43 protein-coding genes (1 of these 43 running past the window's edge) are annotated in these 57,671 nt (G+C 37.5%); 7 read left to right on the top strand and 36 right to left on the bottom strand.

Features of this window, described 5'->3' with window-relative positions; translation table 11 throughout:
- On the bottom strand, positions 1-2,757 hold a 2,757-nt coding region (locus tag ICG50_RS00005), incomplete at its 3' end, for a choice-of-anchor L domain-containing protein (protein WP_187658867.1).
- 131 nt (positions 2,758-2,888) lie between these two features.
- Here ICG50_RS00005 and ICG50_RS00010 point away from each other — a divergent pair.
- The 4 genes from ICG50_RS00010 (at position 2,889) to ICG50_RS00025 (ending at position 7,287) form a co-directional block, all read left to right on the top strand.
- A complete protein-coding gene (locus ICG50_RS00010) occupies positions 2,889-3,785 on the top strand; it encodes a NifU family protein (protein WP_187658868.1) in 897 nt (298 codons plus the stop codon).
- A 174-nt stretch (positions 3,786-3,959) separates the two neighbouring features.
- Positions 3,960-5,984, top strand: coding sequence for a thioredoxin domain-containing protein (locus ICG50_RS00015; RefSeq protein ID WP_187658869.1), 2,025 nt, complete (start codon positions 3,960-3,962; stop codon positions 5,982-5,984).
- Positions 5,985-6,029: 45 nt separating this feature from the next.
- Positions 6,030-6,389 carry a hypothetical protein gene (locus tag ICG50_RS00020; protein ID WP_187658870.1) on the top strand — a complete coding sequence of 120 codons (360 nt, stop codon included), beginning with the start codon at positions 6,030-6,032 and terminating at the stop codon, positions 6,387-6,389.
- A 70-nt stretch (positions 6,390-6,459) separates the two neighbouring features.
- The gene (locus tag ICG50_RS00025) at positions 6,460-7,287 is read left to right on the top strand and encodes a mechanosensitive ion channel family protein (RefSeq protein WP_187658871.1); all 828 of its coding nucleotides are present in this window, start codon (positions 6,460-6,462) and stop codon (positions 7,285-7,287) included.
- A 3-nt stretch (positions 7,288-7,290) separates the two neighbouring features.
- Here ICG50_RS00025 and tsaB read toward each other — a convergent pair whose 3' ends face one another.
- The 3 genes from tsaB to ICG50_RS00040 are packed head-to-tail and all read right to left on the bottom strand — an operon-like array spanning position 7,291 to position 10,623.
- The gene (gene tsaB, locus ICG50_RS00030) at positions 7,291-7,953 is read right to left on the bottom strand and encodes a tRNA (adenosine(37)-N6)-threonylcarbamoyltransferase complex dimerization subunit type 1 TsaB (RefSeq protein WP_187658872.1); all 663 of its coding nucleotides are present in this window, start codon (positions 7,951-7,953) and stop codon (positions 7,291-7,293) included.
- A gap of 12 nt (positions 7,954-7,965) precedes the next feature.
- The gene (locus ICG50_RS00035) at positions 7,966-9,294 is read right to left on the bottom strand and encodes an efflux RND transporter periplasmic adaptor subunit (protein ID WP_187658873.1); all 1,329 of its coding nucleotides are present in this window, start codon (positions 9,292-9,294) and stop codon (positions 7,966-7,968) included.
- Between the two features lie 3 nt (positions 9,295-9,297).
- Positions 9,298-10,623, bottom strand: a complete 1,326-nt coding sequence (locus ICG50_RS00040; RefSeq protein ID WP_187658874.1) for a TolC family protein — start codon at positions 10,621-10,623, stop codon at positions 9,298-9,300.
- Between the two features lie 157 nt (positions 10,624-10,780).
- Between ICG50_RS00040 and ICG50_RS00045 the strand changes: the two genes are divergently transcribed.
- Positions 10,781-12,172, top strand: coding sequence for a DUF4403 family protein (locus ICG50_RS00045; protein WP_187658875.1), 1,392 nt, complete (start codon positions 10,781-10,783; stop codon positions 12,170-12,172).
- Positions 12,173-12,231: 59 nt separating this feature from the next.
- Here the strand turns inward: ICG50_RS00045 and ICG50_RS00050 are convergent, their stop codons facing one another.
- The 21 genes from ICG50_RS00050 to ICG50_RS00150 form a co-directional block, all read right to left on the bottom strand.
- Positions 12,232-12,486: a hypothetical protein gene (locus ICG50_RS00050; protein ID WP_187658876.1), complete on the bottom strand. Its 255-nt coding sequence runs from the start codon at positions 12,484-12,486 to the stop codon at positions 12,232-12,234.
- Complete coding sequence (locus tag ICG50_RS00055; RefSeq protein WP_187658877.1) at positions 12,476-13,069, bottom strand: DUF420 domain-containing protein; 594 nt, start codon at positions 13,067-13,069, stop codon at positions 12,476-12,478. The genes ICG50_RS00050 and ICG50_RS00055 overlap by 11 nt, the downstream gene beginning before the upstream one ends.
- Positions 13,062-13,745, bottom strand: coding sequence for an SCO family protein (locus ICG50_RS00060; RefSeq protein ID WP_187658878.1), 684 nt, complete (start codon positions 13,743-13,745; stop codon positions 13,062-13,064). Before ICG50_RS00060 ends, ICG50_RS00055 begins: the two co-directional genes overlap by 8 nt.
- Before the next feature lie 11 nt (positions 13,746-13,756).
- Positions 13,757-14,413: a hypothetical protein gene (locus ICG50_RS00065; protein WP_187658879.1), complete on the bottom strand. Its 657-nt coding sequence runs from the start codon at positions 14,411-14,413 to the stop codon at positions 13,757-13,759.
- Positions 14,414-14,490: 77 nt separating this feature from the next.
- A complete protein-coding gene (locus tag ICG50_RS00070; RefSeq protein WP_187658880.1) occupies positions 14,491-14,841 on the bottom strand; it encodes a cytochrome C oxidase subunit IV family protein in 351 nt (116 codons plus the stop codon).
- 21 nt (positions 14,842-14,862) lie between these two features.
- Positions 14,863-15,891: a cytochrome c oxidase subunit 3 gene (locus ICG50_RS00075; RefSeq protein ID WP_187658881.1), complete on the bottom strand. Its 1,029-nt coding sequence runs from the start codon at positions 15,889-15,891 to the stop codon at positions 14,863-14,865.
- A gap of 44 nt (positions 15,892-15,935) precedes the next feature.
- Entirely contained in the window at positions 15,936-16,526 is a 591-nt protein-coding gene (locus tag ICG50_RS00080) for a cytochrome c oxidase subunit 3 (RefSeq protein ID WP_187658882.1), read from the bottom strand.
- Between the two features lie 2 nt (positions 16,527-16,528).
- Positions 16,529-17,431 (bottom strand): heme o synthase, encoded by a 903-nt coding sequence (gene cyoE, locus ICG50_RS00085; RefSeq protein ID WP_187658883.1) that lies wholly within the window; start codon positions 17,429-17,431, stop codon positions 16,529-16,531.
- Positions 17,432-17,683: 252 nt separating this feature from the next.
- On the bottom strand, positions 17,684-18,301 hold the full coding sequence (locus tag ICG50_RS00090) for a fasciclin domain-containing protein (RefSeq protein ID WP_187658884.1): 618 nt from the start codon (positions 18,299-18,301) through the stop codon (positions 17,684-17,686).
- Between the two features lie 298 nt (positions 18,302-18,599).
- The gene (locus ICG50_RS00095; protein WP_187658885.1) at positions 18,600-20,714 is read right to left on the bottom strand and encodes a capsule assembly Wzi family protein; all 2,115 of its coding nucleotides are present in this window, start codon (positions 20,712-20,714) and stop codon (positions 18,600-18,602) included.
- A 17-nt stretch (positions 20,715-20,731) separates the two neighbouring features.
- Entirely contained in the window at positions 20,732-21,475 is a 744-nt protein-coding gene (gene deoC / locus ICG50_RS00100) for a deoxyribose-phosphate aldolase (RefSeq protein ID WP_187658886.1), read from the bottom strand.
- A gap of 69 nt (positions 21,476-21,544) precedes the next feature.
- Entirely contained in the window at positions 21,545-21,916 is a 372-nt protein-coding gene (locus ICG50_RS00105) for a VanZ family protein (protein ID WP_187658887.1), read from the bottom strand.
- A complete protein-coding gene (gene gcvH / locus ICG50_RS00110; protein WP_187658888.1) occupies positions 21,909-22,289 on the bottom strand; it encodes a glycine cleavage system protein GcvH in 381 nt (126 codons plus the stop codon). Before gcvH ends, ICG50_RS00105 begins: the two co-directional genes overlap by 8 nt.
- A 128-nt stretch (positions 22,290-22,417) precedes the next feature.
- A complete protein-coding gene (sov, locus tag ICG50_RS00115; RefSeq protein WP_187658889.1) occupies positions 22,418-29,692 on the bottom strand; it encodes a T9SS outer membrane translocon Sov/SprA in 7,275 nt (2,424 codons plus the stop codon).
- Positions 29,693-29,731: 39 nt separating this feature from the next.
- Positions 29,732-30,313 carry a Holliday junction branch migration protein RuvA gene (gene ruvA / locus ICG50_RS00120; RefSeq protein WP_187658890.1) on the bottom strand — a complete coding sequence of 194 codons (582 nt, stop codon included), beginning with the start codon at positions 30,311-30,313 and terminating at the stop codon, positions 29,732-29,734.
- An 81-nt stretch (positions 30,314-30,394) separates the two neighbouring features.
- Positions 30,395-32,686: an NADP-dependent malic enzyme gene (locus ICG50_RS00125; RefSeq protein WP_187658891.1), complete on the bottom strand. Its 2,292-nt coding sequence runs from the start codon at positions 32,684-32,686 to the stop codon at positions 30,395-30,397.
- A gap of 152 nt (positions 32,687-32,838) precedes the next feature.
- On the bottom strand, positions 32,839-33,768 hold the full coding sequence (locus ICG50_RS00130) for a carbohydrate kinase family protein (protein WP_187658892.1): 930 nt from the start codon (positions 33,766-33,768) through the stop codon (positions 32,839-32,841).
- A gap of 1 nt (position 33,769) precedes the next feature.
- A complete protein-coding gene (locus ICG50_RS00135) occupies positions 33,770-34,945 on the bottom strand; it encodes a glucosidase family protein (RefSeq protein WP_187658893.1) in 1,176 nt (391 codons plus the stop codon).
- Positions 34,938-36,320: an MFS transporter gene (locus ICG50_RS00140; protein ID WP_187658894.1), complete on the bottom strand. Its 1,383-nt coding sequence runs from the start codon at positions 36,318-36,320 to the stop codon at positions 34,938-34,940. The genes ICG50_RS00135 and ICG50_RS00140 overlap by 8 nt, the downstream gene beginning before the upstream one ends.
- 3 nt (positions 36,321-36,323) lie before the next feature.
- A complete protein-coding gene (locus tag ICG50_RS00145; RefSeq protein ID WP_187658895.1) occupies positions 36,324-36,677 on the bottom strand; it encodes a glutaredoxin family protein in 354 nt (117 codons plus the stop codon).
- Positions 36,678-36,790: 113 nt separating this feature from the next.
- The gene (locus tag ICG50_RS00150; protein WP_246448704.1) at positions 36,791-39,421 is read right to left on the bottom strand and encodes a TonB-dependent receptor domain-containing protein; all 2,631 of its coding nucleotides are present in this window, start codon (positions 39,419-39,421) and stop codon (positions 36,791-36,793) included.
- Between the two features lie 154 nt (positions 39,422-39,575).
- Here ICG50_RS00150 and ICG50_RS00155 point away from each other — a divergent pair, with 154 nt between their 5' ends.
- On the top strand, positions 39,576-40,601 hold the full coding sequence (locus tag ICG50_RS00155; protein WP_187658896.1) for a LacI family DNA-binding transcriptional regulator: 1,026 nt from the start codon (positions 39,576-39,578) through the stop codon (positions 40,599-40,601).
- Here ICG50_RS00155 and queG read toward each other — a convergent pair.
- From queG to ICG50_RS00205, 10 genes are all read right to left on the bottom strand, one after another.
- Positions 40,585-41,508, bottom strand: coding sequence for a tRNA epoxyqueuosine(34) reductase QueG (queG, locus tag ICG50_RS00160; RefSeq protein WP_187658897.1), 924 nt, complete (start codon positions 41,506-41,508; stop codon positions 40,585-40,587). The two genes, ICG50_RS00155 and queG, sit on opposite strands and share 17 nt — an antisense overlap.
- A gap of 89 nt (positions 41,509-41,597) precedes the next feature.
- Positions 41,598-42,620: a Holliday junction branch migration DNA helicase RuvB gene (gene ruvB, locus ICG50_RS00165; RefSeq protein WP_187658898.1), complete on the bottom strand. Its 1,023-nt coding sequence runs from the start codon at positions 42,618-42,620 to the stop codon at positions 41,598-41,600.
- An 82-nt stretch (positions 42,621-42,702) separates the two neighbouring features.
- Positions 42,703-44,502 (bottom strand): cytochrome c oxidase subunit I, encoded by a 1,800-nt coding sequence (locus tag ICG50_RS00170; protein WP_187658899.1) that lies wholly within the window; start codon positions 44,500-44,502, stop codon positions 42,703-42,705.
- A gap of 28 nt (positions 44,503-44,530) precedes the next feature.
- Positions 44,531-45,712 carry a cytochrome c oxidase subunit II gene (locus ICG50_RS00175; protein WP_187658900.1) on the bottom strand — a complete coding sequence of 394 codons (1,182 nt, stop codon included), beginning with the start codon at positions 45,710-45,712 and terminating at the stop codon, positions 44,531-44,533.
- 19 nt (positions 45,713-45,731) lie between these two features.
- On the bottom strand, positions 45,732-47,225 hold the full coding sequence (locus tag ICG50_RS00180; RefSeq protein WP_187658901.1) for a quinol:cytochrome C oxidoreductase: 1,494 nt from the start codon (positions 47,223-47,225) through the stop codon (positions 45,732-45,734).
- 27 nt (positions 47,226-47,252) lie between these two features.
- The gene (locus ICG50_RS00185; protein WP_187658902.1) at positions 47,253-47,816 is read right to left on the bottom strand and encodes a c-type cytochrome; all 564 of its coding nucleotides are present in this window, start codon (positions 47,814-47,816) and stop codon (positions 47,253-47,255) included.
- A gap of 8 nt (positions 47,817-47,824) precedes the next feature.
- Positions 47,825-48,352, bottom strand: a complete 528-nt coding sequence (locus ICG50_RS00190) for a DUF3341 domain-containing protein (RefSeq protein ID WP_187658903.1) — start codon at positions 48,350-48,352, stop codon at positions 47,825-47,827.
- Positions 48,353-48,360: 8 nt separating this feature from the next.
- Positions 48,361-49,770 (bottom strand): NrfD/PsrC family molybdoenzyme membrane anchor subunit, encoded by a 1,410-nt coding sequence (gene nrfD / locus ICG50_RS00195; RefSeq protein WP_187658904.1) that lies wholly within the window; start codon positions 49,768-49,770, stop codon positions 48,361-48,363.
- A 39-nt stretch (positions 49,771-49,809) separates the two neighbouring features.
- Positions 49,810-52,872 (bottom strand): TAT-variant-translocated molybdopterin oxidoreductase, encoded by a 3,063-nt coding sequence (locus tag ICG50_RS00200; protein ID WP_187658905.1) that lies wholly within the window; start codon positions 52,870-52,872, stop codon positions 49,810-49,812.
- 32 nt (positions 52,873-52,904) lie between these two features.
- Positions 52,905-54,239, bottom strand: a complete 1,335-nt coding sequence (locus ICG50_RS00205) for a c-type cytochrome (RefSeq protein WP_187658906.1) — start codon at positions 54,237-54,239, stop codon at positions 52,905-52,907.
- Positions 54,240-54,458: 219 nt separating this feature from the next.
- On the opposite strand from ICG50_RS00205, the gene ICG50_RS00210 reads away from it, so the two are divergent.
- Positions 54,459-54,848, top strand: a complete 390-nt coding sequence (locus tag ICG50_RS00210) for an SPOR domain-containing protein (protein ID WP_187658907.1) — start codon at positions 54,459-54,461, stop codon at positions 54,846-54,848.
- Positions 54,849-54,885: 37 nt separating this feature from the next.
- Here ICG50_RS00210 and infB read toward each other — a convergent pair whose 3' ends face one another.
- A protein-coding gene (gene infB, locus ICG50_RS00215; RefSeq protein WP_187658908.1) for a translation initiation factor IF-2 crosses the window boundary here: on the bottom strand, positions 54,886-57,671 show its 3' portion. It continues 1 nt past the right edge of the window; the window shows 2,786 of its 2,787 coding nt (coding positions 2-2,787); the start codon is cut by the window's right edge — 2 of its three bases fall inside, at positions 57,670-57,671; its stop codon occupies positions 54,886-54,888.

Raw genomic sequence — 57,671 nt, forward strand, 5'->3', positions numbered from 1 at the left:
TTCGTAAGCTGCAATTATAGGATTAGGAACCGGTAATGGGTTGACGATTAAATCAAAAGTAGTAGTTGAGAAACAATCCGGAGAACCTATGAAATAAGCCCTTACATATATGGTTTGAGTTCCTTGAGCAATATTGCAGTAATTTACATTTAAAGGAATCGGTGAACCACTAGTATCAGTTTCATAAAATTCAACAACAATATTTGAATTACCTCCGTTGACTTCAATAATTTTCGTTCCTAAATCAAACAAACAGGATATACCATCATTATTGTCATCACATACGAGATAGTTTGTAGGCTGACCAATAACCGGAGCGGTGTTAACTGTTATTACTGCAGAACCTGTTTGAGTTTGAGAACATGTAGTAATTGCATTTTCTACACTAACCAAATTGTAAATAGTTGATGCGGTCAAAGGTCCCGTCACAACCGTTGCGCTACCTAATGCACTTAAAACAATGGTTTGGTTTGGATTAGAATCTATGTTATAAGTAACCTCAGCATTTGGAGTACCATTAAACGTAATCGTCGCTGTATCACCAAAACATATTGACGTTGTTCCTGAAATTGAGGCAGTTGGCAATGGATTAACCGTTATAATAGCTGAACCCGATTGAAATTGAGAACAATTGGTCGTAGGATTTTCTACACTGATTAAATTATAAGTAGAAGAAGCCGTTAATACCGGAGTAGATACAGACGCATTACCCGCAGCATTTAGAGCAATAGTTTGACTTGGATTACTACCTACATTGTAGGTTACAATAGCATTTGGCGTTCCATTAAAAGAAATTACTGCTGTGTTTCCTGAACAAATTGAGGTGGTTCCTGAAATACTAGCCGTTGGCAATGGATTAACAGTCACTGAAGCAGAACCCGTTAGCAATTGTGAACAAGTAGTAGTTGGATTCACAATACTCACCAAATTGTATGTCGATGACGCTGTTAATGACGTTAAAGTTGTAGTGGCAATACCACTAGCATTCAAAGCAATTGTTTGGTTTGGATTCCCGTCAACATTGTAGGTCACAATGGCATTAGGCGTTCCGTTAAAAGTTACTGTAGCACTATCATTCACACAAACAACTGTAGGAGTGATAGAAACAGTTGCCGTAGGTATTGGATTAATTAATAACTGAAATGTTGTCACACCAAAATGAGTAGTGTCTAAATTCTCCTCTAACCTGACATAAATGATTTGTCCATTAGTTCCATTAATATTAGTTGGTCCTATGGCTCCAGTATCATTATCGGCATCATTTTGTGTTAAATGGTATGTAACTGTATAGTCTGCTGCCGGATATGTCCCCAAAACAATTGGAGTTTGCGGTGAGAAATTAAAAGTAGCTGTGCCACTGCCGAAACTACTTTCGCATAATGTTAAATTGGGCGGTTGAGTCGGATTCGGATTGGTTGTACACACTATAACATCAAGTAAAAACTGAGTTGATGTTAAACAACCCGTTGTATTGTCTTCAACGGCAACATATATTATTTGCCCATCAAAACCTGTGTAATTTGTCGGATTTTGTATAGGATTTGACAACTGCTGTGCATTAGCAAGTGTACCGTAATATGTCACCGAAACATCTAGACCATTAGCAATAACAGGAGTGTTCTGTGTCAAATTAAAAACAACATCGCATTCCGTTAAATTACTAGGATTGCCAATCAATATTTCATCTTGAAACTCAACAATTAAACAATCAGTAACCGGACAAGCCGGACCAAAAGGAAATGCAGTTGCACAATATTCTCCGGGTTCTGTGACGGTTAAACATGGACCGGTTTCTCCGGGTATCACACCGCCATCAAGTGTCCAAATGTGGGGAATAGTATTGGACAAACCAGTACAAATCTCAGCAGAAGTGCCGAAACAAGGGGCAAAACCATTAGAAACCAAATAATCATTAGGAAAATCTATAGGCGCAGAAGTAAAACTATTCGCTTTTAAAAAAACCGCGGAATCCAAAGAGTTATCCCCAACATTCGCAATAGCTAATTTAATATGATACGTTTGTCCACACTGAACCGAAGCGGTAGCGGGAATAACCACAGTAAAACCATCATATTGTATAGTGCTATTGACTGCGGGAGTATTTCCTGTTCCGTTATTAACATAAAACGAACAGTATTCACAAGGTCCGTTATTTGTTGTTCCGTTATTTAAATTGTTAATAGTTATTGGAATAATGGTCGAGGGAATCAAAGCAATATTGATTGCCCCATTGGAATAAGGTCCGGCAATACCGGGACCGCTCAAGAAAAATCCGAAAACATCGTTAAAATTCGAATTGGCCCATTCCGGATATTCTTCAGAAGCAAAGACAAAATCAAAACTCAAGGTTTGTCCATTAGGCACAAAATCAAACTCAAGAATTGCTCTGTTTCTGACGGTATTTGTGGTTAACTGATCTAAATCTGCATCGCCTTCACTAGGATTATCTGTTGCGTTAGTTGTTCCCCCGGTATTGTTGGGTCCAATGGCAACAACTCCTTTCCCTGTTGACAAAATAATCCCTTGATCAAGACCAATATTGGTTGTTGAACCATTTAAAAAATGCCCTACTTGATCTCTAATTAATGTGGCATTAGCCGCAGATCCATTAAAAGTAATGTTAGTAGCCGCAACACCTTGTCCCAAAAGTACATTCTGAACTAACTGTGCAGGCGACTGAGTGTTATTGACTATTAATTGGGAATAGGACGAAAAACCAATCACCAAAAAGACAATAAAAAGTATTTTTTTTTGCATCAAATAAGAAATGTTTTAGCAGTTCAATCGCTTTTAAACTACTTGATTGTGTTAATTATTGATTAATTCTCCAAATATAAGTATTCACAGAAAATATCTTTGTTAAATTTGCAGAAAAATATACTATTCCAATGAAAATCGCCATAAAAGAAACACAAAACCCAACAATAATAAAATTTGAGTTCCCCGATTTCATCACGCAAAATGAAAACTTCGAATTTAAAAACATCGATGAAGCCAAAAATTCGCCTTTGGCACAACAACTTTTTTACTTGCCTTTTGTAAAAACTGTTTACATTTCCGGAAACTTTATCGCTATCGAACGATTCAGTATAGTGGATTGGTCAGATGTGCAAGATGCTGTGGCTGAACAAATTGAAAATTTCGTCAACAACGGTGGTGTAATCGTTTTACCGAGCGAAAATAAAACCAAAAAACAAGCCATTACGGTTTACGGCGAAACCACACCCAATCCGGCTTCTCTGAAATTTGTTGTCAATAAAGGCTTGACAAAAACAGCTGCCGAATTCAAAAATATCGACGAAGCCAAAGCATCCCCATTAGCACAAGAATTATTCAAATTCCACTTTGTAAAAGAGATTTTTATAGCCGAAAATTATATCTCCGTAACCAAATACGAAAGTACTTCATGGGACGAAATCACCCTAGAGTTGCGAACGTTTATCAAACAATTTATCGAAAATGGCGGAACGGTTTTAGACGAAACCTTAATTGAAAAAGACGAAAAGCAAGAAAAACAACAAATCAAAAATTTTGACCACCTTGATACTACTTCGCAACAAATCATCAATATTTTAGAAGAATACGTGAAACCTGCAGTCGCTGCCGATGGCGGAAACATTCTTTTTGATTCCTATGATGAAACCGAAAAACGAGTAAAAGTTGTCCTTCAAGGGGCTTGTAACGGCTGTCCTTCATCGACTTTTACATTAAAAAGCGGCATCGAAAACATGCTGAAAGACATGCTTAACGACAAAGATATCGTGGTGGAAGCATTGAACGGATAAGCATTTATTCGAAATAAAAAACTAACTTTAAGCGTCCAAATCGGGCGCTTTTTTTATCTAATTTTTAGGAGCTGTTTCCCGCTTTCCGCAGTATCTTTTTTATCACTTCGAGCTTATTCGAAAACGTTCAATTAAAAAAAGGATACTTGCTGCAATCGGGGCTAATTTATCGCTATGAACGAACTACATCTGGAAACCAGTCCATATCTTTTACAACACGCCAACAATCCTGTGCATTGGAAAGCCTGGAACGAAAAATCTTTAGCAGAAGCCAAAGCAACCAACAAACTCATCATCATCAGCATAGGCTATTCCGCCTGCCATTGGTGCCACGTGATGGAACACGAAAGTTTTGAAAACGAAGAAGTCGCTGCCGTGATGAATGCCCATTTTGTCAATATCAAAATCGACCGCGAGGAACGTCCCGATATCGATGCCGTCTATATGAAAGCCGTACAAGTCATGACCGGACAAGGCGGTTGGCCTATGAATGTAGTAACATTACCCGATGGTAGACCCATTTGGGGTGGAACGTATTTCCGAAAAAACGATTGGATCAATTCGTTAGAGAAACTTCAGGAAATTTACACCCAAAACCCACAAACTATTTTCGAGTATGCCCAACAATTACACGAAGGTTTACAATCTTTAAGTGTAATTCCAAAAATCGATTCACCTATTGACCTCAATTCAGACCGCTTAGAAAAACTGGTCGAAAAATGGCAAAAAAGCTTCGATTGGGATTTTGGCGGTATGGCGCGCGCACCCAAATTCATGATGCCAACCAACTACGAATTCCTATTGCGCTACGGTTACCAAACCCAAAACCAAAGCTTGTTAGATTTCACGAACTTGACGTTAACCAAAATGGCTTACGGCGGTTTATTCGATACGCTTGATGGCGGATTTTCGCGTTATTCTGTAGATATGAAATGGCATGTGCCACATTTTGAAAAAATGTTATACGACAATGGACAATTGGTTTCCCTTTATGCCAATGCCCACAAATTAACCCAAAATCAATTGTACAAAGAAGTCATCGAAAAGACGTTGACTTTCGTCGAAAAAGAATGGCTGGCTTCAGAAGGAAGTTTCTATTCTGCACTCGATGCCGACAGTTTAAATGCCAAAAATCATTTGGAAGAAGGCGCGTTTTATGTTTGGAACAAAGAAGAATTACAAGAATTACTTGGAGAAGATTTCAACTTGTTTTCGAAAGTTTTCAATATCAATGAATTCGGGCATTGGGAACACGGCAATTATGTTTTGATTCAGAACCAATCTTTAGAACAAATAGCTGAAAAGCAAAACATTGCCATAGAAACATTGGCACAAAAGAAAAAAACGTGGGAACAAAAACTGTATTCCGAAAGAGAAAAGCGCAGCAAACCAAGATTAGACGACAAGTGTTTAACTTCTTGGAACGCCATTATGGGCAAAGGTTTTGTCGAGGCATACAAAGCTTTAGGAAATCCGAAATATTTAGACATTGCTTTGCAAAATGCTGATTTCATTATTAAAAATCTCTGGAGTGCAGAAGGTCATTTATTCCGAACCTATAAAAACGGAAAAGCTACTATCAATGCTTACTTAGAAGATTATGCCCACGTGATTCAAGGATTTATTGGTTTATACGAAGCGACTTTAGACGAACATTGGTTGCAAAATGCCAAACAGTTGACGGATTATAGCTTTGATCATTTCTATGATGAAAAAGCGGCATTCTTTTCGTTTACCTCCAAAACAGACGAAGCCTTAATCACCGTGCATTTTGAAGTGGAAGACAATGTGATTCCAGCAGCGAACTCAGTCATGGCAAGCAATTTATTCCGTTTAGGCATTTATTTCAACCATAGTTATTACGAAAATATCGCTGAGCAAATGGTGCAAAATATCATCCCGACGATTGATTATCCATCGGCGTTTTCCAATTGGCTAAATGTGATGTTGAATTATTCGGAACAAAATAAAGAATTGGCGATTTGTGGTGAAAAAGCGTTTGATTATTTGGCCCAAATTAACCAACAATATTTACCGAATATCATTATCGCCGGAACAAATATTGATTCCAAACTTCCTTTCCTGGAAAATCGATTTGTGGAAAAACAAACTTTATTTTATTTATGCCAAAACAAAACTTGCGATATTTCAACCACTGATTTCCAACAAATTATCAATAAAATAACATTAAATTCTTAGAAAAAATCGTAATATTGTTATTATTAACCAATAAAAACAACCGATATGGGATTAGGAGATTTTTTTAAAAATTTGTTTGGCGGTGCCAAAGGAAAAGCCGGAGAACAAGCACAAAATTTTGCCGATGACGCTATTGAAAAAGTAAAAGAAATGGCTGAACCGATGATTGATAAAGTTGAGGAAATGGCTGAAGCTGCCAAAGATAAAATAAGCGAATATGTTCCGCAAGCGACTGAAACTATTGAAAATGTAGTGGAAAGTGCTAAGGAAAAAATAAGCGAGTTTACCGAAAACGCAACTGATTCTGTAAAAGAAAAAATAAGTTCTTTTACAGGTGATGCCTCTTCAGAAGCGGAGGATACCGTTAAAGAAACGGTAAATCGTGTCGAAGAAGACGCCGATTAATTTTAAAAATTATTATTTTTGCACCCTATAATTATCCCGATTCTTTCGGGATTTTTTTTACACCTTGACTATGAACAACTCGCTTTCGATTCATTCCTTTGCCGAATACGCAGAAAAATTTACAACCCTATTAATTGATTATTCTCCGAAGTTGATTTCGGCGTTAATCATTCTATTCGTTGGTTTGTATGCCATTCGAATTACCAATCGTTTGGTTAGAAAAATCATGGTGAAAAGGGAATTTGACCCCACATTATCCAAATTCTTAGCCGATAGTTTGCTTTGGGCGTTGCGCGTTTTGTTGTTTGTGAGTTTTATTTCCAAATTGGGTATTGAAACTTCATCATTCGTAGCTATTCTTGGTGCGGCAGGTTTGGCTATCGGTTTGTCTTTACAAGGTTCGCTTTCCAATTTTGCAGGAGGAATGTTGATTATTTTATTCAAGCCTTTTCGGGTGGGCGATACCATTGAAGCGCAAGGTGCGATTGGAACTGTGCTTGAAATTCAGATTTTTGTAACCAAGCTAATTAACGGCAACAACCAAACAATTTTTGTGCCCAACGGAATCTTATCGAATGGCGTAATCATCAATTACTCGATGCAAGGCAATCGCAGAGCGGATTTGGTTTTCTCACTTTCCTATGACACCAATATCAAAACCGCAAAAGACATCGTTATTAAAGTAATGCAAGAGCACCCAAAAGTTTTGAAAAATCCGGCACCAACCGTTAGTGTGAAAAGCCTAACCGATTCGGCCATCATTTTAGCCATAAATCCTTGGGCTAAGAATACCGATTTTGGCGGTATGACTTCGGATATTTTGGAGAATTGTAAAGAAGCGTTTGACGCTGCGGGCATAGTGACGCAACCTTATGTGAGAGAATCTTCGAAAGAGTAGTTATTATTTTTTGGTCAACATAAAATCCTTTAAATAAAACGGCTCAAAGTAAGCCACATCTTCAAAGTCATTTTTGGTGAATTTTTCAAAGCTGATTGGACTCATTTCGTTGGCGGAAGGAAATATAATCTCGGGGAGAAACACAAAGTTGTCTTTGGTCAAAACTGACTGGCATTTTTCCTGACAATCACCCACAAAATAAACGGTTTCCGTAATGTCGGCGTAACTGTTTTCGGTTAAAACTTCGGCTTGAACTTCCATTATTTTTTGGTGATTTGCATCGAAAACGGCACTGTAAACTTCCATTCTTCGGGCATCAATCATCGGGATGATCAAACCGTCGTTTCGGGTAACTTTTTGGGCCAAAACTTGTAAAGTGTCGACAGAAATTAGTGGAATTTGCAACGCATAACACAAACCTTTAGCGGCAGAAACACCAATGCGCAAACCGGTATAAGAACCCGGACCTTTGCTTATGGCAATCGCTTTCAAATCGCGAACACTTTTTCCGGCTTCCTTTAAAATATCTTCAATAAAAACATGCAGTTTTTCCGCATGCGAATAACCTTGTTCAGCAATTTCTTTACAAAAAACGGTTTGTCCGTCTTTGGCTAAAGAAATTGAACAATTCTTGGTTGCGGTTTCTATGTTTAAAATATAATTCAACTTGAAATTAGGCTAGTTTGCAGAGACAGTTATAGACGATTCTTTTTTATTCTTGCCTTCGGCTGAGTCTTTTTTCAACTTCACTTTATCGCCTGAATTTAAGTCTTTGGTAACGGTTGTATAAGGTCCGATAATCACCACATCACCTTTTTTCAAACCCGAAACCACTTCAATATTAGTATCGTCTTGAATCCCGGTTTTGATGACTCTGATTTTGGCTTTGCCATCCACTTTTACAAAAACACACTCAAATTTTTTATCGCTTTTGGCGGTTACTTTTTTCTCTTCCGGTGCTTCTTTAACCATGTATGATTTCGTTGCCGTAGTATCCGATTTTACCAAAACCGAACTGATGGGTACGCCGATTACTTTTTCTTTTCTGGTGGTAATAATATCAACGGTTGCCGTCATTCCCGGTCTGAACGGAGAAAAACTAGCCGGTTTTCCTTCTAATAAATCTTGGTAAGACTCTTTTAGGATTCTAACTTTTACTTTAAAATTAGTCACTTGGTCAGCCGTAGTTGCCGTGCTGGCAGAGTTTGAAATACTCGTAACGATGCCTTTAAACTCTTTCTTCAAATAAGCATCAACGCTGATATTGGTACTGTCGCCAATGCTGATTTTCACGATATCATTTTCGTTTACATCGACTTCTACTTCCATGTTATCCAAATTGGCTACACGAAGAATTTCTGTTCCGGTCATTTGTTGCGTTCCTAAAACTCTTTCGCCTAATTCAACCCCAAGCGAAGAAATTGTTCCGTCAGCAGGCGAATAAATGGTAGTTCTTCCCAAGTTGTCTTTGGCTTCTTTCACCGTAGCGTTCGCACTTTGTACGTTATAATAAGCTGATTCTTTGCTGGCTTTAGCACTTTCAAAAGCAGCGATGGCTTTGTCCCATTCCGATCTGGAAATAATGCCTTTGTCAAAAAGGGTTTTACTTCGGTCGTAACTGGCTTTGGCTTCTTTAAACGCCGCGTCGGCCTGACTCAAACCGGCTTTGGTGCCCGACAAATTGGAAATCGTTCTATTGTATCCTGAAGTGTATAAATCGGGATTAATTTTTACCAAAAGCTGTCCTTTTTTTACGATTTGTCCTTCTTTGATAGGCAGATCGATAATTTCTCCCGACACTTCAGAAGATATTTTTACTTCAATTTCCGGTTGGATTTTACCCGTAGCCGAAACCGTTTCGATAATGGTGATTTCATCGGCTTTGGCAGTTTCGACTTCAATGATACCATCATCTGCGCCGATTACGCCTTTTTTCTTTAAAACTACTAATAGGACTAACAACAATATGATTATTCCAACTAACCAATATATTTTCTTTTTTGACATGATTTATTGTTTTTGAATGATTGGGATTCCGAAATAAAACTCTAACAATTTTATTCTAAAAATATAATCGTATTTGGTTCTGATTACTTCTGATTGAGCGTTTTCGTAGGTTAATAAGGCTTGACTGTAATCAAAAGAATTTAAAAGTCCGACATCAAAACGTTCTTTAGAAAAATTTTGCGCCAACTTTCTGGCTTCGGCTGTTTTTACTGCTGCTTCATAACTTTTTTGCGCATTCAACACATCGTTGTAGGCTTGAAAAACGGTTCGTTCTAAATCCAATTCTGCTTGGTCTAATACTAATTTAGAGCGTTCTGCACTGATTTTTGTCCGTTGTACATTCCCGCGAGTGGCAAATCCATTCAAAATTGGGACACTAAGTTGAACTCCAACATTGGTACCGTCAAAAAGCGATAACTGATCTACAAAACCAATGGGAATACTTTGAGACCAGCGCGTATTATAACCTACAAAACCTGATAATCTTGGCAGATAATCCGATTTTACGAGCGATACACTTTTTTGGGCTTCTTCATAATTGGTAGCGGCAATTTTGATGTCTTTTACAACATCTCTTGCTTTTAAAGCGATGGCTTCAGGGGTTTGGAATAAAATCTGTGTTGCCGGAACATCCATTGCTTCAACGGCTATATCAAAATTGGCGTAATCTTTTAACAAAAGTGTTTGGGCCAATCCTAATTTTGAAATAAAAAGCGTGTTTTGGGCATTTACAATTTGCTGTTCTTGCGAAGCGTCAGTAGCTTGTAATTCATAAATATCACCGGCCGGAACTGTTCCGGCGTCAATTAACTCTTTGGTTCTTTTGATATTTTCTTTGGTGATTTTATTTTGATTGACCAGTACTTTCACTTGTTCTTTATTGAATAGAATCTGTAGGTACGCATTAGCTACGCTTAAGGCAATGTCGTCTTTCATTTTATCCAACTTGTAGGTGTTGGCCAACTTATTAATTTTAGCTCTTTGAAGATTTTTCCAGTTGGCTAATCCGTTAAAAAGAAGAATTCCGGTATTAATATTAGCCGATGCTGAACGGAAAGATTGATTTTCAAACTGATTGGTTGCCGGGTTAATATTGGCTCCGGTATTAATTCCGTAATTGGCGGTACCGGAAATATCAGGCAGAAATCTCCCTAAGGCTTCCATTTTTAAAACATCCGATACTTTTAAATCCAATTCTGATTGTTGGATGGAAATATTATTTTCCAGGGCATAAGCAACACACTCTTCTAATGTCCATTTTTTTGTTTGAGCTTGTACTGAAATACTACCAAACAGTAAGAAGAGGCAAATGATTTTGATGATTTTCATAATTAACGGTAAATACCACTATTATTTGGCAAACAAAGATAAAACTTTTGAATTACTTCCAATAGTAATGACTTAATCCTTTAGACTTTAGTTTTTTTAATTTGTTACACATTATTTCCATTTTACCGCTATTTTTGACAAAAAAATATTTTCGTTTATGTCTGCCATAAAATCGATTCTTATACTGCTTTTAGTTTCATCACTATTGAATAGCTGTGCTACTACCCAAAAAATTGAAGCGTTAAAACCACTTCCTTCAAATGATGCGCCAATGGTTTACAAAACAAAAACTTCATTCATCAATATGCCTTTGGCCATTTCTTTGAAGGAAATAGAAAATCAATTGAACAAAACATTGAACGGACAGATTTATGATGATTCAAATTTGGCGGATGATAAAACCGAAATGAAAATCTGGAAAACGGCTCCAATCAAATTAGTCGAGAAAAACGGGAAAATTCAAACTATAATGCCATTGAAAATTTGGACCAAATTCAAATACGGTACTGATTTCATGGGATTAAATGACACACGCGAAATCAATTTAAACGGAACGATTACAATGGTGAGCGATGTAAAACTGTCCAATTGGAAATTATCCACCACTTCTATAATAGAAGATTTCGAATGGTCTGAGAGTCCAACAATTTTAGTAGCCGGAAAATATGTGCCGATTACTTACATCATCAATCCGACACTTTCTATTTTTAAATCTAAAGTAGCCAAAAAAATAGACGAAGCTATTGAAGGTTCTTGTGATTTTAAGCCATATGTTTTGGATGTTTTACAAAATATGAGCACCCCATTTATGACCAGTGAGCAATACCAAACTTGGTTCAAATTAATTCCGATTGAGGTTTATGTAACCGATGCTGTATTAGGAAAAAACGACATCAAAATGGATTTAGGATTAAAGTGCAACATGCAAACTATGGTGGGTTTGAAACCCAAAAACACTTTTGAAAGAGATGCTATTCAATTCAAAGCCGTAACTAAAATACCAACGACTGTGTCGGCTAATGTAGCTGCAATTTCAACTTATGACAGTGCTTCAAAAATAATAACGACCAACTTCAAAGGGAAAGAATTTGCTTCCGGCAGTCGAAAAATAATTGTTGAAAATGTTGCCTTATGGCAAAAAGACGGGAAAATCATTATTGCTTTAACCATGTCGGGAAGCATCAACGGTTCCATTTATTTATCGGGAATTCCGAATTACAATTCGGTTACCAAAGAAATTTATTTTGACCAAATGGATTATGTTTTGAACTCTAAAGGCATTTTAACCCGAACAGCCAACTGGTTATTACAGGGCGTAATTTTGAAAAAAATTCAGGAGAATTGTCGTTACTCTATCAAAGATAATTTGGATGAAGGTAAAAAAAGCCTGTTGCCTTATTTGAACAATTATTCTCCAATGAAAGGCGTTTTCGTAAACGGCACGATGAATGATTTTGAATTTGAAAAAGTAGAAGTGACCGACAAAGCGATTATTGCATTTATTACGACTACCGGAAAAATGAGTGTAAAAATTGACGGTATGGAGTAGATTTAGTGTTCAGTGTTCGGTTGGCAGTGTTCAGTTACCAATCGAGACTAAATGACAATCTACTTCTTTTTGTAATACATTTTATAGACCACAAAACCGATTCCGGCCACTATAATATAAGGAATGGCCATTAGGAAAACAATCCCATCGTTTACCGCTTCGACTTTGCTGTTGTCTCCGGTGCTTTCCAAAGCGGCTCTGCACATGGCGCATTGCGAAAAAGAGGCAATAGGCATAAGGCATAAGGCAAAAGTTAGCAACACTAATTTTTGACTTATCTCTTTTCTCTTATCCCTTTTAACTTTAGTTTGCATAGTAAGGCGAAATCATCAAATAAACCACTACACCTGTAACAGCCACATACAACCAAAGCGGAAAAGTGATTTTGGCCAATTTTTTATGTTTGTCAAATCGCTCAGCTAAAGCTCTTACATAAGTAAACAACACCATTGGAATAATGGCAACGGATAAAATAATGTGTGAGATTAAGATAAAAAAGTAAACCATACGCATTGAACCTGCATTGGCCAATTCGGTTTCGTCTAAAATCCCGTCTGCATTGATATCGCCGTATTTGGTTGAATCAGCCGACATGTGATAAGCAACATACATTACCAAAAAAACTACAGAACAAGCTATGGCTAAGGTCATGATTCTTTCGTGCACCTTTCTGTTTCCGTTTTTAATAGCCAACACACCCATAATTAATAGCAAGGCTGTTGCCGCATTGATTGAAGCATAAATAGGTGGCAAAAAGGTTAAGGGTTCAATATTGATTCCGAAATCTTTTAATTTTACCGAAAACAAGACCGCTACCGCAATTGGAATAATAATAGAAACCGCAATAATAGATCCTTTGAATTTCTTTTCTAAAGTTTGATCGTTTTGACTATTCATTTAATAATTTTTTAATGTCTTCAATTATCGCTTTTACTCCTTTTTTCTCCAATCCGTCATAATAAAGTATAGGATTGCCGAATTTATCTTTCCTGCATCTGATATTGCCTTCTTTGTCAATCAACGCAAAAAGCCCTGAATGTTCGAAACCTCCGGCAGCTTTTTTATCTTCACCGGCATAGATGTTAAATCCTTTATTCGATATGCCATAAATATATTCTTTATCACCGGTTAAGAAATGCCAATTAGAGGACTTTACTCCTATCAAATCTGCATGCTCTTTTAAAACTGCAGCGGTATCATATTCAGGATTAATGGTAATTGATGCTATACCGAAATTAGGGTTGCCAAAAAATTTATTTTGAATATCCACCATATTTTTATTCATGATGGGACAGATTGAAGGACAAGTCGAAAAGAAAAACTCCAACACATATACTTTACCTTTATAGGTTTCGTTGGTTATTTTTTGATTATTCTGATTGGTGAGCTCAAAACTTGGCGCAGGACCGATCGTTAGTAAACCATTTTCGGCAGATTTGTGATTTGATACTGCGTCAATTCGGTTTCCTTGAACAACCGTACCCTTCTTTACTCTCTCGATGATTCTGGGAATAAAAATAATTCCAAAGACTAAAATGATAAAGGACAATCCTATATATGACTTATTTTTCATAGGCTTAAACTCTAAATTTTTCTATTTGCATTATTCCTTTTTAGAGCCAAACGATATTCGGCCAAAATAATTTTCACATCATCCATCATATCATTGTGCAAATCGGCTGCTGATGTTGTATTGTACCCTTCTTTGTATTCCGGTTTTCCTTTATCACTTTTCCCTTTTCTGCCTCGAATATTTCTCTTTTTGTCAACAATGTAAACATAAGGCGTTCCCGATTTTACATCTAATTTGCCCAACAATTTTAAACTAGCATGATAAGTCTCAATCGCATCCGGAGTAGTAAAAACAAAATGATAGCCTGAAACATCGCTAATTTTTCCTAATTCTTTCATAAGTCTTTGGGCTTGGTCTTCGGTACCCAATGGCGCGATGAACACAAACTGAAAGTCTTTAAATTCTCTGTATTTATTATAGATTTTTTGATTGAGCGTAAAAAAATTACCGCTATTGGCCAAAATCTCCTGACCGGAAAACCCCAATATGGTAATTTTTGCGTCTAAAGTAACTTTCTTATCCTCCAAAGATTTCCATTGGGCATCGACATTTGGAATGGTTGGCGTAATGGTTGGTAAAGTGATAAAACTATTTACACCCGAAGCAAAGAAAAGATAAGCTACGATAGGTAAAATAAACAGGATGAAAAGGACAAGATTTTTTTTCATTAGGATTTTGAAAATCAGTAGTACAAAAATAAAAAAATCCCGAGTGAATCGGGACTTTTTTTTGAATTAATATAATGTTAAAAATTCCATTTTATGGTAGAATCTTTAAAAATCCCGTAGATATAATCTGCTTCGACTAACAATATAAAAAGTAAATATAATACAAGGAAAATAACGGTGGCCACAACGGCCCAACGCAAACTTGATTTTTCAGCTTCCATGTGCATAAAAGCCCAAGTAATCCCATAAGCTTTCACCAAGGTTAAAATGATGAAAATCCAATTAAGCAAATTCATGCTTAAAAAGTTTTTTAAATATAAGAAGTCGGGTTTGATAATTCCTAAATAAACCTCAACAATAGTTACAAAAGATAAAAAAGTAAAAACTTTCCAAATTCTTTTTGTATTTGATACATGCTCGTGTCCCATAATAATGTACGTTTTCTAAAATTAAACTAAGTAGAAGAATGTAAATACGAATACCCAAACTAAATCAACGAAGTGCCAATAAAGCCCCACTTTTTCGACCATTTCATAGTTTCTTCTTTTCTCATAAGTACCCAAAAGTACATTGAAATAAATGATGATGTTAATGATTACTCCCGAGAATACGTGGAATCCGTGGAATCCTGTAATAAAGAAGAAGAAGTCGGCGAATAATTTGCTTCCGTATTCGTTTCGCTGCAAATTAGCACCTTCAACTACTAAATGAGCATTGCCAACCATAACTTCTGATTCGGCTCTGTTTAGAATTTCTCTGTGTTTGTTTTTATTTAAACCTGTTTGTAAAGCTTTGTTGGCTTTATCTTCTTTGGTATCTCTATAGATTTTTTCTGTTCTAACCAATAAATCAGGATGCGCTTTAAAACCGGCTTGAACTTCGGCTACAGAATAAGTCGGTAACGTAGCTTCATCCGCAAACCAAACACCATTGCTGCGTTTGTGTTGCTCTCTTTCTTCAGGTAATACAACAGCGAAATCTTCTAGTTTTACTCTTTTTCCGGTTTTATCAACGAACTGGATGATACTTCCGCCTTTTGTTTCGATTGCGCCGTATTCCCCTTTGATAAAGTTTTTCCACTCCCAAGCTTGCGAACCTACGAAGATTAAACCTCCGATGATGGTCAATAACATATAGAATGCTACTTTCTTTTGTTTCATTTGGTGACCCGCATCAACAGCTAACACCATGGTTACTGAAGAGAAGATTAGGATAAAGGTCATCAACGCTACATAGTACATAGGTGCAGGAACACCGTGTAAAAATGGGAAGTGTGTAAACACCTCGTCGGCAATTGGCCAATTATCAATAAATTTAAATCTTGAAAATCCGTATGCAGCAAGGAAACCAGAGAAGGTCAAGGCATCCGACACGATAAAAAACCACATCATCAATTTACCATAACTGGCACCCATTGGCTCATTTCCGCCACCCCAAGTATTTTCGTTTGTATTTGCAGTAGTAACTGTAGCTCCCATAAAAGTTATATAGTTAAAAAGTTCCCAAATTTAGATTTTTTTTCTTATTTAAAGAAATATAAAAAGAAAAACAAACAAATCCACAAGAAATCAAGAAAGTGCCAATACATTGCACCTAGCTCAATTCCAAGCGTTTGACTTGAATTGTATTTTTGTTTAAAATGATTATAAATTATGATTAAAAGCGAAATAATTCCTCCGGCAAGGTGAGCCAAGTGAACTACGGCGATTACATAAAGAAAAGTGGTTGCAATATTACTCTCCGGTCCGGTGAAATAATACCCTTGATCAACCAATTGACCAAAACCCTTAAATTGTAAAAACACAAAAGTAATTCCTAGACCTAAAGTCAATAAAAGAAAACTACTAGTTGCTTTTCTGTCGTCTTTTTGAATGGCTTTTTTGGCCAAATGAAAAGTGACACTACATAAAATAATTGCTAAAGTACTAAAGTAAAAAGCTGAAGGCATTTGGAATTCTTTCATCCAATCTTCCCTCGACTTACTTACTACAAAAGCACTGGTAATTCCGGCGAACATCATGGTCATACTGCCCATGGCAAACCACAAAAGTAACTTTTGCGAACGGGCCTTTCGGGCTTTATGTTCTTCGGCGGACATTGTTATTGCAGCCATAATTATCTTAAAAATTTATCTGTTATATAAACAATTTGTAATAAAGTGATGTATGAAACACTGACTAACATCAAAGTTCTTGCTGCTTTGGTTGTTCTCAATTGGTATAACTTTACCGCATAATAAATCATCCAAAGGCCAAGCAAAAATACAATTCCTGCTGCAATTGGCGAAATAAATAATCGTCCCGTATAGCCTAAACTTGGTAATAATGAAGCCACCAACAACCAAATCGAATATAAAATGGTTTGTAAAGCGGTAGAAGTATCTTTTTTACCGGTAGGCAACATAAAAAATCCTGCTTTTTCGTAGTCATCATATAAAAACCAACCAATAGCCCAAAAATGGGGAAACTGCCAAAAAAACTGTATTAAAAAAAGCGTTCCCGCTTCAATTCCAAAATGGTCAGTAGCTGCAACCCAGCCCAACATAAAAGGAATTGCTCCCGGAAAAGCCCCTACAAAAACCGAAAGTGGTGTATGCACTTTTAAAGGCGTATAAATACTAGTATATAAAAAAATAGAAATCGCCCCAAACATGGCCGATTTAGGGTTAATCAAATACAATAGGATTAAACCGATAATGGTCAACAAACTCGCCACAAACAACGCGTGATTCGGCGACATTCTACCCGAAGCTACTGGACGATTCTTGGTTCGGTCCATCAAAGCGTCAAGGTCTTTTTCAATTACTTGATTGAAAGCATTTGAAGCGCCAACCATACAATAACCACCAATAGCTAACATTAATAAAGTAGATACTTTTAAATCTTGAAAATCCACTACTCCAAGAAGATAGCCGGCAATGGAAGAAAAAACCACGCTGATGGCTAAACCTGCTTTGGTGATTTCTTTGAAATCAATGGCAATTTTTTTGAGAGAAAATGTGGTAGCAGTAGCGTTCATCGAAGTTTTAAAAACTGATGCAAAGGTACTTTATAGAAAACGATTTGACAAAAAACATTTCATAAAAATAATAGTCTAATCGGAAGAAAATTACAACTTTCTCAGACTTGATTTCAAATGTTTATACTAATTAATGCTACATTGAAGAAAATGAGTTTTAAATATAAAATTTATTTGGGATAATTTTATTGAAAAAAAGAGACCAATTAGTATTGATCTCTTTTAACAATTGAAATTATAATTTGATTGGCATTAATTAATTGGCAACAATACCGTATCGATAACGTGGATAATCCCGTTTGAAGCAGAAATATTTGCAGCTGTAATATTCCCGGTATTACCTATAGCATTAATAGAAGCACTAGGCGTTACGGAAAACTGACTTCCAAGGAGTGTCGTAATTGCACGTGTACCTCTTTTAGGAACAACACTGTTAGCAGCGCGTCTACCTTCAGCAACGTGGTACAACAAAACATCGCGTACTAGTGGCGCAGGAAGGTCTGTAATATCATCAATGTTTAGAGCGGCATATAAATTTTGAAAAGCTTGGTCAGTTGGGGCAAAAACAGTGTATTGGTCTGTACCATTGGCAAATAGGTTAACCAATCCTGCATCGAGTTCGCTATCTACATATACTAAAGCAGAAACTAATTCGTTAAAACCAGCATTTACAGCAATTCCGGCTATTGATGAAGTTCCTGGAGCAGGAGCACGATTCAAAGAGTCAAAAGTTTCTTTGATTGATAGGTTTGAAGTATTATTTTCTGTTGTGTTTTCATCGGAAGAACAAGAAGAAAAGTTGAAGGAAACTAAAGCAACTAAAAATAATGCTTTCAAAGAGGTAATCAGGTTAAAATTTTTGTTTTTCATAGTAAATGTTTTTAATGTTTATAATTGTTGAATGTTGAATTTCAAAATAAAATTATTGCACCACAGCAATGATTTAAAAACAAGTAGGTGAAAGAATGGGGACTGAAAAAATTATTTTTTGTTTAATTATTTCAATTCAAAGTTAAACAAAATATAGTTGTCAAATTAACTTTAGCATTAATTTAACAAACGTTTTAAGTAGTAGAAAAACAAAAATCAGGACTGCTAAACAAGTACATAGCAGTCATTTAGAGAGCCAAACCCTTAAAACTAAAGGGCATGATTAGTATTGAATGGTCTAATAATCAAAATACCAATTGAAGATATCACATCTTAATCCAATTGAGAACCATGTTGTGCTTTCTTTAACGGCGAATGTAGTTTCCGTTGCCGGGGTGAAGTTTCTGTAGATCAAACTTCCGTATAATTTCATATTGGTCATCGGATTAATTAAATATCCGGCTTGTAAATCGGCAATAAAAACATTGGTTTTATTGCCTTGCCCTACGGCAACACCGGTATCATAAGGTCTGTCTAAGTCATAATCTCGATAAATATCACTTCCATAGTTGAACGTGTTGGTTGCATTATTAAAATCCAATCCGCGTGTTCCTATGGTAACTTTTGCATCGGCAAAATAACGCCCTTTGTGGTAGCGAGCAATGGCTATTAATTCTCTAAAATTTCCACCCCATTGGTGACCTAAACTTTGATTGTTGTGCCCATAATTGGTTATTGCTTCGCTGTGAGCGTACACATAAGGACGCACTACATTGTATTCTCCCTGTAGTAATAAATTTTTTATACTGAATGCATTAAAATATTTTGCCCCCAATTGGAATCCGAATTTATTCTTCCAACTTTTTTCTCCTGCTTTCATATCGCTTAGGGAAAATTCATCTAACAAAAACTGACCATAAATCTGGACTTGGTTGTTGAACTTGAATTTTGATGTCAAGCCCAATAAAGCATTACCACTTCTTGCCGAAGAAGCAAACTCTACTGAACGATAAAATATAATAGGATTGGCAAAACTCATGTCGAAACCACGATTATTTTTATTGGTCCAAACCACCGATTCAAACAAACCAATATTCCATCGGTTGGTTACATTTAAACTCAAATAATGACTGGCAGCAAACTTGGTCGCATAAGTTCTGTCCTCGGTTACATCGGGGCGAACGTCTTTTAGCCAAGTGTAAATATTGGTGTATTTTATTTTCCAAAAAGAAGTATTCAATTTAAAATAGGGATACGGACTCGCGCCGTCGCCTAACAATAGCGAACGATAACCATCACCAATAAAATTGCGGCCATACCCCAAATTCATATTAAGGAACTTGCTTGGTGTATAGGCCAAATTGGCTTCTGCTAAAGGAAAATCATAAGCATCCGATTTAAAACTTTTAGCAATTCCAATTCCAGGGATAATTGCCGGATTTCCTCCTGCCGGCGCCAATGATTCAGCATATCGATTGAAATAATCTGCAAAACGACCTTGGCTTTCATAAACGGTAGTGGTAAAATTGAGTTCTTTTCCCAAACCGCCATTAAACTGAATACCGCGTGTATTTACATAAGTATAACTCGAGACGCTCGGGTCGCTTTTACCAAACTGCAAATCTAAAATTGGGTTCAATGTAAACCAATAATCTTCCCCTTGAACTTCGACTAAATTTTCATTCCAAAACTTTTTGCCCCACCAACCTTGTTTATTTTTGGCAAGCTTTTTATTTTCGGTTGCCAAATCATAATATTTAGAAACATCCGCGTAACTAAACGGTTTTGATGCAGTATGATTGTTTGCTCCAACTTGGTTCATCTCATCATCAAACTGTGCATAAAAACTGTGTGAAAACGGAATATTAAGGTGGCTTTGGAATTGTGGATTGTCGAATTTTGAATACTTGATACTGTCTAATTCCGTTAATGGTTTTTGGTTTGGTTTGTAAAAATTAGATTTTGTTTCTACTTTTTTTCGCGCTTCCTTTTCCGCTTCTATTTCGGCTACACTTTGTAAAGGAATGGCAATTTTAATCGTGTATTTGGCATAAGTTGGGTTACCATTATAAGTCGCCGGACTGATTTTCGGCATTTGTCCAAAAACTCTTTTGCTTTCCGTTACCAAAGTTTCATCAACAGCATCCACATAAATTACTTTGAAATTCCCTTTATCGTCTACTTCAAAAAGCACTATAACATTCCCTTTAAAATTACCTTGTTTCAAATTATCCGGCACTCTAAAATTGTTGTAAACAAAATTTTGTACTTCGTTATAAAAACAAGTTTCTAAAGCACCAAATTCTTGTCCCTCACAAGCCGGAAATACCGGAAATCTTTCCGAAGCTTTTTGGGTGACTTGCGCATTAGAGAATAAGGTAAAAAGGCATACTAAGTAAAATATCTTTTTCATATTTTGGAATAATAATATTAATAATTGCCTGAAGCTATTTCGCCGTGAGCAATAGTTTTAGCGGCAGAAGTACCTATTCGTTTAACACCCAAACGAATCATTTCTTCTGCTTCTTCATAAGTTCGAACGCCTCCGGCCGCTTTGACCGGTATAGGGGATGCATTTTCGAGCATCATAATTACAGTCGGAATTGAAGCACCATTAGGCAAGTTATTTTCTGTTTGGTAAAAACCGGTAGACGATTTTACAAATACATTAAAATAGAAATCTTCTTTAAAATTTGGAATCACCACATTCTTAATTAGAGCCGAAATTTGTATAATTTGGGCGTCGGTCAAAGCGGCAACTTCTATGATCCATTTGGCTACTTTATGGTGGTCAAAAGCGAGTTTAGTTCCTTTTAAGATTTCTTCTTTGACCAATTCCATTTCACCTCTTTTAAAAGCTTGGTAATTGCAAACGTAATCCAGTTCATCAGCGCCGTCTTCAATGGCTTTTTGGGCTTCAGCTAATTTTTCTTCCAAGGAATTGATTCCTTCGGGAAAAGAAATTACGGTTCCGATTAGCAGTTTCGATTTGGCTTTGACAATCATTTCTTTGGCCATTTTAACCTTATCGGGCCTAATCATGATCAATTTAAACCCTTCTTCTATGGCTTCTTTAATAAAGCCTTGAACAATCAGGTCATTTTCCTTCTCCGTTAAACCTGCTTGGCTAGCTGTTTTTAAATAAGTAGAATCGAGATACTGTTTTATATTCATGCCATAAAAGTAAAAAAAAATCCCGATTAACATCGGGACATTTATGGTAAGTTATTTGGATTATTGGTTTTAGCCTTTCTTTGCGGTTTTTATCAAAACAAAAACCACAAAAGCAGTCATGGCTCCGCTAAAATTGGCCACTACATCTATGCTATCGGCCTGTCTTGTTTTTGTAAAAGCGCCTTGTAAGAACTCGATTAAAATTCCGAAACAAAGAGAAGTTAAAATAATGTATGCCAATTTCGTATAAGTAATATGATTTTGTTTCAGCCAAAAATAATAGCCCCAAAGTAGGGTGAAAATAAGATGAAAGACAAAGTGTCCATACTTATCGGCACCGGAAACTTTAACGGTTGGCAAATCATTAAAATTGACCAAACAAAGTACCAATATTAAAAAAGTCCAGCCAATGGCCAGACTTAGTATTGTTTTTTTAAGCACCGATTAAGGCTTTATAATCATCACTGGAGAGCAATTCTCCTATTTCATCTTGATTACTGATTTTTAATTTAATCATCCAGCCTTTTCCGTAAGGATCCGAGTTCACATTTTCAGGATTTACTTCTAGGTCTTCGTTAAATTCAAAAATTTCTCCGGAGAGCGGCAAGAACAAATCTGAAACCGTTTTCACTGCTTCAACCGTTCCGAACACTTCGTCTTTTCCTAGTGTTTGATCCAAAGTTTCCACCTCAACATAAACGATATCGCCTAATTCTTTTTGAGCGAAATCGGTAATTCCTACTGTGGCAACATCACCATCAATTAAAACCCATTCGTGGTCTTTGGTATACTTTAAATTACTTGGTATATTCATTTGTTTGTTTGTTTTATTCCGTCTCGCTACATAAAATTCAGTAACGATTCGAGTTTAGTGTTGTTTAAAAATTTCTTCAAAAGTATAATTTCTGTAGAGATTATTAAAATCTTTAGCTCAAAACTTTATTAATTTCCAAAATTATAACGCATTGTAAATCCAGTTCTGATATTGGTCAGCGGAAACGAGGTTGAAATCACCGGTTTAGAGAACGAATGGTCATAGAAGAAAATCGCCGTTAGGTTTTTACTAAACGAATAATCAGCAGTTAATTTGGCTGACCAAATGTTTTGTCCACCACCTAATTGGTTATTGTCATAATCTAAATAACGCACAATCGTTTTGTTATTTCTATAGGAGAAATCTACCTTCACGTTGATATCACTTTTGATAATTCCGGTTGGATTGTCTGCCAATTGGGAAGAGAAAATTACGTCTTTGAAACGGTATCCTAATCCAATAATGTATTCGTGTCCTTGTACTTCGGTCAACAAATTATTATCGAAACTCATAGAAAGACTTCGGTCTTTTTTCATTTCGGCTAAAACTTTGAAAGAGTTTTTCATCTCAAAATCAATTCTAACCAAAGGGTTAAATTGTTCCACCAAGTTGATATTAGCAACGATAGTTTTATTATGGAAGTTTCCGTATTCATTGTATTGTCCGCCCGGATTTTCATCATAATCAAAGTTAGAACGGAAAGAGTTTATCGTATATGAAGCCCTGTAAGCATGTTGGATAGAGAATCTTTTGAATCGGTCTTTAAAGAATTTGTAGCGCATTAATCCGCTGTATTTCACATTCCAGTTCGGAATCGGCGTACTGCGGAAAATCCCTAAAGAAACTCCGTCAGCCGAAGTGCCTGTGTAAGCGGCTAAGAAAGCCGGAATTAAAACCGACTGGTTGTTTTTTCCAAAACCGATTGGATATCCTTGATTAGCAATATAGAATGCGTATTTTTCAGGCTCTAAAGTCTGATCTGGTATTACGTTAGGCGCTACACCATATCTTCCAAAATCAGTCGTTCCATAGTATTGAGTCGCTAATCTTTCAGCAATAGTCAAACGATTGTCTCTGAAATCATCAAAAGCCACCGAACCATTTTCATCGCTTTTTCCAAAAGAAGTTGCAATCATTACCGTCGAAATAGAGAAATTTCCAAAATTGTAAGGGGAAAGTGAATTGTACAATCCGGTATTTTCATCAACATCATATTGCTCTGAATAGTTATCGGCATAAGTCCTGTTAGCGGTCAAATCGATTTTAAAATCAGGGAACAAATCGATATTGGCAGTCATTTCCAATGTTTTGGTAATGGTTTGAGTATAGTTTTGGTTAAAATCAGGAAAAACAGTCAACCAACCTCTTTTAGCCGCTTCGTATCGAACGTCATCTTGGGCTCCGAAAACAAAACCTAAGGAAGGTTTGGCCGAACCAAAGAACCCTAAACTTGGTAAAAATCCGGGAAGCATCGTTCCTTCGTTTCTTGTATAGTTGATTTGAACATTTTTCACACTGGTCAAGACACCTTTCAAACCATTTAAAAAGACGTTATCATTGGAAGCTGTTTGAGGTCTGGTGTTGACGATTTTTTCTCCGGGTTTAGGCAAGGCCGAAGGTTTTGTAGGAGCCGCTGCTTGCTTTTTACCCAATCCGATATATTTATAGAAAGACTCCATGTTGAATGCTGTGTTCAATCGGTGTGAACCGGCATTTTGAATCGTATTTCCTAAATCATACTCTCGACCGTTTAAGGTTACAGAAGACAATGCCAAAGAAGAACGTTGCCAACTGTAATCTCCCGTATAAGAATAGGTAGATTTTACAAAAGATAAAAACGGCAGTTTATTCAATGGCAAATCATAGTTAAGTACAATTTGTTGGTTGTGTTGGTTAGGTGTACCGATATTCCAAAAATCTGTCCAAATGGTGTAACTGTTGTCCGGAACGTTATCTTCATCTAAATAAGAGCGAACGATATTGTGTGAGGCTGCTGTGAAATTAATTTTCAACGATTTGGTCAAATTGTAATTGAAACCATACTGGTAATTGAACATATAGTTTCGTCGGAATAATGGTTCTATCGGAATTCCTTCAACGTCCACTTGTCTGAACTGTTGTTTGTTGTATTGTCGGATGATATTTGAACTAAACGATATATTCGTTGGAAGATAATTCAAGTTGAAATCACTCAACATTTTCCAATAACTGCTTTTCTTGAAAAACTTATTTTGTTTGAATGGTTCAATGGTTTTTGGCTTGAAGGCATAAGTATAATCAACAGCAGTACTGACTTGTTGATCGATGTAATTTTCGATTTCGTAATTATGCTTTTCTACTTCATTATAAGAGTAAGAAAGCGTTAAATTCTCGGGATCGTAAATGCGTTGTTTTTGTTCCGGTGCTCTTTCTTTTTTTACTCCGATAAAGTTGATGCTTGTTCTTTTAGTATAATCAATAGCTCTTTCTCTGATGTTGTCTCTTTCGGCAGCATCCGTGGTGTTATTAATCAACTGCTCTAATCTAATATCTTGGTTAAACGGATCGTACTCCGGTGTAATGATTTCTTCTCCAACTGCGTAATTGAAGGGTAAATTGATTCCCCATTTTTTTGGCAATAATTTACCTAAACTAAAGTTAGTTACAATATTGTATTGTTGTACATCTTCTCTGCTTCGTTCGTTTGGTCCTTCTTCCAAAGCGCCAAAACCGATGGTACTCATTCTACCGGTAGCAGAAACATTGGCAAAGTCAGCCATATTAGCATCTACATTTAAAACGGCAGCCATACCCCCTTTATTGTTCATATCGGCTATTCGCAACTCGTTGAACCAAACTTCTCCTCTGACTTCATCGGTGTGATTATTTTTAATTCCGACCATTAAGGTTCTTACCAGTCCAAAGTTTGGATTTCCTTTAATCCCTAATTTTAATACCGGATCATCATCACCGTTAGGCAACGCCAAGTCATCATCCGGATAGTAAATCCCTTCAAGATCTGTCGGTAAACCAGTATTTCCTATGGTACGCACTTTCATTTTGGTCAATAGAGCCATCGCCAAATTGATTTCGTTTTCTTCCGGCCAAATTATTTCAGGATCGGAGGTTATAGGAACTGTGACTTTCAAAGGAATTTCCACTTGGTAAAAGTTATTGGTAAAGTCATTTCCGAAACGGATAAAAGCTACCATTTGATTGTCTAAAAGTGGCGAAGTATCGGTTGGCAATGCTTCTGCGTGTAAAAACATTCTCAGTTTGTTGAACTGACGCATGTCTACATTCACATTTTTGAAAACGGCTCTAGAATCGCCCACTTCTAAACCATCACCGGACACTCTCAACGACAACGATTGCTCATTTTGACTGATGACTTGTTGTCCACCGTTTGGCAGTTCTTCACGAACAACGCCGGGAGGTGTTACATAAGGAATTGGTAATCTTTGGGCATTTTCCTGAATATTTACTGCCAGAACATCAAAGTTAGTATCATCATTGGCCGGGTCATCTCCGGGCTGGAAGGTTTGTTCATATCTTCTCCACTCACCACGAACTAAGTCTAAAGCTCCGAATCGCAAGGTAACCGGTTCTGTAAATCCGGTCATGAACATTCTCATAAAACGGATAGAACGGAAATCTGAAATACTACCTACTGTGGTCGTAGGTTGCGCTACCGGGATTTTAAATTGTAACCATCGTGCGCTTGTCGTAGTTCCGTTTGGTAAATCGGGTACCTGTGTCTCTCTTATATCTGTAATAAAGTTTTGACCTACTTGCATATTAGGCTGTATATCAATTTTATACTCATAATAAGCATTCACGGTGTTCATTGTATTGTCACGATTGATGTCTTCTACATCAGGAAGTGTTGTTGAACCTCTATTGGTATCCGATACACCAACGGGTGAATTCCCTTCCACGCCGTTAAAATTTTTGTACCGTTCAAAAACCGTTGGACCGGTTGCATTTAAGAAATATTGATAATTATCTGCCGCCGGGTCATCTAAAGTAGTATAGCCACCAATGCCGGATAAATTTCTTTCCGCGTCGTCATTGATTCCGTCAAAACCTACATCTTGAGCGGCTCTGTTAGCCCCATCAACATCAAAAGCATAAATAAGCGACTGAGAAGAAGGAACTCTTCCCCAAACGGTTGTACTGGTTAAAGATTGGGAAGCACTGTTGGAAGGCAAACCATTTTCGTATTGTTTACGCTCGTCTTTCAAAACATCTTCTGAGATTTCCCCTAAGTTGAAATACAATTGACCCACGTTGGCAGGATTTGGAACAGCAGAAGGATTCGCCGGGTCATAATAAGGATCTAAAACCCAAAACTGGATGTACTCTACATTACTTTGTTCAAAATTGGTTGAATTAATAGCACGGGTAATTCCACCGAAATTATCTTCTGGATTTAAAAACCCGGATGGATTCAATGCTTCCGGATTATAGTTGTAAGGACCTCTTTCTTGCGGATAATAGGTTAAATCTAAGGTATTGATAACTGTTGTTTGTCCGATACTAAGTTCTAAGTTTGGGAATAACTCTCGGCTGAAAATTCTACGCGTACTGTTTAAAGAAATTCCGTCTTGACCTATCTCTCCCGGTGTTTGAACATATATAGTTGGATCAATAGTATACCAATTTAATTTCGCTCTTTTGTGTCCATAATCTAAACCAACTAAGGCCGAACCAAAGTCAGGATAATCTACCCCCGATTGCCATTTAGGAACACTGGATAAATTCCATGACAAAGGAGAACGCATGTCAATAGTGGTTTGCGAGCCTTCAAAATCGTCAACATAAACGGTCGCTTCCCCTTGAAACTGATCAGCTGTAGGCGTATCAGGTTGTAAAAATGCGATTTCACCTCTTAGTGACACATTGGAAGGCACATCGGTATCTACGTTGGGTAACTTATTGGCCAAACGAGTTAAAAATGGCACTTCGGTAGCATAGTTGGCGTTAAACCCAAAAATACTATTGTTCACAGACTCTTGACCATAATTTGATTTTTGAGTAAATGGTCTTTCGGTCATTTTGATGAAGGTACCTCCAATTAATAACTTATCAGAAAATTTGTGCTCGACATTGATTCCCATGAATCTTCTGGTTTGTTGGCCAAAAGTAGCATTGTTCTCCACAGAAACTTCGATAGGGGTATTAGAGGCTTGTAGTGATGGATCTAAGATTTGAACACGTCCGGCTTGGTAATTCACACTATAGTCAATACCTTCTTGCAACAATCTTCCTCCTGCTGTAACTACAACAGAACCTCTTGGTACATTATAGGCACCAATTGGAATTCCATCACCACCGGCTGATTTAAACCTTCCTTTTAATTGGAACTTATTCTTTTCTGCATCTTGTAAAGCACCAGCTTGGGTACTGGCATACATGCTTTTGAAAACATATTTCTGCTGATTTGGATTGTAATCAATAGAACTGTTTGGGTCACCATAATAATCTTCGGCAGAAGCCGGATTTTTTAATTTTTCGAATAAATGTTTACCAAAAGGCTCCACTGTGGTAAATATAATTCTTCCGTTTTGTTGGTCAATTGTTAATCCTGGCAAGAAATCAAAGAAACCATCACCTCCGGCTTGCGGGTCGTTGTTATAGTTTAGTCGGTCTACGTTAAAAACTTTAATCAATGGTGTTTCTGCCACTAACATATCCGGATCGGTTGTTGGCGGAAAAGTGGTTCCCGGTACCGGTGAGATATAGTTAATTGGTGAAGGGTCAGTATATAAAATATTCAATCTGAAATCTTCTTGCTCCAATTGGAAAGCGCCCGGAATTTGGTAGATGTTTTTCATCATCAAGTTCCAAATTGGTTTTTGAACATTAGTTAAATTACTTTTCAGCATTTTTAAAATCAAACTTTGGGAAGACACGGTTTGATTGTCCGGATCGGTTTGGTCAACTACTGTGGCGTCGACACCATCTGTTCCAAATTCTCCAACTTGATAGACTTGATCCCCGATAGTATATTGGTAAGCGACTGCTAAAACTTCATCGTTTGCCAATCGTTGTTGCAAAGACACATACCCTAATTGCGGATGATAAGTAAACTCATTCGGCATTAATTTTCTGGCATTTTCTAACTTAGAATAATCTGTTCCTTCATCAACTAATACCAAGTTATTGAATCCCGCACTTGAGGTTACTATATCACGGATGTTGTTGTTTAACAAACCCGTACCTGCGCTAATTTGCGCCGGATCGTACTTATTGTTACTGTTATCCGATGGAATATCATCTGTTGGGAATGGCACTGTAAAAAAGTTATTGTCAATGTCTGTTTGATTCAATGCTACTATCAAGTTATCATCAAAACCAGCCAATCTTGCTTCTCCTAAATCTTGAAGTGCAATAATATTTCTCAGGTTGTTATTGGTTGTGCTAACTCGGTTTTGCCTGTTGGTTACCCAAACTTCAATACGGGTAATTTGAACTCGACTGTTGATTAAAGGATAATCTACCAAGGCAGCATCATATTTATTTCTGAAATATTGTGACAAGAAAAAGTGTCTGTCGGCGTCATAATCCAGGCCAAAAATTTCAAAATCTTGAATGGTTCCGCCACCTTGTGCTGTTACTGATCTGGTTTGAGATTTTTGTTCAGAGAAAACTCCGGTTACGGTTGTTTTACCAAATTGCAATTGGGCTTTGACTCCAAACAAACTTTGGGCACCACGGATTAATGAATTGGTCAACGGCATGCTAACATTTCCGACTTCAATTTTCTGAATGATATCGTCTTCTGTTGGCGTGTATTCTAGTTTGATTAAGTTTTGAAAAGCAAAAGTCGATTCGGTGTCGTAATTGGCATTTACGTTTAAACGGGTTCCTACTTTTCCCATTAAACTCATACTGATTCTTTGGTCAAAATCAAACGTAGTTTGTGCCCTGTTTCTTGGTGATAGTGCCGGATTGTCTTGCTTGGTGTAACGAACACCTAAATCCATTTCGACAGAACCGGTTGGTTTTACGTCGATGGTATTTCCTCCGAAAATAGTTTCAAAGAAGCCGGAGTTTACATAATATCTTGGTAATAAATCTTTTTTATCCGCTTCGCTGCCTTCTTTTTTACCGTCAATAGCGTCTGATTTTTTCTTAAAATAGTCTCGCATTGATTCGCGAAGGACTAATTCTTGGTATTCTTTTGGGGTTAAAATAAGTGGGTAATTGATATTAAAACCTTCAAAAGTACTTGAATAAATATACCGATTGGTTACAGGATCATAAGTATAAGAATTAACAATACTTCTTGGATTTTGAATTTCTAATCTTCCTATATTGTAACCTGTTGAATCTTGTGCGGCTGGAGTAGGCGTAGGTGTTACTTGAGAAAATGCGTTTGCTCCAATAAGCAAAATCGCTCCGAAGAGGATTTTTTTCAAGTTACAGAATAATTTAATAGTGTATAGTGTTTCCAAGAATTATAAATTTTTTAATGCTTGTTTGATTAAAGTTTCCACAGTGGCTTCAGGATTTTCCTTGATGATTTTATCCACCACTTTTTCTGCATTTTTCCTAACATAACCTAAAACCTCCAAAGCAGATAACGATTCTTCTCTATTAATATTGTGTTGAGCAATTGAAATTTCATCTAAGTCGTAGATTTTTAACACTTTTTCCTTCAAATCTAAGATTACTCTTTGGGCTGTTTTACTCCCAATACCTTTGATTGATTGTATAGTACCAACATCGCCACTTCCTATGGCTTGTATTATTTGTTTCGGGTCTAGTGACGATAACATGGTTCTGGCAATGCTGGCGCCAATACCGGATACAGACAACAACATTTTAAACAATTCTCTCTCCGATTTTTCAACAAAGCCAAACAAAGAATGTGCATCTTCTTTGATTTGAAGATGGGTGAATAATTTAATAAAGTCAGTATTAGGAAGTAATGAAAATGTATGTAAAGAAATATTAACATGGTAACCAACACCATTACAGTCAATCACAACTTCAGTTGGTGTTTTTTCTACTAATTTTCCTTGAATATGTGCAATCATTTTATTGAAATCTATTCCAAATATAACAAAATTCTTCAACTGACATCATCTCATTACAATATCTGAACAATATTACAAAAACTATTTGGTCGTCATCTTCTTTCTCTTCTCCTTTTCTTGGGCATCAACCACCGAAACGGCAACCATATTGACCATTTCTTCGACACTCGCACCCAATTGAAAAATATGCACTGCTTTCTCCATCCCTAACATAATCGGTCCGATGGAATCCACTTTATACAACTCTTTTAGGAGTTTGTAATTGATGTTTGCTGCTTCTAAATTTGGGAAGATTAAGGTATTTACTTTTTTTCCGGCCAATTTAGAAAAAGGGAATTTATTTTTAAGCATTTCGGGATTCAAGGCAAAGTCGGTTTGGATTTCACCATCAACAATTAAATCCGGGTAATATTTATGTAAATAAGCAACTGCTTCTCTCACTTTGGTAGCACTTTCATGAGAGGAAGAACCAAAATTAGAAAACGAAACCATAGCAATAACCGGTTCCATTCCGAACATTCTAACAGTTTTGGCGGTCATCAAAGCGATTTTTGCTAACTCATCTGCTGTTGGATTTGGGTTAATCGCCGTATCCGATAAAAACATCGGTCCACGATTGGTCATCATCATATTTGTGGTCGCAATCAAGGTTATTCCCGGTGCTTTTCCAATCAACTGCATCAAAGGCTTCACCGTTGACGGATAACTTCTCGAATAACCGGAAACCATGGCATCGGCATCACCTTCATTGACCATCATGGCTGCAAAATAATTACGCTCACGCATCCATTTTTGAGCATCCAATAACGAGATTCCTCTTCGTTGTCTTGACTGCCAATAAATTTCAGCGTATTTCATTCGACGTTTGTCTTCTTCTTTTGTTTTTGGATCAAAAATAGGCACATCAGCATCAAAACCAAGCTCTTCTTTGAGTTCCAAAATCAATTCTTTGTTTCCTAATAAAATTGGATGAGCGATGCCTTCCTCGTAAGCAATTTGAGCTGCTTTTAAAACATCTAAATGATCCGCTTCTGCAAAAACTACTCGTTTTGGATCAGTTTTGGCTCTATTAGTTAACAAGCGAACCATTTTATTATCGGAACCTAATCGCTCTAATAACTCTTCTTCGTATTTGTCCCAATCGGTAATCGGATTTAAAGCCACGCCCGAATTCATGGCGGCTCTGGCCACAGCCGGTGCAACTTGGGTGATTAATCTTGGGTCGAAAGGCTTTGGAATAATGTATTCTTTTCCAAAATTCAACCGGGTTTCGCCATAGGCTATATTTACTTGTTCGGGCACGGGTTCTTTTGCCAAATCGGCCAAAGCGTGTACCGCTGCCATTTTCATTTCTTCGTTAATTTTGGTCGCTCTAACATCTAAAGCACCACGGAAAATATAGGGAAAACCTAGTACATTATTCACCTGATTAGGATGATCGGAACGGCCTGTGGCCATGATTATATCTTTTCGTGTGGCTATGGCTAAATCGTAATCAATTTCCGGAATTGGGTTGGCCATGGCGAATACAATTGGATTTTTGGCCATGCCTAAAAGCATTTCGGCAGACATGATATTTCCGGCAGACAATCCGAGGAAAACATCGGCACCAACTAAAGCTTCCGCTAAAGTCGTTCCTGCTTTTCCATGAGCATATCTTTTTTGTAAATCGGACAAATCCGTACGCTCTGAAGAAAGCACTCCGTCTTTATCAAACATGATAATATTTTCGGCTTTTACCCCTAACAAAATATATAAATTGGCACACGCCAAAGCGGCAGAACCGGCTCCTGACACAACGATTTTCACATCGATAGTTTTCTTTTTGGCGATTTCCAAAGCATTCAACAACGCGGCCGATGAGATAATGGCTGTTCCGTGTTGGTCATCGTGCATCACCGGAATATTCAATTCTTCTACCAAACGTCTTTCAATTTCAAATGACTCCGGTGCTTTAATATCTTCGAGATTGATCCCTCCAAAAGTGGGCGCAATATTTTTTACAGTTTCAACAAACGCATCAATGTCTTTAGTCCCGACTTCGATATCAAAAACATCGATTCCGGCAAAGATTTTAAAGAGTAACGCTTTTCCTTCCATTACAGGTTTTGAAGCTTCCGGACCGATATCGCCTAGACCTAAAACGGCAGTTCCATTAGTGATTACGGCCACCAAATTTCCTTTGGCGGTATATTTATATACGTTGTTTACGTCTTTGGCAATTTCCAAACAAGGTTCAGCCACACCCGGTGAATAGGCCAGAGATAAATCTCTCTGGGTTGCGTATTTTTTGGTAGGCACTACTTGTATCTTCCCAGGCGTTGGTTTGGCGTGGTATAAAAGTGCTTCTCTTCGCTTACTGTATTTGTTCATTTTCTTTATGGTTGAGAATTACAAAGGTAGAAGACTCAACTTAAAAAGGAAATTTTTAAAGGTTTCTTTTTGCACAAACTCTTAAACAAAAAAGCCGTAATTTATCATTACAGCTTTTAAGCATTCTAACTAACTTAATTTCCGGTTGGCGATTATTCTTGGATTAATGCTTTGATATTGATATTGTCGGGCAATCTGCCTACATTTTGTAGTTTAATAGCTGCTAACTTCTGTGCCACAGTCATGGTTGCTTCTAAACTTTTTTGATGCAATTGGGCGTATAAAAATCCGGTCCAAAAAGCATCACCGGCACCGGTAGTGTCTTTTACTTCTTCTATTGGAATGGCTTTTTGAAAAAACAATCCTTGATGAATATCCGAAACCACAACACCGTTTTTTCCTTTGGTCAAACAGATAGTCGAAGCCCCTAAACTGTGGAAATAGTCAAAAATATATTCTTCTGATTTGACCGCGGCAAAAAGTCGGTAACAATCGTCTTCGCTTAATTTCACTAACGGATCATTGGCCAAATATTCTTTAAGTACTTTTTTAGCTTCTTCTCGGTCGGGCCAAATGCGTTCAGAGAAATTGATATCGATACTGAGTTGCAGCCCTAATGCTTTGGCTCTTTTGGCTCGGTTCAAAATAGTTTGCCTTGCCGGATTTTTACTTAAAGCAAAACAAGTGGTATGAAATATTTTAGCTTCAGCGATGACTTCATCAGGCAGTTGACTTTCAAAAATTTCGCAATCAGCTTGACGGTATGGAATAAAATCGGGCGTTTCTGTTGATTTAGAAACAAATATCACAGAAGTTGGTACTGATTCTGATTTTCCAATATAGGCTGTGTTGACATTATTGGCTTTCAATTTTCTAATAACATAATCCCCCAAACCATCTTGTCCACAAGAAGCTACCAACACGGCATTCAATCCTAATCGCGAAGCATTAACGGCCACATTCGTTGGTGAACCGCCCAAAAAGCGATGGTAATCTTTGGTTCTATTGATTGATGTATTGACTTCATGGCCGATAAAATCTATCAGAACTTCGCCTATGCTTATAATATCTATTGATTTCAAGTTAAACTAATATTTTAAAATTATGATGTAATGATTGATGTACTAAAATTGCTGCTGCAGCACTCCAAGCACAACGTGAAACGCCATTGGGTTCTGTGGTTTGAGTATTGAAATTTTCAAAAAATGAAAAATCTTCTATGCCATTAGCTTCATTTATTTTTTCTAAAATGGTGGTTGCCTTTTTCTTTTCTCCCTTTGAGACAAGTGCTACTCCATAAAAACCATTGACCATTGGCCAACTTCCTCCATTATGAAATTCGTAAGGATAATTCCTAAACTCATATTTGCAATTGTTTTTGAGCAAGTTCCAATGTTCATCGTTTTCAAAAACAGGTGGCCAAAAAGCAGGCAATAATCCTAAATGTGTTTCAGAAGCTAGTATATCCGAATAATTTAAAAGCTTTCTTTGGGATTCCACAGAACCAATATTTAACAATAAAACCAACGAACCGGCAAAAGCGTCAAACTGTGTTTTGTAGCCCGAAGGAGAGAACGAACAAGGCATGAAATCTTGAAAACTGACTTCAGCATGAGCTCTTGGATGGTATTTTTCTCCTTGGCTATTGGGCATGAAATTGATTTCTATTTGGGTGATTATTTTTTCGATTTTTTCGGTGATGGCTTCACTTTTCACAAAATGATTATAGCTTTTTAAAGCCCAAATGCGCAACAACTGATCGTATAAAACATAACCGTCAGTGATGTATTCATCGGCCCAATTTCCGGAAAGCGGGACGTATAAAAGGTGTTTGTTGTTAAATTCCCATGCCTCTAATAGTCCGAAACCTTTTTCAATTTCGGAATTGTATTCGGATACAATAGCAGCATCAGATTTGTAATATGCATATTGGCAAACGCCTATGATAAACCAAGTCACTGCATCCACTCTTCCGGCTAAACCGCCATAACTCACTTCGCTTTTTCCGTCAGTCATTAAAACATTGGAAGGAATAGTGCCAATGGGATGTTGGTTTTTAGCCAAAGTGTCCAAAGTATTTTTAAAAGTCGCAATCAATTTTTCATCTCCTGAAGCTAGTGCAGCCAGACCACAAATCACGCCGTCTCGAGCCCAAACTCTTTTGTAATTGGTTGTGTTTTCGGCACTGGCTAAAAAACCGTTGGGTGAAGCCACCTCGTGAAGTAAATCAATGGCTTTATGATAGGCGATATTATTCACTTTGTACGATTTGGTTTTTATTTTTGATTGTAATAAAGAGGGTTAAAACACCGGCTATGATTAAAAACAATCCTGCCAGTTTAATTACATTCATTGGATTATTACCTAACCAATCATACACAAAATATTGCATGGTTAAGATTTGAATGGCCATTGGAATTACAATGAACATATTGAAAATCCCCATGTAGACTCCGGTTTTTTCTTTGGGAATCGAGCCGGCCAGCAATTGGTAAGGCATGGCCATCGTTGAAGCCCAAGAAATCCCTAATCCAAATGAATACAGGAAAATAGTGGTTACGGGAATGTTGTCACCAAAAGGATTGTGCATCACAAACAACACATCGGTATTGTTAAGCAACGGAATAGACAACAATCCAATTCCGCCTAAAGTTAAAGCCATAAAATGAACCCCTTTGGCCCCAATTTTTAAAGCTAATGGTACCAATAAAAAGGCGACCATAAAGCAGATAATATTGTATGTACCGTTGAGACTTCCGGTTAGCAATTGTGCTTTGGAAAATTCTTCCGAAGCTTGATCAGTAGTCCCAAATAATGACAGTGATAATGACGAAGTGATGTATTGCCAATAACAAAACATGGCGTACCAAGTAAAAAACTTTACCGGAATTAGTTGCTTCATTGTTAAGGGCATAGAACGGAAGGCTTCGGTTATATCGTTCCAAACTGTTTTGAAGATATTTTCTTTTTTCTTTTCTTGAATTATGGCCAATTCTTCTTCTGTTGGCGGATATTCCTTGGTAGTCATGACTGACAACAATACTGAAGAAATGGAAGCAAAAGCACCAATGAAAAAGGCCCAATAGGTGTATGTTGGAATGCCGTTTTCCATTTTATCGGTGATGGCTAAAAAGCCTAGGGAAACTAAAATAGCCGGTGTAAAATTGGCTAAAGTGATGCCGAAACCGGTAAAAAAACTTTGCATTAAAAAGCCAAGCGACATTTGTTTGTCGTTTAATTTATCGGCAACAAATGCACGATAAGGTTCCATCGCTACGTTGTTAGCGGCATCTAAAATCCAGAGCAAACTGGCCGCCATAAAAAGTGTACTGGAGTAAGGCATCAACAATAATGCAATACTGGAAATCAAAGCTCCAATCAAGAAAAAGGGTTTTCTGCGTCCGAATTTAGGAGACCATGTTCCGTCACTTATCGCTCCGACTATAGGCTGAACTATCAATCCTGTAATTGGGCCGGCAAGCCATAGCATGGGTAAACTTCCTTCGTCGGCACCCAAATATTTATAAATGGCGCTCATATTGCTTTGTTGCAAACCAAAACTGAATTGGATTCCGAAGAAACCGAAATTCATGTTCCAAATTTGCCAAAAGCTTAGGTTTATTTTTTTGCTCATGATTTACTTTAATTTCTGAAGGAACTCTTCAAAGGGAATGTTATTGGTAAAAATCATCCCTTGTTTATCGATTACGGGAATGGACAAATTATTGGTACTGATGTTGGCTTGCTTTAACTTAAACAGCATTTCTTTCAACGCCTCCTGATTTTTATCGATATCATAAAACACGAATTCGATATGATTTTCTTTAAGGTATTTTTTGGTATCTGTACAATGATGGCATTCGTCGCTCCCGTAAACAATCATTATTTTGTTTTCAGATTTTGTTGCCGTTTTGGTCTGCGTTTCTTGGGACAACAAATTATTGCTGGCAAAAAACATACAGAAAAAAAATAATACGACTGATTTTTTCATTGGAATAACTTTTAAGAAGTATTTAAAGATAAAAAATCTTTGGTTAAAAATAATTCCCATACCATAAAACTATGGTATAGGAATTACTCAAATTAAACATGAAAAGGTTGTTCTTAGAACTTATAAGACAATGCCATAGAAAGTGATCTTCCCGGTAAAGGTCTTGCTCTAACAATATTAGTGGTATTGGCTGTGATGCTTCCTTCTTCGGCTTCCGTGATGGCTAAAGTGTTGAATAAGTTATTACCGGCTACGTTTAAAGATAAGCCTTTAGTGATGCCTACTTCTACGAAACCGTTTACGATTACAAATCCGTTCATCACCAATTCGTTGCTGTCTTGAGCATAAGCTTTGGTTTGACCAATGAAGCTTAACCCTAATGTATTGCTAGCTTTTCCGAATTTGTATGTTGGGATGAAGTTGTACATCATTTTAGGTTGTCTTCTTGGTTCGTTACCATTATTGGCTCCAGAAGTAACTTCAGCTTTGGTATAAGTAAATCCACCTCGTAAGTTCAAATCATTATTTACGTTGTAAGATGACTCTAACTCAAGACCCATTGAACGGTAATCGTTTTCAATTATGCTATTAGAAGTAGCTTCGAATCCGCCTTCTTCGGTAGTCGTTGAGCTAAATAATGTTGCGTAAACATATCCTTTAGAGAATTTTCTTTTGTATCCTAATTCCGCTTGTGCTAAATAATCTAAAGAGTTGATTCTGTCTCCATCAAGGTAATTTAAACCCGAAAATAATATTCTGTCAGCTTTAGCCGAAGCTCCTTTGCTGTAACGAGCAAAAACAGATTGATTGGTATCAATTAAATAATTACCTCCTAAAGTATAAGACACATAATCATAGTCGTAATCAACAGCGGTTGTATTAGCTGTATTGATCGCAGATACGCTGGTTTCAGGTGCAGAAATTACGTTATCGTTATTGATGTCATAAACAGTTTGAGAAGAACCTGCAAAAGAACCATTTACTTGTCCCATATCAAAACGAATTCCTCCTTCTAAAGACAATTTATCAGTAGCATCGAAAGACACGTTAGCGTATGGTGCTGAAACATTGTATTGTGTATCATAGTTTCTGGTACAGCAGTTGCCCCAATACGGAACACCGTAGGCGTACAATCCGTTGGCAGAAAGTAAATTCCCACCGGCGTCAGTTACATTGATTAATCTTGGATTGTTATCCGATACTTCTTGTAAGTAGGAATTCCACAACCATGACATTGAGATATTTTGTATTGATTTGAAATAACCGGCAGTTACCCCAACTTTATCAAATTTCTTAGTGATTCTTAAATCGTTCATGAAGTTGTTGAAATTGTTCAACTCCACATCAAACATGTGAATTCTTGACACTAAACCGTTTGGAGTGTTGAAAGCCGAACCATCGTTGGCATAAGTTAACGTTGAACCGGCACCGAAAGAATTAGCAATTGTTGCTGCAGAAGCAACTTCAGCTGGGAATGGCGTGATAAATTGTCCGCTGTTTGAAGAGAAACGACCATTGTTAGTTACTTTCCAACCTTCAGCCAATTCGAAGTTAACTGAAGCTCCGATGGTTTTAGAAACCGGGTGCATCCCGTCGCCTACATTGCCTCTTCTTACATTTCCATTTCCGTCTAAGCCTACATTGTGCATCAAATAAGGAGATTGTTGTGTTCCTGAAGTGGCATCATATCCGCTGATGCTTTCCCAGTTTGGATTGGCATTACTTCCGGTTACTTGAATTGGCATTGGCATGTATGCGGCAGCTCTGTCATTTAAGAATTTCGCATAAACCGTAACAGACCCACTTTCGAATTCTTTGGTTACATTCATTTTGAATTGTCCACCATTATTGGCTATAAAGCCCGGACTTCTTACTCCTTCACCGGTTCTGTAAAAACCTCCGGCATGGAAATACAATCCGTCTCCAATTCTGGCTCCATATTCTAAATCCGTTCTGAAGTCGTTGTAGTCTAAACCAAAACTGGTTACCATACTTCCGCCTTCTGTTTTACCGGTTTTACTGATAAAGTTGATAATACCACCTGGTGAATTAGACGATAATGTAGACGCAGAACCACCTCGAATGGCTTCAATTTTGGCTACATTTCTATCGAATCTTGTGAAAATATCCGCAGTTGCGAAAGCGATATCACCGTATAACAATACCGGTAATCCATCTTCTTGAATTTGTAAATACTTAGAACCACCGGAAGAAATTGGCACCCCGCGAACGGAGATGTTAGCATTTCCTTCACCACCTGAAGACTCTGAGCGAATCCCCGGAATGGTTCTGAAGATTTCAGCGGTTGATCTTGGTGCTGACTGTTCTACTTGTTTCACATCTAAAGTTGTGATGGAAACACTTGACTTGATTTTAGCTCTCGGATTAACAACACCGGTTACCACAACTTCGTCTAATACTTTAGAATCATCTTGTAGTTGGAAATCCAAAGTGGTGTTTCCACTTACGTTAGCCGTTTTCTTTTCGGTGGCAAAACCGATGTAAGAAACGGTTACGGTTACAGCACCGTCAGTCAATCCTGAGAAGGTGTAAATACCCTCAGCATTGGTAGAAGTAGATTTTGATCCGTTACTTAATACCACATTGGCACCGACAACAGTCTCGCCTTTAGCATCGGTAACTTTTCCTGACAAGCTACTGCTTTGTGAAAAAGAAAGATTGCATAGCATTAATGCTACTATAAACAACATCTTTTTCAAAAATAAAGTACTTTTTTTCATCATTTGTAATTTGTTTGATTAGTAATTATTGTTGGTTTATTTTTCGAAATTATATTTTTAGTTAACAAAATTTTAGCAAATCAACACCGAAAACGTTTTCGAAAATACCGAAAACGTTTTCGATACAAGATTGGGATTTTTTTATGATATTTGTTATATGAGAGACATTACTTTGAAACAAATTGCTGAAACCTTAGGAATATCTATTACTACGGTGTCTAAAGCTTTGAAGAACTACCCTGATGTTAGCCCGAAAACTAGGAAAGCAGTTTTAGATTTAGCACAGTCTCTTAGTTATACGCCCAATAGTTTTGCCGTGAACCTCAGAACCAAAGAATCGCGAACTATCGGATTGATTATTCCGGAAGTAGTGCATCACTTTTTCTCTAATGTAATTAACGGTATTATTGATGAAGCAGAGAAGAATGGGTATCTGGTCATTATACTCCAATCCAATGAATCTTTGGAGCTGGAAAAAAAACAAGTCGAACTTTTGATGAATAAAAGAGTCGATGGCATTATCATGTCGCTTTCCAATGAATCTAACGACGATGAACACCTCAAAGAAATCCTTCGCAAAGAAGTTCCATTTGTGATGTTTGACAAAATTTCCAAATTGATTCCGTGTTCCAAAGTTATCATCAACGATCAAAAAGCTGCTTTTAATGCGGTCGAACATTTGATTCAAAAAGGGTGTCGAAAAATTGCTCACATTCGGGGACCAGTAAATCCTCAAAATGCGATTGACCGATTTTTAGGTTACAAAAAAGCCTTGGATAAAAACAATATTCCCTTTGATTCAAAACTTGTTTATACTTGTAAAAATGTAACCTTTGATGAAGGTGTTGAATTTGCAAAACGAATAGCTGCTGAACATCCTGATGTGGATGGCATATTTGTCATTACTGATTTAGTGGCCGTAGGTGTTTTGGCTCACTTTAATGAAGTGGGAATCAACATTCCTGAGCAAGTAAAAGTAATAGGTTTTAGCAATTGGTTTATGTCGCAGGTGATAACGCCAAAATTGAGTACCGTTGACCAACCTAGTTTTGAAATGGGCGTTCACTCTTTTAAGCTATTGTTGGAAGAGATTAACACAAAAAAAGAATTGCATTCATTTCATCCGAGAACTATTGAATTGGAAACCGAAATTATTGAAAGAGAATCTACTTCAGAAAGTTAATATTTCGTTTAACACCTTCCCATTGTGCTCTTTTTAGTGGAGAATTGGGGAAGACTTTGGCAAAAGTATCTTCTGTGATTTCTTCCCAATCTTTTTTGGTATAAGAAAGAAGTTCCGGATAAGGAGAGAACAAGGGTTCGTTATGGGGTTTTGAAAATTTATTCCAGGGACAAACGTCTTGACAAACATCGCAACCAAACATCCAATCATCCAGTTTTCCTTTCATTTCCATGGGGAGATTTTCTTTGAGTTCAATAGTGAAATAAGAAATACATTTGCTTCCATCAACCACATAAGGCGCTACTATGGCTTGAGTCGGACAGGCATCAATACAAGCTGTACAAGTTCCGCAATGATCGGTAACCGGATTGTCATAGTCTAATTCTAAATCGACTATCAATTCGGCTATGAAATAAAAAGAGCCTACTTGTTGGGTTAATAAGTTACTGCTTTTTCCTATCCAACCCAAACCGCTTTTGGCAGCCCAAGCTTTGTCCATCACGGGAGCAAAATCGACAAAGGCACGACCGGGAACTTCTCCAATTTCGGCACGGATGCTTCTGAGTAATTTTTTTAGTTTTTTCTTGATGACATTGTGATAATCTTTACCGTAGGCATATTTTGCAATCTTATAAGAATCTTCAATTTGTTTTTCCGGAGGATAATAATTCAATAGAAGAGAGATTACGCTTTTGGCGCCATCAACGAGTAAGGTTGGATTTAGACGCATGTCAAAATGGTCTTCTAAATACTTCATTTCTCCTTGATGATTTTGCTTCAACCAGTATTCTAATCTTGGGGCTTCTTCTTCCAAAAAACCGGCTTTTGAAATCCCACAAGACAAAAACCCAAGTCGTTTGGCTTCGGCTTTAATGAAATGGGTATATTTTTCTTTGTTGGAATTCATGTTGCATTAGGGATTGGAGCGATTGTTTGAGCTCTTTTTTGTGCAGCAAAAAAAGCGAGTGCGGAAAGCCCGACCCGCAGGGGAATGCCCTAAAAAAGTCCGCCTTGAATATTTGTGTTGACTTTTCCTAAATGTTTAAAAGCTTTCTCGGTCACTTCTCTACCACGCGGTGTTCTGATGATGAATCCCTCTTGGATTAAGAATGGCTCGTATACTTCTTCGATAGTCTCGCCACTTTCAGAAACAGCTGTAGCCAAAGTAGATAAACCCACCGGTCCGCCTTTGAATTTTTCGATGATGGTTGTTAAGATTTTATTGTCCATTTCGTCTAACCCGTGGGCATCAACGTGTAATGCTTTTAGGGAAAATCGAGCGATTTCAATATCAATTTTTCCATTGCCTTTGATTTGGGCGAAATCTCTAACTCGTCGTAACAATGCATTGGCAATACGAGGTGTTCCTCGGCTTCTACCGGCGATTTCTATGGCAGCTTCCATGGTTATCGGCATTTTTAAGATGCTTGAGCTTCGTTGGACAATAGTCGTCAAAAGTTCGGTGTTGTAATATTGTAATCGACTTTGGATTCCGAATCGTGCTCGCATCGGTGCCGTTAATAATCCGGAACGAGTGGTTGCTCCTACTAGGGTAAAAGAATTGAGATTGATTTGTACTGTTCTGGCATTGGGTCCGGATTCAATCATGATGTCGATTTTGAAATCTTCCATGGCCGAATATAAATACTCTTCCACTACTGGGCTTAAACGATGGATCTCGTCTATAAACAAAACGTCTCTTTCTTCAAGATTCGTAAGTAACCCAGCCAAATCTCCGGGTTTATCTAAAACGGGGCCGGAAGTGATTTTAATCCCAACTCCTAATTCATTGGCCAATATATTAGCCAAAGTGGTTTTTCCCAAACCCGGCGGTCCGTGAAAAAGGGTATGGTCAAGTGCTTCATCTCTTTGATTGGCGGCTTCAACGAATACTTTTAGGTTATCTAACACTTGTTCTTGACCGGTAAAATCATCAAAGCTTAAAGGCCTTAATTTTTTTTCTAAATCAAGTTCTTCCGGGTTAAAATTATTGTTGGTTGGATCTAAATTCTCGTTCATCTCACAAATATATAACAAAGTTGGTTGCTAATAAAAAATGCCTTTCGATTAAGAAAGGCATTTTTATTATTTTGGGTAAGAATTAATGATGCAATACTTCTTCTCCTGGTTTCATAGGTACATTTTGAGGAACAAAATCTTCCTCATGACCCGGTTTGCTATAATCGTAAGGCCATCTGTGAACTTCAGGAATTGCTCCAGGCCAGTTGCCGTGAATATGCTCGATTGGCGCTGTCCATTCCAAAGTGTTAGATTTCCATGGGTTTTGAACTGTTCTTTTACCGTAGAATATACTGCTAAAGAAGTTGTATAAGAACGCCAACTGGAAAGCACCACCTACTAGAGCAAAAACAGTAATAATCACGTTCACGTTTTGTAAATCGTCAAACAATGGAAAATTAGTGTTGGTGTAATATCTTCTTGGCAAACCGGCCATTCCGATGAAATGCATTGGGAAGAATACTCCGTATGCACACACTGCTGTTACCCAGAAGTGAACATACCCTAAGTTTTTATTTAACATTCTTCCGAACATCTTAGGGAACCAATGGTAAATACCGGCGAACATTCCGTACAATGCAGAGATACCCATTACCAAGTGGAAGTGAGCTACAACAAAGTAAGTATCATGAACGTTAATATCCAAAGTACTATCTCCCAAAATGATTCCAGTTAAACCTCCAGTAATGAAGGTAGAAACCAATCCAATAGAGAACAGCATTGCAGGATTCAATTGTAAGTTACCTTTCCATAAGGTTGTAATGTAATTGAATGCTTTTACCGCTGACGGAATTGCAATCAATAAAGTGGTGAACGTAAATACCGATCCAAGGAATGGATTCATTCCCGAGATAAACATGTGGTGACCCCAAACGATGGTTGATAAGAATGCAATAGCAATAATTGACATGATCATCGCTCTGTAACCAAAGATTGGTTTACGAGCATTAGTGGCTATAACTTCAGAAGTGATTCCTAATGCCGGCAATAATACAATGTATACCTCAGGGTGACCTAAGAACCAGAATAAGTGTTCGAACAATACCGGTGAACCCCCTTGGTAATGTAAAACTTCTCCGGCTATATAAATATCAGACAAGAAGAATGATGTACCAAAACTTCTGTCCATGATTAGCATTAATGCTGCTGACAATAAAACAGGGAATGAAATAACTCCAATGATAGCTGTGATAAAGAAAGCCCAAATAGTCAGTGGCAATCTGGTCATTGACATTCCTTTAGTTCTTAAATTGATTACCGTAACGATGTAATTCAAAGATCCTAATAAAGAAGATGCGATAAAGATAGCCATAGAGACTAACCATAGTGTCATTCCGGCGCCAGAACCTGACATAGATTGTGGTAAAGCACTTAAAGGCGGATAGATTGTCCAACCTGCAGAAGCCGGACCGGATTCTACAAATAAGGATATAACCATTACCACACTGGATAGGAAGAATAACCAATAAGAAACCATATTAAGGAATCCGGAGGCCATATCTCTTGCTCCAATTTGCAATGGAATCAATAAGTTACTAAAAGTTCCACTTAACCCTGCGGTTAACACAAAGAATACCATGATGGTTCCGTGAATCGTAACTAAAGCAAGATAAGTTTCATTATTCATCACGCCACCCGGAGCCATTCTTTCTCCAAGGAAGAAACTGAAAATTTTAAAAGACTCTTCTGGCCATGCCAATTGCATTCTGAAAAGCATTGACATTCCAACGCCAATAACTCCCATGATGATACCGGTAATAAGATATTGTTTAGATATCATTTTATGGTCAATACTAAAAATATATTTAGTAATGAACGTATCTTTATGGTGGTGTTCGTGTTCGTCGTGACCGTGGTCGTGATTGTGAACTTCTGCTGACATATTAGGTAACTTTTAAGTTTTAAATAAATTATTTCATTTCTGCTTGAGCAACTACTGTAGTGTCTTTGCTGTTAGAAGAGGTAGAATCTTTTGTTGTTGCTGGTGAATCGGAAGCTTTTGCTTCGGCAGCAGCTGTTTTAACTGCCTGAACAATTGTTTTAGCAGAATTCTCTTTTAACCAGATTTTGTATTCTTCCGGAGTATCTACTACAATTTTCATTTGCATATTATAATGAGAAGCACCACAAATTTTATTACATAACAATAAGTAATCAAAAGTATATGGGTCAAGTGCTGATTGTCCTTCTGCTACTAATTTTTCACTTTTCTTAGCTCTTATCGCATTGATATTTGACACTTTTTCAATCATTGCCGGTTTATCTCTCATTTCGGCAGTAGTCAAAGTTGGAACAAACGAAAATTCAGTGACCATCCCTGGAACACAGTTCATTTGTGCTCTAAAATGAGGCATGTAGGCAGAGTGTAAAACGTCTTGTGAACGCATTTTGAAAATCACTCTTGTTCCTTTAGGAATATGCAATTCAGAAGACGAAAAATCATCTTGAGCATTTGGATCAGATAAATCAACTCCAAGGTTGTTTGCACCTTCTATATATCTTACATTAGCTTTCCCTAAAACATTATCCGCTCCGGCGTATCTTGCTTCCCATTTAAATTGTTGTGCATAAAGCTCAATAACTATAGCGTCATCAGCATCTTCTTCGTCAACAAACATAATATTGGTCCAAGCATATAATCCATAAAGAATTAACCCTGCTAAAACGATGGCCGGGATAATACTCCAAATGAATTCTAACTTGTTGTTATCCGCAAAATAAAGTGCTTTTTGTCCTTGCTTGCCTCTGTATTTGAAAGCAAAATAATGTAATAATGCTTGTGTTACTGTTTGAACAAAAAAGATTAAAACCATTGATATCATCATCAGCCTATCCACTTCAGGACCGTGTTCAGAAGCTGAATCACTCATCAAAGGAAAATGGCTGTAATTTAAAAGACAATAGATTGTTGTTAGGTAAATAAATCCTAAGAAACCAAACATCAAGTAACCGTTAACTTTGTTATCGTTATCGTTTGCCACCTGTGTGTCATTCACATTTCCACCAACTTGAGTTAAGTCAAATATTTTAGTTAACTGCCATAGGGCAACTGCCAATAAAACTACAACTATAAGTATCAAAAGAGTTGTCATTTGTAATTTACTTTAAATATTAATAATGAAAATGTTTGCTTTCTTCTATGAAAGGATTTCTTTTTGGTACCAATGGTGCTTTTGTTAAGGCATTGAATACCACAAAAATGAACAACCCAAGGAAAAATAATATGGCTGATATTTCAGGGATTCCAATGAACCATCTGTCACCTACCGTTGCCGGCATAATCATGTTGAAGAAATCAACATAGTGTCCGAATAAGATAATAATACCTGCCATCACAATAATCCAAGAAATACGTTTGAAATCAGTGTTGATTAATAACAATATTGGGAATACAAAATTCATGGCTACCGCTCCGAAGAATGGCAAGTTGAAATCTTCAATTCTTGTTTTGAAATAGGTTACCTCTTCCGGTATGTTTGAATACCAAATCAACATGAATTGAGAGAACCATAAGTAGGTCCAGAATACACTAATACCAAACATAAATTTTGATAAATCGTGGATGTGGCTTGAATTTACATTCTCTAAATATCCTTTAGATTTTAAGTATAAAGTCACCATAGAAATGGTGGTAATTCCACTTACAAAGAAACTGGCAAATACATACCATCCGAATAAAGTACTGAACCAGTGAGGGTCAACTGACATGATCCAATCCCATGACATGATAGATTCAGTTACGATAAAGAATACTAAGAATGCCGCTGACATTTTGAAATTCTTTTTGTAGAAAGAGTTGTCTGTAGCTTCATCTTGTGCCAAACAGTTCTTTCTTGATAAATGTCTGTATAAATTCCATCCTGCAATGAAGATAGCAGCTCTAACAATCCAGAATGGGAAGTTTAAATAACCCGATTTACCAGCGATTAACGCATCATAATTTTCATGTCCAACTTCAGTCACACCATCATTCATCCAAACAAATAAGTGATTGAAATGGAAACCAAACAATAGTAATAAAATAAAGAAGATGATAGAACCCGGTAATAAATAAGCCGTGATTCCTTGCATTACTCTGAATAAAACCGGAGACCATCCTGCTTGTGCTACTTGTTGGATAGCATAGAAAGCTAAAGCACCCAAAGCAATCAACATAAAGAAAAGACAAGCTACATATAAGGCTGCCCAAGGTTTATTTTGTAATTGGTGTAACACGTGTTCAGCATGTCCTTTATGGTCATCATGTCCGGCACTTGCTTTAGCATCATGTCCTGCTGGTTCAGCATGTGCTGCCGGAGTAGTTGGTTCAGCGTGCGCCACAGTTGTAGTGGTGTCGTGTGCTACAGAATCAACTGCTGTCTCGCTTGATGTAGCAGTTGCTACAGGTTCAGCATGCGCTTCGTGTGTTGCAGTTTCTGCTTTTGCTTCATGCGATGGAGCGGCTTCGTGACCACCACCGTGATGCTCAGCTTCTTCCGCTTTTAACATAGCCTCAACCTCCTGAATATCTTTTGGTGCAGTTAAAAAACCATAACCAATCCCAAGGATACCCACGATCATTAGGACAAAAGAAAAGGTTTTTAATTTACTTGAAAATGTATACATATCTATAACAATCTGTTTGTTCTACAATTATAATTTGCTTTTAAGTTGCATTACATAAGCGGCAACCAACCAACGCTCTTCCTGACTTAACTGATTGGCGTGAGAACCCATAGAATTCAAACCATACGTTACTACATGGAAAATACTACCCTCATTGATAACTCTATCGGCATAACTTGGAACACCTAAGAATTTTTCTTGGGTAACCAATTTTCCTTTTCCGTTACCTTCACTACCATGACAGATAGCGCAGTAAATACCGTAAAGTTCTTCTGCCTTTTTCATGTCTACTTGAGTTGAATCAAGAGGTGATTTAGGGTTTATAACTTTAATGGCAGCTAAAGCTTCAGGTGTATTTGGATATTCATAAGGAACAAAACCTCTTTTTATTGAACCTTCAGCAGGCACTTGACCTTCTTTGCCTTTTTCACCGGTTGGAGAATTGAAAGCGTCTGACTCAGCATAGGTTTCATAAGCCACAGATTCGTACATATTTGGCATATACTGATAGTTTGGTTTCAAATCATCTTTACAAGAAGATAAAGAAACAATGCTACCGAATACAAATGCTATTTTAAGTAAACTTTTCATATCTATTATTAATGCTTATCAATTACTTTTACTTCTACTGCTCCTGTTCCTTCGAAGAATTTTACCAATTCTGCTTCATTATCATGAACAGCAACTTCCATTAAGAAGTGGTCATCAGTAGTTCTCACGTCAGGGTTTTCAGCTTCTTTAAATGGCCATAATTTACTTCTCATGTAAAAAGTGATTACCATTAAGTGGGCTGCAAAAAATACGGTCATCTCAAACATTACAGGCACAAAAGCCGGCATGTTTTGGATATAACTAAAACTTGGTTTTCCACCAATGTCTTGCGGCCAATCAGTAATCATGATGTAATTCATCATAACTGTTGCCACTGTTAAACCGATACATCCATAGATGAATGCACAAATGGCTAAACGAGTTGGTGCCAATCCCATAGCTTTATCTAAACCGTGAACAGGGAAAGGAGTGAAAACTTCCTCAATATGATGATGGGCTGCTCTGGTTTTGTGAACCGCATCCATTAATACATCATCATCATTGTATATTGCGTGTATAACTTTATTACTACTCATAGCAAATATTAATGTTTATCTGAATGATTATGACCTTCTGCTTCTCTTTGTCTCTTATAATTTTCTCCTGATGATTTCAAGATTGTTTTAACCTCTGCTTGAGCAATCACAGGGAATGTTCTCGCATATAAAAGGAATAATACAAAGAAGAAACCAATCGTACCGATGAAGATTCCGATATCAACAAAGGTTGGTTGGAACATCGTCCATGATGATGGAAGATAATCTCTGTGTAATGAGGTAACGATAATTACAAAACGCTCAAACCACATACCAATATTAACCACAATCGAAATGATAAAAGAGAACATAATACTGGTTCTTAATTTCTTGAACCACATGAACTGTGGAGAGAAAACGTTACAAGTCATCATCGACCAGTAAGCCCACCAGTATGGACCGGTTGCTCTGTTCAAGAAAGCGTATTGTTCATACTCTACTCCTGAATACCAAGCTACGAATAACTCAGTGATATAGGCAACCCCAACGATAGAACCCGTAATCATAATTACAATGTTCATTAATTCGATGTGTTGAATGGTGATGTAAGCTTCTAATTTTGATACTTTTCTCATGATGATTAACAAAGTGTTTACCATCGCGAATCCTGAAAATACCGCTCCCGCAACGAAATACGGTGGGAAGATTGTCGTATGCCAACCCGGAATTACCGAAGTAGCAAAGTCAAAGGATACAATCGTGTGTACAGAAAGTACCAGTGGTGTTGCTAAACCGGCCAATACAAGAGAAACCTCTTCAAAACGTTGCCAGTCTTTAGCTCTTCCGCTCCATCCGAAAGATAGGATAGAATAAATTTTCTTAGTAAAAGGCGTTACAGCTCTGTCTCTCAACATCGCGAAATCCGGTAATAAACCTGTCCACCAGAATACCAATGACACAGAAAGATACGTTGAAATCGCAAATACGTCCCAAAGTAACGGCGAGTTAAAGTTAACCCATAATGAACCAAATTGGTTTGGAATCGGCACAACCCAATAAGCTAACCATGGACGACCCATGTGGATAATTGGGAATAAACCTGCTTGAATTACCGAGAAGATGGTCATCGCCTCCGCAGAACGGTTAATCGCCATTCTCCATCTTTGACGGAATAATAATAGTACAGCAGAGATAAGTGTTCCGGCGTGACCGATACCAACCCACCAAACGAAGTTAGTGATATCCCAAGCCCAACCTACAGTTTTATTTAAACCCCAGGTTCCAATTCCGGTAGAGATAGTATATACTATACAACCAATTCCCCAAAGGAAAGCGGCTAATGCAATTGAAAATACTGTCCACCATTGTTTGTTGGCTCTACCTTCTACAGGCGCAGCGACATCTACTGTTACATCGTGATAAGATTTATCACCAATAACTAAAGGTTTTCTAATGGGTGCTTCGTAGTGAGACGACATAATCCTTTATATTGTTTCTTAATTAATTATTTTTTGATACTAGGTATTTCTAACTTTAACGTGGTAGAAAACATTTGGTTTTGTTCCAACACTTTCTAACAAGTGGTACATTCTATTGTTTTCGGCTAACTTGGCAACTTTACTTTCTTTGTTGTTAACATCTCCAAAAACCATTGCACCAGTTGTACAAGCAGAAGAACATGCAGTTTGGAATTCTTCCACACCTACTTCTCTGCCTTCGCGTTTTGCTGTTAGTATAGTCAATTGTGTTTTTTGAATACACATTGAACATTTTTCCATAACCCCACGAGAACGAACATTCACATCAGGATTCACCACCATACGGCCTAAATCATCATTCATGTGAAAGTCAAATTCTTCGTTATTGCTATATAAGAACCAGTTGAAACGACGTACTTTATACGGACAGTTGTTAGCACAGTAACGAGTACCAACACATCTGTTATAAGCCATTTGGTTTTGACCTTGACGACCGTGAGAAGTTGCTGCCACAGGACAAACTGTTTCACATGGTGCGTGGTTACAGTGTTGACACATTACCGGTTGGAAAACTACTTGAGGATTATCTCCAGGATTCTCCATATCTCCAAATCCGCCTAATGATCCTTTTTCACCAAACAAACCATCGAATTCTTTTTTCTTCTTGTTGTCTCCTGCAAAAGTTTCTTCAGAAGAATAATATCTGTCAATACGCAACCAGTGCATATCACGGCTTCTTCTAACTTCTGATTTACCCACTACAGGAACATTGTTTTCAGCATGACAAGCAATAACACAAGCACCACATCCGGTACAGGCATTCAAGTCGATTGACAAGTTAAAATGATGTCCAACCGAACGATCAAATGATTCCCATAAATCCACTGAAGTTGCTTTTACTTCTTTATGATCCAATGAAACCATCGGTGAAGGATTCCATACTTCAGGCTCATCAAATTTGGCAGTGAAAACAGTTAAAGTAGTTTCTTTGATAATATCACCTCTACCCATCAAAGTTTTTTGAGACTGAACACAAGCAAACTCATGCTCACCATCGGCTTTAGTTAAAGTAGCTGATTGAACGTTATCAAAGTTATTATATAAAGCGTAAGCGTTAACACCTACTTGCATTTCTTCTTTTAAAGCGGCTTTTTTACCGTATCCTAAAGCCAAACCGATTGTTCCAACGGCTTGACCCGGTTGAACAATTACCGGAGCAGTGATAGAAGTATCACCAACTTTTACAGTAGCATAACTTCCGTTAAGACCACCATTGGCAACGATTTCATTCGTTAATCCTTTTTTATCAGCATCTGCTTTTGAAACTGTAATATAGTTATCCCAAGATACTCTTGTAATTGGATCCGGGAACTCTTGTAACCAAGGGTTGTTGGCTTGTTGACCATCTCCTAAACCTGTTTTAGTATACAATACCAATTCAAATCCGTTAGCTGGTTTTGATTGTGCCAAAGCATTCGCAGCAGCTGAATAATCTGCCGAACCACCGGCAGCAGCTGAAGCTACGCCTACAGACACACCATCATGAACAGCTTTGTTCCAAGTCAATCCGTTTAAGTACGCAGCAGAATTTGCTTTGATATAATCGTAATAAGCAGTACCATTTCCATTCCATGACAACAATCCTTCTTGGAATTGTTTTGAACTAAATAACGGACGAATGGTTGGTTGTACCAAAGAATAGGTTCCTTTAGTCAACATCAAGTCATTCCAAGACTCCAAATAGTGAGGAGCAGGAACAGCTATATTGGTAAGTGAAGCGGTTTCGTCTTCTTTTAAAGAGAACGCTACAGATAATTTTACTTTTTTCAATCCTTCTGCAAACGCTTTTCCGTTAGCTAAAGTGTAAACCGGATTGACGCCACTCATAATTAAAGTATGAACGTTTCCTGCAGCCATATCGGCTAATAGTTGAGTTACTTTTGCATCAGAACCTTTTCTAATTTGACGCGTTCCAACGGTTGAGAAAGCTTCGCTAGATAAAGCTTGGTTAATGGCTAAAACCAATAACTGAGCATTTTTATCTTGAATACCCGAAACCAAAAGTCCTTTAGAACCGGCAGCTTTCAATTGTTGGGCTGCTTTGGTTACCGCATCTTCGTTGGCTACTTTACCAACAGAAACTGAGGAACCCGTAACAATATTGTATATTTTAACTAAAGCTAATTTTTGATTAGCGACAGTCATCGGCACACGTTGATCAGCAGCAGCGCCAGACAAAGTCATATTGGCTTCAAACTGAAAGTGTTTAGACATTTTACCTTTTTGAGGAATTCTTCCTTGAGCATAACCGCTATCAAAACCACCTCCTTGCCAATCTCCTAGGAAATCTGCACCGATAGAAACGACAGTATTTGCTTTAGAAAAATCATAATCTACTAAAGCTCTTTCACCGTAAACTGCTTCGAAGGCATCTAAAGCGGCAGATTCAGAAACTGAATCGTAAACTACGTGCTTAGCGGTTGGGTTTTGAGCAATAAATTCAGCGATTAATTTTTCAGTAGATGGACTTGCCAAAGTGTTGGTTAACAAAACAACTTGTCCTCCTTTTGCTTTAGCTTCAGCCAAACTTGCTTTGATTTTCAAGTCGGCTTCTACCCATGTAGCATCCTTTTGAGCAATCTTAGTAACTTTAAGGCGCATGTTATCATACAAAGACAACACAGAAGCATGTACTCTCGCGTTGGCTGTAAACTTAGCACCGGCTATAGCATTATTTTCAATTTTGATTGGACGACCTTCACGTGTTTTCACCAATAAATTAGCAAAATCAAAACCGTCAAACATAGAGGTTGCAAAATAATCGGCAACACCCGGGATGATTTGTTCCGGTTGTAAAACGTAAGGAATAGATTTGTGTACAGGTCCTTCACAAGCAGCCAATGTAGCAGCTGCAGTACTGAATCCAACGTATTTCAAGAAATCACGACGAGTTGTTGAAGAAGAAGATAATGAATCTTTATCGGATAAAAATTCGTCTGTTGGAATAGCTTCCACAAATTCATTATTTCTAAGCGTCTCAACAATAGAACTATTTTCGTTTAGTTCCTCAACACTTTTCCAGTATTTTTTGTTCGATGACATCGTATATAAATATTAGCTTCTTAATAAATTGATTAATAGTGGCACTTTCCACATTCTAAACCTCCCATTTGCGCTGCAGTTAACTTGTCTACACCATATTTTTTAGAAAGTTCTTCGTGAATTTTGGTATAATAACCATTGCCTTCCATCTTAACATCTGTCTCGCGGTGACACTTAATACACCAACCCATAGTTAATGGAGCAAACTGTTTTTGTATTTCATACTCTTGCACAGGACCGTGACATTTTTGACATTCAATACCAGCAACCGTTACGTGTTGTGAGTGATTGAAATAAGCAAAGTCAGGCAAGTTGTGAATACGAACCCATTTAACCGGTTTGGTTTTTCCGGTGTATTTTTGGGTAGACTTATCCCAACCTACGGCATCATATAATTTTTGAATTTCTCCGTCATAGAATGCCTTTGTGTATTCAGCTGTAGCAGTTGTATCGGCTACTTCCGAAATGTTTTTATGACAATTCATACAAACATTCAACGAAGGAATACCGGCGTTTTTACTAACTCTGGCAGCAGAGTGACAATATTTACAATCGATACCGTTACTTCCGGCGTGAATTCTGTGAGAATAGTGTATTGGTTGAATTGGAGCGTAATCTTGATCAACACCCACTTGCATCATCCATCCATAAACGAAATAACCACTTGACAACAATAAGAAGATTGAAGCAACCAATACTAGGAATTGATTTTTAGCAAAGGCTTTCCAAATTGGTAAGGAACCCTCTTTAGCAGCTACTTCAATTCCGTTAGCTTTGGCAACTTTGGCTAATACATTGTTCACGAAGAACAACATCACTACCAACATCAACATCACTAAAGCTAATGCTCCCAAAATTACATTGTTTGACAACCCGCTGTCAGCACCACCTGTTCCCGGAACAGCCGCTGTAGCAGTAGGCGCTTCCGCTTTTTTCTCGTCAGTGTATGCTATGATATTATCAATATCAGCTGTTGACAAGTTAGGAAATGCAGTCATGACAGACTTGTTGTACTCTTCAAAAATCTTGATTGCTTTAGCATCGCCCGACTTAATCACAGCAGAACTGTTGTTAATCCATTTGTAAAGCCAAGGCTTGTCATACTTTGCAGAAACCCCTCTTAATGCCGGACCGGTCATCTTTTTATCAAGAGCGTGACATGCCGCACAATTGGCGTTAAACAAAGCTTTTCCGGCTACTGGATCACCTCCCATAGCTGCCGCTGGAGCATCAGCTGCAGGAGTTGCTGCTGCGTCCGTTGCCGGCGGTGTTGCTTGTGAAAATGAAGTGAAGGAGAACGCTAGCATCAAAGCTAGACTGAAGACTATTTTCCTTGAAATCGAATTATGGTTACCCATTTTTTTCATATAATATAATGATTATCGACTAATGTTGGCATGGTTTTTTCTGAACCTATTTTCAGTTAAAATTCCATGCTTTATTAAAAACTTGCACAAAAATACGACTTATGAACTATTCTCAAAACCTTAAATATATCATAAATACCAATTTATATTAATTCTAAATAACAAATACTGTTTTGTTTAATTTTTTAAGTTTTACATTTGTATAAAAATCAAATCATTATGAAAGATTTCCATAAAATAAAGCTCATTTTAAGCGCTTCTTTTCTTTTCTTTTTGACACAAAAAAGCTTTGGTCAAGAAGCAAAAGTAGCTGTAAGTCAAGACCCAAAGTTTGAACAATTGCTAAACGAAAAAAGAAAAATAAACAGTTCGATCACCATTAACGACCGTTATAAAATTCAGATATTCAATGGAGATAGCGAAAACTCTAAAAAAGCTTTGATGGATTTTAAAAAGGAAAACAAAAATCTTGACGCTACTATCGTTTTCAGTACTCCGGCTTACAAAGTTTGGGTAGGCAATTTTAAAACCCGAATTGAAGCGGAAAAAAACTTAGAATTGATCAAAAAGAAATTCCCTAATGCCTTTTTAATTAAACCGAATAAATAAAAAAAGCCCCGAATTTATCGGGGCTTTTTTCTTGTGTTTATTTCAACTTTTTCTTTACTTCAACTTCTTGGAAAGCTTCGATTAAATCCAGTTGTTCAATATCGTTGTAATTCTTTATTTGTATACCACAATCGTATCCTTTAGCAACTTCTTTTACATCGTCTTTGAAACGTTTTAAAGTAGCTAATTCACCTGTGTAGATAACTACTCCTTCACGAATCAGACGAATCTTAGAGTTTCTAAAGATTTTTCCATCCGTAACCATACATCCGGCGATTGAACCTACTTTAGACACTTTGAAAATCTCACGAATTTCAGCGGTACCGGTAATTTCTTCTTTCATTTCCGGAGACAACATGCCTTCCATCGCGTCTTTCAAGTCGTTGATTGCATCGTAGATAATAGAATAACTTCTGATATCGATTTCTTCTTTTTGTGCCAATTGACGAGCATTTCCGGCAGGGCGAACGTTAAATCCGATAATAATGGCATCTGAAGCAGAAGCCAACATTACGTCAGTTTCTGTAATCGCTCCAACACCTTTGTGGATAATATTAATTTGAATTTCTTCGGTTGATAATTTGGAGAACTCACTTGAAAGTGCCTCTACAGATCCATCCACATCTCCTTTAAGGATAATATTCAATTCTTTAAATTGACCTAAAGCAATACGACGACCAATTTCCGCCAAGGTAATATGACGTTGTGTTCTAACCGATTGTTCGCGCATTAATTGCGTACGTTTAGCGGCAATTTGTTTCGCTTCTCTTTCGTCTTCAAACACGTTGAATTTATCTCCTGCAGTTGACGCACCATCCAAACCTAAAATAGAGATTGGTGTTGACGGTCCGGCTTCTTTTACACTGTGCCCTCTTTCATCGTGCATGGCTTTCACCTTACCGTGATTTTTACCGGCCAAAACGTAATCACCCACTTTCAAAGTTCCTGATTGCACCAATATTGTGGATACATATCCTCTTCCTTTATCTAATTGAGCTTCTACTACAGTTCCAACTGCCAGTTTATTTGGGTTTGCTTTTAAGTCTAATATTTCAGCTTCAAGCAATACTTTTTCTAATAATTCTTTAACCCCTGTTCCTTTTTTCGCAGAGATATCGTGTGATTGGTATTTTCCACCCCAATCTTCTACCAATAAATTCATGGCCGCTAATTTCTCTTTAATCTTTTCAGGATTCGCGCCTTGCTTATCAATTTTGTTGATGGCAAATATCATAGGAACTCCGGCTGCTTGTGCGTGACTAATCGCTTCTTTAGTTTGTGGCATAATGTCATCATCCGCCGCCACTACAATAATGGCGATATCGGTAACTTGAGCACCACGAGCACGCATTGCGGTAAACGCTTCGTGACCCGGTGTATCTAAGAAAGTGATTCTTTGTCCGCCTTCTAAAGTAACCGCATAAGCACCAATGTGCTGAGTGATTCCTCCCGATTCTCCGGCGATTACGTTTTCATTTCGAATGTAATCCAGTAAAGATGTTTTACCGTGATCCACGTGACCCATTACGGTTACGATTGGCGCACGAGTAACTAAATCTTCAGGGCGATCTTCCACCACTTCCATCGTTTCTTCGATATCAGTTGTGATAAATTCTACTTCATAACCAAATTCATCAGCCACAATAGAAAGTGTTTCTGCATCTAAACGTTGGTTCATGGTTACCATGATTCCCAATGACATACAAGTTCCAATCACTTTGGTAATCGGCACATCCATCATGGTTGCGATTTCACCTACCGTAACAAACTCGGTTACTTTGATGGTTTTGCTTCCTTCTTCAAGCGCTTGCATTTCGTCTTCATTTCTTTGACGGTGCGTATCACGTTTGTCTCTTCTGTATTTGGCTGCTTTAGATTTGTTTCCTTTTCCTTGAAGACGCTCTAAAGTTTCTTTGATTTGGTTTTTAACTTCCTCTTCCGTTGGCTCTACTTTTTGAACTATCGCAGGACGAGCTCCTTTTTGGAATCCGCCGCCAGGTTTGTTACCGGTTTTATTAGGTCCAAAAGCATTACCTCCGCCACCACCTGTGATTGCAGGTTTTCCAGCTTCACCCGGTTTGCCCGGTATTCTTTTTCTTTTGTTTTTATTAGCAGCATTTTGAGCTGCTTGCGCCGCAGTTTGTCCGGCACCCGGAGTTGCAGGCTTATTGGCGTCTTTTTTGAATTCCTCTTTTTTCTTTTTAGGCTTGTTGAATTGAGATAAATCAATTACCTGTCCTGTTAGAGTAGCGCCTGATAATTTTTGGTATTGAGTCGTGATTGTTTCGTCTACCGGAGCTTCTTCCGAAGGCTGTGCTGAAACAGGCTTTTCAACTTCTGCTACTTGCAACGGTTTTTCTTGAGAAACTTCAACTTTAGAAGCTTCTTCTTTTTTAACAATCTCTTTTGGTTTTTCAACAGCAATTTTCGGAGATTCTGCTGGAGTAACAGGAGCAGTCGGTTTTGGATCTAAATCAATTTTTCCTATTTGCTTTGGTGCACTGATTACCGCTTTGGCTTTGACCACTTCTAACCTTTGACGCTCTTCCTCTGCTTTTCGTTTGTCTTCGATTTCTTTTTCTCTTTCTAATCGAAGTGCTTCTTTTTCTTTTCTGATTTCTTCACTTACGCCTTTAGAAGCTTCTTTGTTTCCTTTGTCTCCGGCAAATTGACCACAAAGAATATTGTATACATCATCGGAAATTTTTGTGTTTGGACTTGCTTCAATCGCAATGCCCTTATCTTTAAGATAATCCACAGCTCTTTCCAAAGAAATATTTAATTCCCTTAAAACTTTATTAATTCTAATATTTCCTTCAGACA

The sequence above is a fragment of the Flavobacterium buctense genome, from assembly GCF_014486695.1.
Taxonomy (GTDB): domain Bacteria; phylum Bacteroidota; class Bacteroidia; order Flavobacteriales; family Flavobacteriaceae; genus Flavobacterium; species Flavobacterium buctense.

Bases quoted from the DNA above. Each gene is read 5' to 3' on its own strand.
- ICG50_RS00020 (WP_187658870.1), top strand. From the start codon at position 6,030: ATGGGATTAGGAGATTTTTTTAAAAATTTGTTTGGCGGTGCCAAAGGA.
- gcvH (WP_187658888.1), bottom strand. From the start codon at position 22,289: ATGAATATACCAAGTAATTTAAAGTATACCAAAGACCACGAATGGGTT.
- ICG50_RS00210 (WP_187658907.1), top strand. From the start codon at position 54,459: ATGAAAGATTTCCATAAAATAAAGCTCATTTTAAGCGCTTCTTTTCTT.
- ICG50_RS00035 (WP_187658873.1), bottom strand. From the start codon at position 9,294: ATGTCAAAAAAGAAAATATATTGGTTAGTTGGAATAATCATATTGTTG.
- ICG50_RS00040 (WP_187658874.1), bottom strand. From the start codon at position 10,623: ATGAAAATCATCAAAATCATTTGCCTCTTCTTACTGTTTGGTAGTATT.
- ICG50_RS00200 (WP_187658905.1), bottom strand. From the start codon at position 52,872: ATGTCATCGAACAAAAAATACTGGAAAAGTGTTGAGGAACTAAACGAA.
- ruvB (WP_187658898.1), bottom strand. From the start codon at position 42,620: ATGAACGAGAATTTAGATCCAACCAACAATAATTTTAACCCGGAAGAA.
- ICG50_RS00075 (WP_187658881.1), bottom strand. From the start codon at position 15,891: ATGGGAGCTACAGTTACTACTGCAAATACAAACGAAAATACTTGGGGT.
- ICG50_RS00155 (WP_187658896.1), top strand. From the start codon at position 39,576: ATGAGAGACATTACTTTGAAACAAATTGCTGAAACCTTAGGAATATCT.
- cyoE (WP_187658883.1), bottom strand. From the start codon at position 17,431: ATGAACGCTACTGCTACCACATTTTCTCTCAAAAAAATTGCCATTGAT.
- ICG50_RS00065 (WP_187658879.1), bottom strand. From the start codon at position 14,413: ATGAAAAAAAATCTTGTCCTTTTCATCCTGTTTATTTTACCTATCGTA.
- ICG50_RS00185 (WP_187658902.1), bottom strand. From the start codon at position 47,816: ATGAAAAGTTTACTTAAAATAGCATTTGTATTCGGTAGCATTGTTTCT.
- ICG50_RS00190 (WP_187658903.1), bottom strand. From the start codon at position 48,352: ATGAGTAGTAATAAAGTTATACACGCAATATACAATGATGATGATGTA.
- deoC (WP_187658886.1), bottom strand. From the start codon at position 21,475: ATGAATATAAAACAGTATCTCGATTCTACTTATTTAAAAACAGCTAGC.
- ICG50_RS00205 (WP_187658906.1), bottom strand. From the start codon at position 54,239: ATGAAAAAAATGGGTAACCATAATTCGATTTCAAGGAAAATAGTCTTC.
- ICG50_RS00145 (WP_187658895.1), bottom strand. From the start codon at position 36,677: ATGAAAAAATCAGTCGTATTATTTTTTTTCTGTATGTTTTTTGCCAGC.
- ICG50_RS00140 (WP_187658894.1), bottom strand. From the start codon at position 36,320: ATGAGCAAAAAAATAAACCTAAGCTTTTGGCAAATTTGGAACATGAAT.
- ICG50_RS00015 (WP_187658869.1), top strand. From the start codon at position 3,960: ATGAACGAACTACATCTGGAAACCAGTCCATATCTTTTACAACACGCC.
- ICG50_RS00090 (WP_187658884.1), bottom strand. From the start codon at position 18,301: ATGAAAAACAAAAATTTTAACCTGATTACCTCTTTGAAAGCATTATTT.
- nrfD (WP_187658904.1), bottom strand. From the start codon at position 49,770: ATGTCGTCTCACTACGAAGCACCCATTAGAAAACCTTTAGTTATTGGT.
- ICG50_RS00045 (WP_187658875.1), top strand. From the start codon at position 10,781: ATGTCTGCCATAAAATCGATTCTTATACTGCTTTTAGTTTCATCACTA.
- ICG50_RS00125 (WP_187658891.1), bottom strand. From the start codon at position 32,686: ATGAACAAATACAGTAAGCGAAGAGAAGCACTTTTATACCACGCCAAA.
- ICG50_RS00055 (WP_187658877.1), bottom strand. From the start codon at position 13,069: ATGAATAGTCAAAACGATCAAACTTTAGAAAAGAAATTCAAAGGATCT.
- ICG50_RS00060 (WP_187658878.1), bottom strand. From the start codon at position 13,745: ATGAAAAATAAGTCATATATAGGATTGTCCTTTATCATTTTAGTCTTT.
- ruvA (WP_187658890.1), bottom strand. From the start codon at position 30,313: ATGATTGCACATATTCAAGGAAAATTAGTAGAAAAAACACCAACTGAA.
- ICG50_RS00095 (WP_187658885.1), bottom strand. From the start codon at position 20,714: ATGAAAAAGATATTTTACTTAGTATGCCTTTTTACCTTATTCTCTAAT.
- ICG50_RS00175 (WP_187658900.1), bottom strand. From the start codon at position 45,712: ATGACAACTCTTTTGATACTTATAGTTGTAGTTTTATTGGCAGTTGCC.
- ICG50_RS00080 (WP_187658882.1), bottom strand. From the start codon at position 16,526: ATGGCTGCAATAACAATGTCCGCCGAAGAACATAAAGCCCGAAAGGCC.
- ICG50_RS00180 (WP_187658901.1), bottom strand. From the start codon at position 47,225: ATGTATACATTTTCAAGTAAATTAAAAACCTTTTCTTTTGTCCTAATG.
- ICG50_RS00010 (WP_187658868.1), top strand. From the start codon at position 2,889: ATGAAAATCGCCATAAAAGAAACACAAAACCCAACAATAATAAAATTT.
- ICG50_RS00150 (WP_246448704.1), bottom strand. From the start codon at position 39,421: ATGATGAAAAAAAGTACTTTATTTTTGAAAAAGATGTTGTTTATAGTA.
- queG (WP_187658897.1), bottom strand. From the start codon at position 41,508: ATGAATTCCAACAAAGAAAAATATACCCATTTCATTAAAGCCGAAGCC.
- ICG50_RS00025 (WP_187658871.1), top strand. From the start codon at position 6,460: ATGAACAACTCGCTTTCGATTCATTCCTTTGCCGAATACGCAGAAAAA.
- ICG50_RS00170 (WP_187658899.1), bottom strand. From the start codon at position 44,502: ATGTCAGCAGAAGTTCACAATCACGACCACGGTCACGACGAACACGAA.
- ICG50_RS00050 (WP_187658876.1), bottom strand. From the start codon at position 12,486: ATGCAAACTAAAGTTAAAAGGGATAAGAGAAAAGAGATAAGTCAAAAA.
- ICG50_RS00070 (WP_187658880.1), bottom strand. From the start codon at position 14,841: ATGGGACACGAGCATGTATCAAATACAAAAAGAATTTGGAAAGTTTTT.